We start from the raw sequence: 56,288 nt of genomic DNA on the forward strand, positions 1-56,288 counted from the left end.
CGCAATGAATCGCGCAAAAGCATTGTTCTGCCTTTACCGAGCGAACTGCAACTTTTGGCGGGTCGTGTCGAACCTCTGAAGGCAGTTGTTTTGAAGGTGGAGAGAGTTCCATCAGTCCCTAAGCGGATGAGCGTCTAGATATTCGGCAATCCGCTGTTCAATGTCCTGCAAGGTCTCGGTGCGCGAAGCACACTTCTCCGCCCACGACCTACCTGGATGCAAGTGATCCCACAATGGACGCAGGCCATGGTATCGGCCCTTGCCCGGGTCGTGGTTGCCAAAGCCATCGAGTGCAATGTTCCACACAGGCCTGAACCGTGAAATCAGCAGGCTTTCGCCAAGCGGGATCCAGATGTCATCGACCGTCAGATACCGGGCTTGGAAGTCGGCGACGGCAAGTGTGCCGGAGCCCGCTTCGGCGTCACGGATGCTGTCCCGGTGCTCCATAAGCCGCCTGTAGAGCGCGGTTCCCCTCGCACTGGCTGCAAGACTGGCACCCTTGCGTCCGCCCGAGGGAATGGCCTTGCCAATATAGATGGGCCATCGCGCCTCATCGACATTGGCGCGCGCGATCGGGGCGTACGCGGGGTTCGGCCCGGAATAATAAAGCACGTAAATTCCGGCACCCTCGAACGGCTCGATCGCGCTCAGGGGCCGCGCCGGTTGCTCAAGCAGGGCATCGGCGACAGATTTGCCGAGATTTATCTTGTCGAGTGGATTGTAGACACCGGTCATCATGCACGTCCGGAACGCGCATTCACGTAATCCAACTGTAACTTTACCGATCGGGCCACCACCTCGGCAAGATCGACCGGCACGGCGTTGCCAAGTTGGCGCATGGTCTCGGTCCAGGAGCCGTGAAACACAATGTCGTCGGGGAAAGTCTGAAGCCGCGCACTTTCGCGGATAGTGAAGTAACGCACAGATCCGTCCACCCGCCTCAGCATGTTCTCGCCGCCGGGAACTCCGTGGACCCCCGCCTTAAGCGTCTTCGAGGGCTCGTCGAGCGGGCTGCCGGTATGGCCAGGATAGGAGCGCGCGCCAGCCTGGAACCGGTGATCGGGAAAATCCGCGCATCCCTTGGGAAGGAGTTCCGGATCGGGAAGGCCGGCAAGCGCGTCGCGCGTCGTGCGCCAGGGCAACTCGGCCGGCCTTTCACGCAACCGCATCGCGGCGTCGCTCGCTCGCGGATCAACAGGCCTGGCTCGCCACGATACCCCGTGCCTGTCCCAGTATTCGCCATCCCGATATTGATCCCACAGCATGGCCTCGCGCGAGTGGGTCTCGCGGGGGAACGACCATTCAAGTCCGAGATCGCTCCGGAAGCCGACGAAGAAGACCCGTTCCCGCTTCTGCGGAACCCCGAAGTTCGCCGCGTTGAGAACCTTGGGCGGAAGCACCTGATATGACAGCCCCGTGCGAATGCCGGACGTATGATGCTGCTCCAGCCGCGCGCGGTGATCCAGCCAGCTCTCGCCGCTGCGAAGCACTATTTCCGGATAGGACAGCTGCAGGAAAATGTAGTTGAAGTAGGTTTGAAACGTCGAGCGCGTCAGGCCTTTGACGTTCTCGAAAATGAAGGCGCTCGGCCGGGTCTCGCGGACGGCGCGGACAGCTTCCGACCACATATCGCGATGATCCTGATGGGCGCGGTGCCTGCCGCCGAGGGAAAATGGCTGGCAGGGCGGCCCGCCCGTCACAAGGTCGACCTTCCCCTCGAACTGCGTGAACGAAAATCCCCGCACGTCACCCTCGCGCGGCGCCGGCCAGTGGCGGATGATCCCCGCGCCGCGCGCGCGATTCTCACGGAGCGTGTCACAGCACCAGCGGTCCCATTCGACGACGTCCACCGCGCGGAAGCCGGCCCGGCCAACGCCCAGGCCAAGCCCCCCGGCTCCCGCGAACAGTTCAATCGCCTTCATTGGGTTCCCTCGATGAATCGCCGCAGCATGTTTCCCAATTGTTCCCTATCGCGCAGCTGGCACTCCCAGACAAGAAGGACTTTCCACCCCATAGCCTCGAGGGCCGCGACGTTGGCTTCGTCCCTCGCCCTATTGCCCTCCAGCTTCGGTTGCCAGAAGTCCACCCGGCTCTTGGGCATGCGCGCCAGCCGGCATGCGGGGTCCGGGTGTCGGTGCCAGAAACAACCATGCACGAAGATCGCGATGCGCCGCCTTCTGAACACGATGTCGGGTTTGCCGGGCAGTTCCCGCGCGTGAAGGCGGTACCGGTAGCCCATGGCGTGAAGAACCCGCCGGACCAGCATTTCCGGCTGGGTGTTCTTCCCGCGAATGCCAGACATCATCCGGGAGCGGGTTTGCGGATCAACTATATCGGCCACACCGTTTTTCCTGGCCACCTGGCGTCAGCCTGGTAATAGGCCCGGACACCAGAAGAAGTCGACCGATGAGCCCGAGTTTCAAGACCATTGATTTGTTCGCCGGGCCGGGTGGCCTGGCCGAAGGCTTCTCGTCCCTGCGGGATGGAAGCGGTCGCCGGCTGTTTGACATCGCCCTGTCCGTGGAAAAGGAGCCATCGGCCTTCGCCACACTGCGGATGAGGGCGTTCACCCGCCAGTTCGAGCAACTGCCGGACAGCTACCACGATTACGTCTCCGGCAGGATTTCAAGGGACGAGCTGATCTCCCGACACCCGGAGGAATGGGGTGAGGCGGTCAGGGAAACCGCCATGCTGGAACTCGGGTCGGACAGCGCGCGGCAGTGGCTGGATCCGGTGCTGGCCCGGATCCGGCAAGACGCGGGTGACAACACGGTGGTGATCGGCGGACCGCCGTGTCAGGCCTACTCACTCGTCGGGCGCGCGCGAAACCGGGGAATTGCCGGTTATGATGCCGCGACCGACCACCGCCACTTCCTCTACCGGGAATACATCCGGATCCTCGAGCAATTACGGCCGGTCGCCTTTGTGATGGAAAACGTGAAGGGCATGCTGTCCGCCAAGGTTGGCGGCGTGGGCATGATCGATCAGATCCTTTCGGACCTCCGGGCGGCGGGCGGTGAGCCGGACAGCTACCTGCTGATCCCGCTGGTGGACGATGCCCGCGGGGGCATGCCGGGCATTCTGATCCGCAGCGAGGATTTCGGAATTCCCCAGTGCCGGCACCGCGTGATCCTCGTCGGGATCCGGAAGGATATCTTCGAGCGCCGCGGACTTGGATCGCGCGAGCTTCCCACCCTGCGGCCCGCCCCCGCGCGGGCGACGGTCAAAAACGTTCTCGAGGGCATGCCGTCCCTTCGCAGCGGCCTGAGCCGCACCGCCGACACACCGGAAGCCTGGCGAGACGCGGCCATCGTGGCATTCCGCAAGGCCGCCTCAGCCTGCAACAGCGACGGACCGTGGCTTGCCGAGGTGTCCCGCAAGCTGGCCGCATACGCAAAGGGCCTGCGCGAGCAGGATAATCTACCGCCAAGGTCCAGCACCGCTCCCGCACCGATACTCGACAATCGCCTCTCCGCATGGCTGGTGGATCCCCGCCTCCCAATGCTGCCGAACCACGAGAGCCGGGGTCACATGCCGGGAGACCTGGCTAGGTACGCGTTCGCGGCCGCATTCGCGGAGGTATTTGACCGATCCCCAAAGGCGGACGAGTTTCCGAAGGATCTGGCCCCCGATCACCGGAACTGGGAGAGCGGCAAATTCGCGGACCGGTTCAGGGTCCAGACCTGGAAAGCGCCCTCGACCACTGTGACCAGCCACATCTCGAAGGACGGCCACTACTTCATCCATCCGGACCCGGCGCAGTGCAGAAGCCTTACGGTCCGGGAGGCCGCCCGCTTGCAGACCTTCCCGGACAACTATTTCTTCGAGGGCAACCGGACGCAGCAATACGTCCAGGTTGGCAACGCCGTTCCGCCCCTCTTGGCAAGGCAGATAGCGGAGCTGCTGGCAGAGCTGCTCGATCCCGGCCGGTAATCCCGCGCCAATCAGCTGTCGGGATAGTATTTTTCGAGCTTATCGGCGATTGTGAGCGCGGCGACGCACTGGCGTTCGGTTGGAATCCGAGTGGGCAGGAAGGTGCATGCACGGAGGATGCCGATCTCCCTGGGGTCGAGCTTTCCAATTGACTCGCCAAAGGCGAGCACCTGCTTCCAGTAATCGGCACCTTGCGAGACCACTTCGCGTTGCGCCTCGATCCCGCTCCGGGCCTCCCGTTCGCGACGCTCGTCACGCTTGTTCGCTCTGGCTTCGTCCGGATCAATAAGGCTGTCGAAGAAGCCGGCCTCATAGTCGACAGGCAGCTTCGACAGCTCCGCCCAGCAGGCCTGCTTCTTCGCCCACTCGCTGAGGTTCCTGACCCCGGCCGGCGGATGCGTGATCACCTCGTTGGCCACCTCGGCGACGGCCAGGCATGCACGCTCCATGGCCACGGGGACGCGCTGCAGCTTCCAGACCTGGTCAAGGTCCAGAACCCGCTTGCGCTGTTCCGCGTCATGCACAACCTTGGCGAAGGCATAAGTGACTATGTTCGCGCGATAACCGCCAGCGTACCAGGGCTGGTGGGGAACAAGCCGCTCCAGATTCTTGAAGATGATCGCCTTGGCGATCAACCTCTTGAACCAGACCTCGTCGAAGCCCGCGTCGCCGCGCCCCCATTCCTCGCCAACAACCCTCGCCAGCTCACCGAAGTTCTTCTGGGCACCGAAGCTGACGATGTGAGGCTTGCAGCGGTAGGAGTTTTCGAACTTGGCCAGGTCGGTCTTGGTGAAGAACTGCAGCCGCGGAAATTCCGCGTCGAACCTCTTGCGCTCGGCAGGCGTTCTCCTCGCCCGTTCGTCGGCGAACTGTCCGCGCGCGCGCTCGTAGAACCATTTGGTTTCCCGGTAGCTGCTGTCACCCGCCGGTGCGAGCACGCGGCGTGAAAACTCCTGCATCCGGATGTGGAAAGGATGATTGGCGAAGAAGTCCGCCGCGTTCACCTTGTTCTGGCTGTTCGCATATTGCGAAATTCGCGGCACGACCTCCTCGGCGAGGTCGGGCGGGACCACGGTCAGCTTCATCTGGACGAATACGTCCTTCAGCTGATCAAGCTTTCGGGCCGCATGAATCGAGGCGGTGGTTTGGCCGCCGTTGACAATCTGGAAGTTTGTGGCGGACATGAGCAGCAAGCCCTCTCCCATGTCGGCGATCTCCACCGCCTCGGCCGTGGCGGTCAGGCCGTTGTTATAGGAGAAGAACATGTTCGGCTCGTCGCGGATCGTGTCGCGGATGCCCCGGTTCACCTTGTTACGGGCCTGAAGGAAGCTTCGAACATTGGCCTCGAGCAGACGGGCTTCCCATTTGTCGTAGATTGCCGCGAGCTGGGTGCCCGGAATGACCGCGATAAAGCTCTCGAGAGGAGCTCCATCGTAGGAGGCTTTAAGGACGGGAACAGGATCCCCGAAATCCTCGGCAAAGTCGACAATCAGATCCTCACGCGTCTGACCGGAGGAGACAAACCGCTGGATGCGGGATAGATCCCAGACGTTCGAGGTCACCGGGACATTGCCGATCGAGCCAACAGGCTGGGCATCGGTCTTCGAATTGTTGATCCGGTTCGTGACGAGGATCAGCTTGATCTTTCCGACCTGCTTCCAGATCCGGGCAATCAGGTCGGCGATCACAAAGCCGTTGCTTGTTTCCTCGAGCTTCTCCCGGAATTCCCGCGTTTTCGCCGCCACCACGAACTCGACAAGTCTCGTCAGAAGCTTGTTGATGTCCGTCTTGCCGATCGACTGCGGCTCTTCCGATAGAACGAAATCGCAGATGACGAGACTGAGCACACCCTCCTCGTCGGTGGGGTCCCACGAATAGGCATCCACCTGAACCGTCTTCTGCCCATTCCTGCCGCTGAAATAGCCCTGCGAAAGCGAGCTCGCCTCGCCCGCCTCATCAAGAATTTCGGAAACCTTCTCCAGAAATGCCTCGGCGGTGATCATCCCCATCGCGTCGGCATCGCCCTGAACATCCGCGATCAGCTCGCGGTGAAAGTCGGTCAATTCATCCAAGAGCCGTTCCTTTCGACAATGAGCTGATCAATCACATCCGCCTCGACCGAGAACGGCGCGCAGGCATCAAGACCGATGCTGTACCGGACACCGGAGACGCCCGTGGCCAGGGGCAGCGCAATACGGGGAAAACCGTCGCGAACCTCGAAATGAAGGCTCTTGCCGATCACCCATCGGCGGTCGGAGTAGTCATCGCCGAAATCGAAGCCCGTCTCCGCGATCGCCTCCTCCCAGAGCGCACAGGCATCGGGGTCGGCGACCGCGAAAAGCTTGTCCAGCTCGGCAACGTGGTCCGTGAGGGTCTTGCCGTTCGGCTTGACAACCGCGTCGACCGGACTGACGACCAGAAACAGCCGTGATCCGCCGACATCGGCGAGCTGGTCCTCCGACGAGATCTGCACAAACGGCTTGGCGGCTCCCCTTCGAGCCTTCACCTCGACGAGGCAGCCATCCAGCTCGAAGTCCTTCGAGGATCCCGCTGGCCCCTTCCAGGCTTCGATCGCGGCACGCGGCCCGACAAGATCGATCAGATGGGTGAGGAACTGCAGCTCGCCGATCAGGCCCCGCTGTTCCTCAAGGGACAGCTGCCCCGTCCTTCCGCCGCGAAGAAGATGATGCCAGCGCAAGGTTCTCCGGATCGCGCGATTCAGTGCGTCCTGATTATCCGGGGCAGCCTCGCCGGCCCTCACGATATCGTCACACAAACCGGCGAAGAGCTCGCGCTGCTCCCCATCCTTCAGCAGCAGAACAAGGGAGGGGCGGGAGGCCACCTCGCGATACGCGATTTCGAGATTGCGCATCTTCGGAAGTGGCCGGATTTCGGTGGTTTCCGGCGCAAGACGCAACAGCAGGCCCGGCTCCGAATTCGCGGAGACAACCCAGAAGAAGTCATGCCGGCAATTCGCGACGCGGCGCGCGTCCTTGCCGCCGGCAACCAGGCCGTCCCAGGGATTGTCAGGCATCATCATCCCCCATGTCCTCGTCCGCATCATCGTCTCCGAAGAGTTCACGGAGCTTGGTTGTGTTCAGGATATACTCGACCTTTTGATCCGGCCTCGACGAGACGGGGAAGCTGATGCCCCACCCGACAACTGGCCCATCAGGCAGTTTCGACCGATCCTGCTCCTCAACGTCGCCATCCTTGATCCTGATGTTGTAGAGCAACAGCAGCGGGCGCTGGCGACGGGCACGGTACACCCGATCCGGATAATTGAGTTTCGCGCCGGGAAGCGCGTTGTTTTCCGCCCGGTAGTCGGCTTCCGCCAGCTCGATCATCTCCGGCGCAAGTCCGGCCTTTTCATACCCGCGCGAGGCCACGCGAGCGCTGGGGCCGCTGACCGAGAGGATGTTCCTGGACAGATCATCCGCTCCAATCGACCGGTGGATCGGCACGAGGCTCCAGCCACAGACGTCCTCGACCGGCTTCTCCCTCGTGGGATTGAGCGAGACCACCAGGACATCCCATTTCCCGAGCTCGTCATCGAGCCTGTCGCGAATGTAGCGCCGGATCGGATCAACCGCGCTCAGCGGCGAATCCGGATGATTCTCGAAATCACGCAGGAAATCGTCGACGATCCCGAAGGGGACCTGCCGCAGCAGCTTGCCACCTGCCACCGGCTCGGCGGTGGCCTCGCCGAAGCCCGCCGTTTCAAGCGCCGCCATCAGGCGGTTCCGCGCCTTGCGGTTGTGATCAATCGAGCCAAGTCCGAGCCGGGTGGTTTCGACGAAGCTGTTCGACAGGCCCACCATTACATGTTTGACGCCCGAGCCCATCTTGTTGCGGGCGGTCACCATGAGGGCGCTCGGGTGACTGCGAACGGCCAGCCCGAACTGCATGGGTGTCGCGTTGACCCGCTCCATCCGCTTGAGCTCGCGCTGCAGTTCCTCGGTCGCGTCGGCAATATGCGCGTACCAAGAGGCGGCCTCTTCCGGCATCCAGACCCGGCACAGGTCCTCGTAGCCCTCGCGATAGCCGAACCACCGCCCCATCTGCATCAGGGTGTCGTACATGAGTGAATTGCGAAGGAAGTAGGACACCGTGAGCCCCTCAAGGGTAAGCCCACGGGACAGGGAGAACCCGCCGACTGCGATGACCGTCAGGCCATTCTGGCCGCCGGCGTCGTAGTCGAGACTGTTGGGGGAGTCCTTGTTGACCGAGATAACTGTTGCCGAGGCGACCACGGGAAGAAGAGCGCTCCGGACAGCTTGCCAGTCGGAATACGCTTCGGAGTATTCATCCTCCCAGCAACGGCGCAATTCCGCGATGACCGGATTGCTATCCGCATCAGTCTTCGCCCCATCGACCCTGAGAGCGTCCTCGATCGTCCTGAGGTGCTCGTGAAGCCGGTTGCGAAGCAGGTTCTGGATCCCAGTGAACCTTGAGGCGTTCACCAGCATCGATGCGTGCTGGTTGCCCTGCCCCCGGAGATTGCGGATCGTTCTGGCCACAAGAAAAGCCCGCAGGGCGTCGATCATGCTGGCCGGCAGCTCGGTGACATCATGGTTTATGCGGTGCTTGACCGGGAGCAGGTCCCCGTTGTCGGAGATGTATCGCAGATGCGGCGGTCTGGTGTCCGCGTCCTCGGTCACACCCTCGAGAAAGACCTTCCTCGCGCCAAAATAATTGCTGGGCGCGTCGAGCCCGATGATGAAGTGCCGGGGGAACAGATCCTCCTTGTAAACATCGTCTTCCGTGTCCGGATCGATGAAGATGTTCGCAAAGGGGGTGGCGGTGTAGCCAACGTAACAGCTGCGGCGGAAAAGGCCGAGCAGGTCGCGGATCTGACCGTTGATCCTCGAAACCTCCTCGCGGCCATACTTGATGTTGATCGACGCGTTGTCCGCCTCGTCGTCGATCAGCAGCATCGGCTGATCGACCATCTCCGAATAGCGCCCGGTGCTGTGCTCCCGGAGCCAGTCGACCAGGTTCGCGAGTGTCCGGGAATTCTTCTTGATCACCAGCACCACAGGGACCGCGTAGGAAGCGATCTGGCTGGTATTGGTGGTCGCGGTGGCCTTGTTGAAGTCCTTCAGCGTGGTGGTCAGGCTGACTGGCGCGCGACGGTCATCAAAGGTCCCGACACCAATAACCTTGGGTTTGTCGCGGGTATCGCGCTTCTCCAGCCGGCCGGTGTCCCGCCCGACGAATCCCTCGTCGATGCGTGCCTGTGTCTGGTTGCGCAGGTTGTTGTGAATGCCGGCGATCACCACGATCAGCCGGTAGCCAGCGTCTGCCGCCTTGCAGACGAGGCCCGTGTAATTGGCGGTCTTGCCGCTCTGGACGTGACCGACCACCATGCCCTTGCGGTCCCACGGATTTGTATCGTGGGGGTTGCCCATGTGGTCCAGAATTCGGTCCGTCACCTCGTCGGTCGAGGTGATCACGTCCCTCGGCAGCCGCTTCTTCTGGAGAAGCTGCCGGTAGCGGTTCCAGTAATATGGATCAATTCTGCCGGCGGCCTTGGCATCGTTGAGCCATGGAACGAATTCACTGTCGCTTACCACGGCACCCACGCCCATGCTGATGCCGACGCGCTCCTCGATCTGGCGCGCCAGCAGCTCGGCCTGCTCGTCTGTCACGTCCGCGAACATCGGCGAGATACGCATTGACGCGATCGTCTCGCGGATACTGTCCTCGGTGGGGCGATCCTGTCCGGCGACAAGCTGGGACACGACTCCATCGAGTTTGGTCAGGGCATCAGACATCGGGCACTTCCTTGCTAATTACTTCCTCAATTATCGGACGGGCGGAACTCCACGCCGACTGGAACGGATCGACCTGCTTCAGGATGTCCAGGATGCGGTCCGTATCGGTTCCCTGAGCCAGCAGGCGGGGCACCATGGCCTCCGCCATCTGCCGCAAGGCTTCCACATCGGCCTCGTCAGCCACGAGCTCCTCCGCGCTGCCCGCGAAATCCGAGTGTAGCGACGCTATGGGAACGGAGGAGCCGATAAGTCCGATGATGTTGGCGAAGTCAGACTGCAGATCGACCGTTAGCCGGGCCGAGAAATCCGCGAAAACCGGATGGGCAGGGTCGGGGCGGTAGACGATGGCGCCGTCCTTCTGAATTCTTTGCCAGATCGGCATGTAGTCGTTGTCGACCAGCCGTTGCCCGCGCCGCTGATATGTCCGCTTCGAGGTCTGGGTGAGGCGCTCCACGAGAAGGCGCATGCGCTCCCTTACCGCCGGAGGCAGCTGGGCCGAGGCCTTTTTGACGTCGATCTTCCAGTCGGCGTCCATGGTATTCGGGATATCGACCCTGATGCGGCACAACTTGGTCAATTCCGTCTGCCGGGCGAGGCCGAGCCAGCTGCCCGCGATAATCAGGCGGCGGCCCCGGTAAACATAGAACCCCTGCGACCGGAGATGCCCTTCGGGACCGCCCATGTCTTCCCAGTCGGCCTTCGATATCGATTTGTGGTGAGGCAGGGTGAAACACTGAAACCCGACTGTCCCGTGCTTCAGCTCCAGGCTGTCCGGTCTGTCCTTCTGATGGGTCGGGAACCTGGTCCCGAACGGATCGATTGGCTCCAGCTTGCGACCGTTGAGCCGAAGGACAAGCGGGGAACGGCCCTCGGACATGAAACGGTGAAAGACCAGCCGGATATGACGCTCGGCGCCAGCGATAACCCTGTTGATGTGCTCGGCCCGCTTGCGCTGGTCGTGGTCAAGACCTCCGGAAAGCCGGTCGAGGGCGCGCCAGATCACGAGTGTTCCATTTGTCCCCAGCTGGTCGGCCCAGGGTATGTCATCGGCGGTTTCGTGAAGTTCGATGTCCCACCGGTTAGATCTCGCGACCTCGTCCAGATCCCACGTCGCGCCGGCGAGGACCGCATTCCGGCGGCTGACAACCGTGAGACGCTTGCATTGCGAGAAGCTCGCGCTCTTGAGGCCCAGTCCGAAACGGCCGAGGTCGTGATCAGCGCGGTCAGCGAGGGGATTCCTGCTGCCCGGTCTCATCGCCTCGACCAGTTCGTCGAGGCCCATGCCCGAACCGTCGTCCAGTATTCCCAGCGCGGGCTCGGACGAGGTCGTGTCGGATAGAATCTCGATATTGGCCGCCCCGGCGGTGATCGAGTTATCGATGATATCCGCAAGGGCCGTCTCGCAGGAATATCCAATGTCGCGCAGGCTTTGAATTAGCGAGGCGGCGTGGGGCGTCGCGTCCGCGGTCTTCCTGCCCGGAGACCCTACTTCGGTATCAGCTGCCATGATCTGACGAATTCCCCCCGTTTCCTGCCACTTAATGACGCCCGCTAATCTTGCGATCAATAATTACGGATTTGCAAAGACATAAATTCGCCTGCCATTACGTTAAGACACCACAGTCGAGACAAACAATAACCATCGATTCGCCTTCCGGTTTGGTGCGATCCGGTTATCTTGACGAACGAAGATGACAAAAACTGTCACCCCGAGAGAATTCCGCGTGCCCCTTGGGCATGGAAGGGGGGCCCGGTGCCGGTATGGGATCTGGATGCTCACTGGCTACCTACGGTAGCGCTGGAAAATCGTCCCGCCTGAACGGGTGCACCATTGAAGCAAGCTCCGGAGGGGCGATAACCTCGACCGAATCGCCCCACGCATAGAGGTGCCAGCACATCTCCAGGCGCCCGGACGCCTGGAACCGGACCTCCAGAGAACCATCATCAAGCCACTCCACGCGCTGATCTGGATGGAACAGGTAGCGGGCCGCCCGGTCCGCCGCGGCGGGAGCGAACTTCCAGACCACCTCGCCGAACTCGGCATCGTCATGGTACGAGCCGAAAGCCCGCGTGGCGTAGCTGCGCAGCTCAAAGCCTTCGGGATAGGTGAAGCTTTCATCTTCCACGGTTGCCTCGAGAATATCCTCGACCCGGAAATGGCGGAAGCGGCCGTCCTTCTTCGCCACATCCCGGCCAACGAGATACCTCCGCGCGCCGAGGAGAAGGCCCAGTGGCTCGATCGTCCGCCGCGCCGGCTCACTGTCCGCACGGCCTAGATAGCGGATTTTCAAGCGGCATGGTCCTTTTAGCGCCTCGGAAATCGCCGCGTCGACATCCGGGTTCTGATTGGGCTGAGGACCGGGACGCGCCGCGAAACCCATGGCTTCGAGAAGGGCCTCCTCGTCAGCGGCAAGGCGCGTGGCCCGGTCGCCAGGGATGAGCGCGCGCACCTTCCGTTCAAGCGAACGCAATCGCTCGGCCTCGCTTGTCAGGCCGGCCCGTTCAAGCTCGGTCTCCGCCGCGCCCAACGCCACCAACTCATCGGCAGAGGGCGATAGCAGCGGCGCGATCGCCCGAGCGGGCAGCCGCCAATAGTGACGCCCATCATCCCCGATGAACCGCTCGGTCGCGGGAAAAGCCTCCTCCAGCGCCGAAAGCATGCGCTGCGCGGTACGACGCACCCCCCCGAACTCCTCCTCGACCTCGCCAATCGTCACGCCCTGACGGGAGGTCGCCATCATCGCGAGCCGGATCAGGTCGACCGCTTTGCCAAAAGACATTCTTCCTCCCGGTGACAGTTTTTGTCGCCCCCAATCCCTACAAATCAATCATTGGCAATCAAGGGGATGATTCGATGCTTACGCACCACGCCGAGGTCCGCATGCAGCAGCGCGGAATCCCCATGACGGCTGTCGATGCGCTGCTGTCATTCGGCCACCAGCGCCGTCATCGGGGCGCGGATGTCTATTTTCTCGACAAGAGGGCCCGGACGCGTCTCGTGAACGAGCTGGGAAGAACCCGTTATCGCAAGCTCGAGAAGGCACTCGATAGCTACCTCGTTGTCAGCGACGATGGCGACGTAATCACCGCCGCCCATCGGCATCGCCGGCTGCGGTTCTGACATTTTTGACCGCATCCTCCGAATGATGCGCCGATACCCCCGTTGCATGGTTCGCTTACGTCCTCCACATTAAGCGAGGGGGGAAACCAATGATCAGTGAAATTTCAATCCGGAATTTTCGTTCAATCGCGAGCGCCGACATCGAGGGAAACTGGATAACGACACTCGTAGGTGCGAATGATGCGGGCAAGTCGAATGTTCTGCGTGCTCTGAATCTCTTCTTCAATGGCGAAACCAATCCTGGAGAGGCTTTCGAGTTCGTACGCGATTATAACCAGTTCGCGCCTTTGCGTGCTCGCAAAGCGCCCCAGATCGAGATTGCGATCAAGTTCGACCTACCCGAGGGGTATCAGCGGGAGGGGCAGCCTTCACAGATCGTCTGGAAGAAGGTCTGGCGGCGTGAGGGAGAAGTGCGAGGCCTAGAGAAGCGCTCGTTCTCGGATGGACAGCCGTTCCCAGCCCGGAGCAAGATCCCCGCTCTGCTCGACCGTATCAGGTTCACGCACATCCCAGCCATCAAAGACAAGGCCTTCTTCGCCGATCTCCAGGGACGGCTGTACGATGTCCTCTCGTCCGTCGCCGAGAAGCCACTCAAGGACTCGGCCGGGGCGTTCCAGACCCAGCTTGGCGAACAGCTGCAGGGCCTGTTGGAAACTCTGCGAGCAGCCTTCGGCACCGAGGCCACTATGCGGCTACCAGAGAACCTTCGTGAGATATTCGAAAGCCTTGAAATCAACTCCGGGGAGATTCCGCTCTCGCGACGCGGGGATGGAATCAAGATCCGCCACATCCCGATGATGCTGAGGTTCATCGCGCAGAAGCAGGACGATCTCTTCACTAGGGGTGGCGTCCGCTACACCCACATCTGGGGCTTCGAGGAGCCTGAAAACAATGTTGAGATGTCGGCCGCTTTCGCCATGGGTGACGAGTTCCTCGATCTGATCCAAGATTCGGACCGGTTCCAGCTGTTCCTGACCACCCATTCGCCCATCTTCTACCGTCTCGATCAGCGCAGGCCTGAGGCCGCCGAGTGGCTCACCTCCCATTTCGTCTCGAAGCTCGGCAGCGAGACGGTTACCACCACCCGAGCTCCGGACGAGGTGGACGAGAGCATGGGTCTCATGCCCATAGTGGCACCCTACGTCGCCGAGGCCAAGAAGCGCTATGACGAGATTGGAGCCCAGTTGGAAGCAGTTCGGGAGATCGCCGAGCAGCGCCGTCCGACCATCTTCGTCGAAGGCGATAGTGATCGTATCGTTCTTACAAGGGCTTGGCATATTTTCAGCGGAGTTGCAGATGATCGGGTGAATATTTGCTCAGGCGGAGAGGCATACGGTGGTGCTTCCGCATTGCGCAGCCGTTCGCTCGCATGGATGCTGACGGTGCGTCATCGTCCAGTAGCTGATCGAGTGAAGGCGGCCGCATTGTTCGACAACGATCCCAGCGGCAACACCGAGCGTGTGTCTCTCGGTGGTGAGATTACGAGGATGAACCTCGGCAACTGCGGCTTGAAGTCGTTTCAGCTCCCGGTACCACCCAGACTTCGACCGCTCGCACAGCAGGGGTTCAACGTGTCGGCCGATCTCGAGGCATACTACACCGACGCCATGTGGGATCGCGCGGCCGAGAGGGGCTGGCTAGAGCCCGTGACCGATCTCGCGGGCGTTCTATCGGCCAATCTGCTCAACCAGATTGCGACCGGAGGCGCCAATCCGTTCGCTGAACTTCCAAAAGGCGACGCTTTGCGCCTCCAACAGAAATTCAGTGACCATGGAAAACGGCAGGCTTCCAAGGCTATCGAGCGGATGGGGCAGGTAGAGCGCGGGCAGGAGCTCGAGAACTTCCGGCCTGTGATCGAGAAGCTGCGTGCCCATCTTTTCCCGGTCGTGGTTGCGGCCGACTAACGTGACAAGATTTCGACGAGCGACCCAGCCAAAGGAAAAGCGAAACTGCGTATCTTTGTGTTCGGGATTGTAGCCTAACCTGCTGCCGTAGACTGAAACGAGTGACAGATGACGAAGCAGTTCATTGGCCCGGCAATATTCTCGCCGTGCCGGGCCTACCGATACAGGCTGGAGCGACCGGCCCCCGAAGGACGGGAAGGCCCAACCCTAGCATTCATCATGGTAAATCCGTCGACCGCTGACGAGCAAAACGATGATCAAACGATCAGGATGGTTCGCCGATTCGGGCAACGACATGGTTACGGCAAGATTCTGATCGGCAATATATTTGCTTTTCGCTCGAGGGATATCAAGGCTCTGCAAACGGCGATTGATCCAGTCGGGCCTGACAATGACTCGCACCTCGAGCGCATCATGCAGGAAGCCGACCGTTGCTACGCGGCATGGGGAACCGAGAACAAGCTCCCGATGGAGCTGAGAGGAAGATGGCGGCAGGTCGCTGACATGGCGGAAGGACTGGAATGCGAGTTGTTTTGCCTTGACCACCTCGCTGGCGACCATCCGCGCCATCCACAAATCCTCAAGTACGCTGACCCGGACCTTGCGTGGCGACGACCTGCCTAGCACTAGCGATCATTGCCGCGTTCGCCCGCAGCACCACATGGCGAGCAACCCTGCGTGACGGGGGATTCGAACCGGACTTGACATAAGACCGGTTCGCCTCGCGCCGGCCCTGACGTCCGGCCGGGCACTGTCACTCATCGTCTGTAGATCGATCGTCTGCAGTCGGGTTCGTGACCGGCGTGGATGTCCGTCTTCGCCTTGCCCGCAATCTGCGCCGTCTGCGCGAGCAGAAGGGCTGGAGCCAGGAGAAGTTCGCGTTCGAGGCGAACATCCACCGCACCTATGTTCCCGATATCGAGCGCGGCGCCCGTAATCCGACGATCGTCGTTGTCGAGAAGCTTGCCGTTCCCCTGGGGGTGACTGCCGCGGAACTGCTGGCGGAGTAGGACGCCCCCTTCAAGGCCGGTCCATCGAGCCCGGAACTCCCGTCCGGGGATGGCCGGGATCGCCACGACCGCGCTCCGGGGATATTAACCCGAACACCTTACGCACTGCCCATGGCGATTCGAGCTGCGAGCGATATGTGGAACGATGATAATGCCATCTACGATGATGGCGAATGGATCACCTGGACAGAGATCAATTCCCATCTCGAGCGTCAGGAACTGCGGGCCGAATATCCGAACGCGGACATCGAACTGATTCCGATCTTCGAACAGCTGCTTGAAACGGCAGAAGACTACTACCGTCACACCGGGCGCCACCTGCAGGTCTACGGCGATATCGGCGAGCTCTATGCCGCCATCGTCCATGGAATGAAGCCGCACCGGAACTACGCGCAGGGTTCGGATGGCAGGATCGGCAACCACCTCGTCGAGGTGAAGACGATCACTCCGTTCAAGAACAGCAGTACCGTGTGCCTCAACATGAAGCGCAACTTCAGCCAGGTGCTCATCGTGAGGATCGACGCGGACTTCGAGGTCCGCGGCAAGCTGATCGACAGGAAGGCCCTGCCAAGGGGCAGGGGAGAGCGGCTGCAGCTGTCATGGGACGATTTCGAGGATCCGGCAGTCTGATATGGCTTCGCTCGCGTCCGGGACGGGCGGCAACCGCCGACAGACCGGAACAGCGACCCGATCTGCCGGAAAAGAGGACCCGATCGCGTGACTTGCGACCAGTGGAAGTCTAGTTGCAGGACATGACGGTCGAAGAAGAACTTGCGCCCATGCTCGCCGGGCTCAGGCGTCATCACGATGTTCTTCCATTCCTGGCGCAGATGATCCCGGCATCGGCGGCGGAGTTCCGCCGTCTGCCGGACGAGATGGTGGATCTGCTTCTGACCTCGCCGGACTTCCGTCCAATTGAGCGTGGAGGACCGCCGGTCTGGTTGCAGCTGGAGGCAGAGGGTGACCATCACGCCGTCGTGATTGTCGCGCGGCCGGATGCAGATGGTGAGCTGTGGGTGATCGCGCCGCAACGATCAGAAGGCTGAATGTCTGCAATGGCTCGCAGTCCGGCCCTGCGAGGTTACCGCAATCCGCAGGAATGATCGGCCAGAAACCCTGCTGCCAGGCCTTGGCCTGCAATACGACGAGGCCGCGAAATACCATGGACCACCAGCCTGAAGGTTCCGGACCCATCACGCTGACCCGGGACGAACTCTACAGGCTCGTCTGGGAAACCCCGATGTCGAGGCTGGCCGAACGCTTCGGGCTCAGCGGCAATGGCCTTGCCAAGATATGCCGTCGTCTCGACGTCCCGTACCCACCGCGCGGATACTGGGCCAGGCTGGCTGCCAAAAAGGAGGTCAGGGCCACCGCCCTGCCCAGGGCAAGACCCGGCACGCCTTCATCCACCGCGATCTACCGGAAAGTACCCAAGCCAGCCGAAGAGCTCGCCCCCGGTCTGCAGAGCGCCCTGTCGGAGGTCATGGCGAAGGTCGGAGTCCTCCGGGTACCCGAGCGCCTCCACAAGCCCCACGCCATAATCGCGGGCTGGCTCGCCGAACACGAGCGCCAGCTGGAGCTGGCGCGGCGCGACCGCGACCGCTGGACCGTTCATTACCGCCCCCGCGACTTCACCCCCATGGACAGGCGCCGGCATCGCCTGCTCGATGCGCTGTTCAAGGCGCTGGAGATCCAGGGAGCCCGGATCGGGGAAAACGATCGCCACGACCTCCACGTCGTGGTTTCGGGCGAGAAGCTCGAGTTCGAGCTGCGGGAAAAATACAGGCAGGTGCGCCGGCCGCTGACCGCCGAGGAATTGCGCTGGGGGAGCTACAAGACCGGTACGAGGCAGGAGCTGAAGCCGACAGGCTTCTTCCTGTTCGCGATCAGGAGCTACCTTCCGCGAACCCTGCGGCGGGAGTGGCTCGAGCGCGATGACGCGCCGATCGAGGACCGGCTCGCCGAGATCGCCGCGACCTTCATGGTCGCGGGACCGATCATGGCCGAGGAACGGCGCCAGCGCGAGGAGGAGGCAAGACGGGCAGAGGAAGCACGCCAGCGCCGGAGGCAGGACCGGAACCGGTGGCGACGATTCACCGAGATCGCCGCGGCATGGGACGAGGCGGGAACCGCTCGGCGCTTCCTCCTTGCCCTGCGGGAGCTTGATCTGCCCGAAGAAAGCCGGATCGAGGGCAGGCCGATTGCCGAATGGCTCGACTGGGCGGAGCAGAAACTGAAGGCCGCTGATCCGATCGAGCGCGGCATCGCGGCAGTAGTTGGTGATATCGCCAAGGTATCGCCCTGGACCTACCAAGACTGACTGAGCCGGAGCCCGCTTGCCGCAGATCCGCATGCGTCACCAGGCGAGGGGTCCGGATCATCGATCGGCAGACGATGAGTTACATAGCAAGTTGACTTGGGCGCTCTGGCAAGCATTGCCTGTCGTCGATGAGTGACATTGTTCGAGACCTGACCGGAGCTTCGCTGTCGACCGCACGTGAGAAGGTGCTCGAGCACCGGCTGCTGTCGGAACTGGCGGTGATCATGCTTCAGCGCGGGGTGTCGCTGGACATCCTGCGCAGCGAATACGACACGCAGGGACACGATGTGGTGCTCGAGGCCGGCGGCATCATCCGTCACGTCCAGCTCAAGGCCAGCCGGGAAGGCGGCAAGCGCCGGCACGTCGACATCAGCGTCCGGCTGCGGGCGCGGCCATCGGGCTGCGTGGTGTGGATGAGCTATGATCCGGCGACGCTTGCCATTGCCGCTCTCCGCTGGTTCGGCGATGCCCCCGGTGAGCCGCTGCCCGAACTTGGCAGCAAGGTCACCCGCCACAGCAAGGGCGACAGTGCAGGCACGAAAAGCCAGCGACCGGCGCTCCGCAATGTCGGGATAGCAAAATTCGAGCGGCTCGATGGACTGGGTGCGCTCGCGGAACGGCTGTTCGGGCGGCCGGTCGGCGAGATCACATCGCATGTCATCACCCAGCTGCGGCGCCAATTTGGCCAGTCGTGGCGGAGTCGCCTTTCCGCCGAACTGCGCGGCGCCAGTTTCTGGGATTCGATTCATTGGGCTCACCTGATCGATGGTTATGCCTTGCTCGAACAGGGACTGGAGCTCGATCCGGCTGCCTGGCTCGAGGTCCGGGCCGAGAAGGGGCGCGCTGGCAAGTTTGCGTCAGAGGCGGGCGGGCTCTGGACCCAGCTGTTCCTCGAGCATCGCCGCTGGCGCTTTGCCTCGCCCCACGAACCGGACCATGACGAACTGTGCTATCTCGATGATCTCGCGGCCCGCACCGCGCGCGCCATTGCGCTGCAGATCCTCGAACAGGCTGATTAGCCTTCCGATCCGTTCGGATGCTCGCGGAAGGGCCGCTGCTGTTCGGCTGCGAGGCGGGACCATTCTTCCAGCGACAGAGCAGCGGGAACGACGAGATAGCCGGCGCGAACGGTTTCATCGGCCCCGCAGGACCGGCGCAACTGGTCGAGCTGGACCAGACTGTCGGCGTCGCCTGCAAGCGCCCGGGCATGGATCCCGCGGATATAGGCTTCTCGGGCGGTCATCTCGCGCCCCTCGATGGTGACGGGCATGCTGAACATTTCGGCAAGAAATGCCTCCGCGCTCTCGATCGTTTTCGGCTTCATCCAAATCTCTCCATGTATTCATCGAACGGTAGTTCGAGTACTCCGCCACCTTGCTCCTTGCTGGGCCGGTCGCCCCAGATCCGTTCTGCCAGACGGCGCGCCTTGCGATTGCCTTTGATGGCGAGCTGGAAAAGACGGCGCAGTTCGGCTTCCCGCCTGGTCATTACTTTTCCGCCGATCGTGATCTCCTCCGCATCAAGCCGCCGGAAGATATCCGCGTCGTTTATGAGAGGCGGCGACCTGGGCTTGCGTGGCCGTCCCTTGGGATTGCCACTCCGTCCCTTGGGAAAGCGGTGTTCTTCTGGCGGCCGGCCATAGCCAACCTTTGATATGTGATCGGTCATGCTAACCGCATGCCCCATCACGATCGAAAAGCCTTTCACGGATTTTCCTGTCCGGCCTGCCAGGGGAAACGGGCAGCGACACAGGTCGCTGCCCTTCCGGAGTCTGCGCCGTCAGCTCTGCCGGGGTTCCAGTTCGGAGAAGGGCAGATCGCAGCCAACGTTGATCGCCTGCTTGCCGGTCATGGCCTGCCAGCGCCGGATGATGACGTCGGCATAGCGCGGGTCGATCTCGACCAGCCTTGCCTTGCGGCCGGTTTCCTCCGCCGCGATCAGCGTCGTTCCCGAGCCGCCGAACGCATCAAGCACTATTCCTCCCCGCTTCGAGCAATCGCGTATCGCATCGGCGATAAGTGCGACGGGCTTTACCGTCGGGTGCATCGCGAGCTGGTCATCGCGGTCATGGCCGACCGAACTGATCCCCGGATACTCCCAGACGTTGGTGCGGTAGCGGCCATGCTGGCCGAGCTCGAAGTTGTTCACGTGCTTGGCCTTCCCCTTCTTGAAGACGAAAACCAGTTCGTGCTTCGAGCGGTAGAAAGCACCCATGCCGCCATTGTCCTTTGCCCAGACGACGAGGTTCTTGAGTTCGTCGTAGACAGCGTCGCCGGCTGCAAGGAGCTCCTTCATGTGCCTCCAGTCCATGAACACGAAATGGATCGAGCCATCGCGGCTTACGCGAGCCATGTTGCCAAGCGTCGATTCGAGGAAGGCCTGGAACTGAGCTTCGGACATTTCGCCGGCGGCCATCGCAAACTCCGCGTGACGAACCTTGCCCAGCCCACAGACGTGGCCATTGATGGGCACGTTATAAGGAGGGTCGGTAATGATCATCTGAGCCTCGTCGCCTGCCATCAGAGCATCGAGCACGGAAGGATCGCGGGCATCGCCGACGATGAGGCGATGGTTCCCGAGTGTCCAGATGTCGCCGATCTGGCTGACCAGCGGCACACTGGAATCGATTTCCGGCTCAGCGTCGATCCCGGTCGGTCCGGAGATAGCCTGATCGAGCAGTCGCTCGAGAGCACCGCCATCAAATCCGGTCAGGGCAAGATCAAACTCGGGATCGAACGACGCAATCGCCGCCAGTTCGGAGGCGAGACGCTCCTCGTCCCAGCCGGCACATTCGGCAAGGCGGTTGTCGGCAATGATATAGGCGCGCCGTTCCGCTTCGCTCATGCCCGACAGCTGGATCACGGGAACACGGGTAAGCCTGAGTTCGGCCGCCGCGAGCAGCCGGCCGTGACCAGCAATGACCTGGTATTCGTCGTCGACAAGCACCGGGTTACGGAATCCGAAACGCTTGATGCTGGCGGCGATCTTCCGAACCTGGTCTTTCGAGTGAGTCCTCGGGTTATCGGGATGCGGCTTCAGGCAAGAGGGGTCGAGATAGACGAGCTTGTGTCCGTCGAGGTGGGGGATATCAGACATTAAGAAAGGCTCCTTTGTTTGAGGAGCCTTCCGTTAGTCGGGCATCAAGCCCGGAATCTTTCACGGATTTTCAGCGGAACCTGTGCCGGGAAAAAAGGTTGAGCAGCGATCTGCCGGAGCCATATCGCAATTTTCGCGCAACAATTTCCGCCGCTTCGTGGATCGGGGATTCATCAGAGCGCTGACGAATTCTGAGGCCCGAGCGGCGATCGGCCCAGATTGCATCCACCTCGTCATCAACTAGGATGCCGGCCCAGGTCAGGCGGCCAAAGCCGCGATTCCATATGGATTTGCGACCGCGCTTGCGCCGCAGCTGCCCCGCCACAGCGCGGGCAAGATACGCGGCAAAAAGAGGATCAGTAATCGCATCTGTCTGGTGATTCGCAATGGAATCCAGGTCCGAGGGCATTACATCTAGGCCGAGCCGATCCCGGCGATGGAGCCAGGCGACGTGGATGGGACTGAAGAGCTTGTACGGTGAAACTGCTTCCATGGGTTCGCTCCATCAATTGACGCGAATCGCAGAGCAGCTTTTTTGTGTCTGTCAAACCATCATTCGAATGCTGCGAAGTTCCCTGTTCAGGTCCCGGCAGTTCCCTGTTCCGGGTTGCCGGAATTCCCTGATAATCTTCGCGATCGAAAGGGAGGAGAATGCACCAAAGGACCGGAAACGCGTCATTCCAGACGCCAAGTGGCATCCCTGACATCTGAAAAACGACCGAAACAGGGAATTCGGACGGTGAGACTGGGTTGCCGCACACTGCGTCACGCACCATTCCCCTTCATCGCCAGCGACGGGTCAATTGGAATAGGCCGCCGGCTGCTCCGCGTGGAGCAGGTGCTTCTTGGCGCGCGCGCCATCGACGGTCAGGTTCATCCAGGCGATGAGCATGCCAAGTCCGCAAAAGGCATAGACGACATAGCGCATGATGGTTGTCCCATGGTAGGTCCCGAACGCGTGCCAGCCTGGCAGCCAAGGGTAAAGGCCAGGTAGCGGCGAAGGGTTACCGGCTGCGCGCGCTTTCTTAAGCAGTTCGGGGCGGGCCCGGTCAGGCGTGCAGGGCCGCCCATTCGGGATGGCGGCGGAACGCGGCCGCGACATAGGAGCAGGCCGGATCGATGCGAAAGCCCTGTTCGCGCGCATCGGCGACCAGGGCCTCGACCAGGCGGGCGGCCACGCCGCGACCGCCGATCGCGGGTGGAACCAGCGTGTGTTCAGCCACCCGCACAGCGCCGTGCTGGACCCAGGTCAACCGTCCGATCGCCGATTCGCCATCGAGCCGCGCGTGGTATTCGCCGTGGCTGCCCTGGTCGTGGCGGGTTATGGTAACGGTGGTCATGGTCTGGCGCGCTCCGGCTTGACGGCGGGGAGCCGCCCTTACAGAGCAGATGGTGATGCTGTTCCTGTCCGACAATGCCGCCGCCGTCCATCCCGCCGTGTGGGAAGCGATGCGCGCCGCCGACGCGCCTGACGCGCCGTACGACAACGACGCGTTGAGCCAGCGGCTCGACGGTGCCTTTTCGGCGCTGTTCGGGCGCGATTGCGCGGCGCTATGGGTGGCGACGGGCACCGCGGCCAATTGCCTTGCGCTGGCATCGATGGTTCCGCCCCACGGCGGCGTCATCTGCCACCGCGAAGCCCATATCGAAACCGACGAGGGCGGTGCGCCCGGCTTCTACCTCCACGGCGCCAAGCTCATGCTGGTCGATGGCGAGGGGGGCAAGGTATCGGCCGATGTGGTCGAGGCGCTCGCCGCATCGCTGCGCGGCGATGTCCACCAGGTCCAGCCGCATGCGCTGTCGGTCACCCAGGCTAGCGAATACGGACGGGTCTACCAACCCGACGAACTGGCCGAACTGGCGTCCGTCGCCAAGAGGCGGGGGTTGGGCTTTCACATCGATGGCGCGCGCTTTGCCAACGCAGTCGCCTTTCTTGGCTGCGATCCCTCGGAGGCGTGCCAGGGCGCCGATGCGCTGAGCTTCGGCTGCGTCAAGAACGGCGGGATGAGCGCCGAGGCGATCATCTTCTTCGATCCCGCCCTGGCCGATCTGACGCGTTATCGCCGCAAACGCGCCGGACACCTCCAGTCGAAGGGCCGCTACCAGGCGGCCCAGCTGCTCGCCATGGTCGAAGGCGACCTGTGGCTGAGCAACGCCCGCGCCGCCAACGCAGCGGCGCAGCACATCGCCAGGGCGGCCGGCGCCCGCCTGCTGCACCCGGTCGAAGCAAACGAGATCTTCCTGATGGTTGACGCGGAAGAACGGCAGGCCCTGAGGGACCAGGGCTTTGCCTTCTACGACTGGGGCAGCGACGCGGCGCGTCTGGTGACGGCCTGGAACAACCGTGCCGACCATGTCGAGGCGCTGGCCCGCGCTATCGCCGCGCTGTGAGCCAGGCCGTCCGCGTCACGCCGCGCGCGCTCGGCGCGTTCGTGCTGGTCACTTTGATCTGGGGCTCGACCTGGCTGGTGATCAAGGACCAGATCGCGGTCCTCTCACCAAGCTGGGCGGTGGCCTACCGCTTCACCCTGGCGGCGCTGGCGATGTTCGCGCTGGCCGCGATCCGGGGCGAGAGGCTGCGCCTGCCCGCGCCGGCGCTGGGCTTCGCCGGTCTGATCGGCCTGTTCCAGTTCTTCGGCAATTTCCAGCTGGTCTACCGGGCAGAGCATTTCATCACCTCGGGCCTCGTCGCGGTGATCTTCGCGCTGCTCCTGGTGCCCAACACGCTGCTGGCGCGGCTGTTCATCGGCACGCAGGTCAGCGCGCGGTTCCTCGCCGGATCGGCCGTCGCGATCGCAGGGATCGCGCTCCTCATCGTGTACGAATACCGCGCCGCGCCGGCGGGCGGAACGGCCGTGCTGGTGGGCATCGGTATGACGCTGCTCGCGGTGCTGTCGGCCTCGGTCTCGAACGTCATGCAAAGCGCGCGGATCGCGCGCGAGAACTCGACCCTGGTGGTGATCGGCTGGGCCATGGCCTTCGGCGCAGCGGCTGATCTCGTCTTCGCCCTCGCGACGGTCGGACCGCCGCCGCTCGACATCGGCCTGCGCGGGTGGCTGGGCGTGGCCTATCTCGCCATTCTCGGCTCGGTCGTGACCTTCCCGCTCTATTTCGCGCTGATCCGCGACTGGGGCCCCGGCCCGGCTGCCTATTCGAGCGTCCTGATCCCGGTCGTTGCCATGGCCCTGTCGACCCTGTTCGAGGGCTATCTCTGGTCGCCGCTGGCGGCAGGCGGGGCCGTGCTGGCGATGATCGGCCTCGTCATCGCGCTAAGTCCTGCACGGCACGCGCCTAGCCCCTCCACATAGGTCGGATAGCGCGGCGTCCAGCCAAGCACGCGCTTTGCCTTGCCGTTGGCGACGCGGCGGTTCTCGGCATAGAAGCCGCGCGCCATGGGCGATAGGTTTGCCTCGTCCATCGTCTGCAGCGGGGGCACAGGCTGGCCAAGCAGGCGGCACGCCTCCTCGATAACGGCGTTCTGGCCGGCGGGCAGATCGTCGGCCAGGTTGAAGGCCCCGGCCGGCGCCTCGAGCGCAGCCAGGGCGCCGCTGACGATGTCGTCGACGTGGACGCGGCTGAACACCTGATCGGCCAGGTCGATGCGGTGGGCCTTGCCCTCGCGCACCCGGTCCAGCGCCGAACGCCCCGGCCCATAGATCCCAGGTAGGCGCAGCACCCGCGCGCCGCGCGCCAGCCAGGCGGCATCGGCCTCGGCGCGGGCTGTGCGGCGCCCGGTGCCGATGGGAGCGCTTTCGTCGGTCCAGGCGCCCTTCGTGTCGCCATAGACCCCGGTCGAGGAGAGATAGATCAGCGTTTTTCCGGCAAGCGCATCGCCATAGGTTTCGAGCACCGGATCGCCGCCGGCGCCGTCGGGCGGCACGGACGAGAGGACGTGGCCGGCATCGGCCAGCGCGAGCCGCACCGTGCCCGCATCGTCGAAGCGCAGGGTGCCGTCGCGCCCGGTCGAGACCACGTCCCAGCCGCGGACCGCCAGAGCGGCACCGATGCGGCCGGCGGTATAGCCAAGCCCGAAGATGAAAATGCGCGGCACGGAAAGTTCCCTAGCGCGCGGCGCTGGCATTCGGAAGCGCAGTCCCTAAGTTGGGCGGCATGGACATCGCCAGCAGACCCTCCGAACCTTCGACCAACCCCGAAACCGCCGACGCTGCCGTGCCGCCCCACGCGCCGGCGACGATCCGGCGCGAGGATTATCAGCAGCCTGCCTGGCTGGTGCCGGAAGTGGCGCTCGATTTCGCGCTGGGTCTCGAGGCAACACGGGTCGAGGCGCGGTTGTCGGTTGCCCGCAACCCGGCGGGCAACGGATCCCCGACGCTCCGCCTGGCGGGTGACGGGATCACCGCCGAATCGGTCGCGGTCGACGGCGCGCCGCACGGCGCCTGGAAGATGGACGGGCCGGACCTGTTGGTCGACCTTCCGGGCGAGGTGCACGAGGTCACGATCGTCACCTGGACCAACCCCGCCGCCAATTCGCAGCTGATGGGGCTCTACGCTTCGAACGGGATGCTCTGCACCCAGTGCGAGGCCGAGGGCTTCCGGCGCATCACCTTCCACCCCGACCGGCCCGACGTGTTGTCGATCTACCGCGTACGGATGAGCGGCACGAAGGCGCAGTTCCCCGTCCTGCTGTCGAACGGCAACTGCACCGCACGCGGCGAGGGCGCGGACGGCACCCACTGGGCCGAATGGTACGATCCCTGGCCCAAGCCGAGCTATCTGTTCGCGCTGGTCGCGGGCGATCTGGTTGCCAACCACGATACCTTCACGACGATCAGCGGGCGAACGGTCGATCTCAACATCTGGGTGCGCGACGGCGACCAGGACCGCACCCACCACGCCATGCAGGCGCTCAAGGATTCGATGAAGTGGGACGAGGAGGCATTCGGCCGCGAATACGATCTCGACCTGTTCAACATCGTCGCGGTCAGCGATTTCAACATGGGGGCGATGGAGAACAAGGGCCTGAACGTCTTCAACACCCGCTACATCCTCGCCGACCCCGATACCGCGACCGACATGGACTATGACGGAATCGAAGGGGTCGTCGCCCACGAATACTTCCACAACTGGTCGGGCAACCGCGTCACCTGCCGCGACTGGTTCCAGCTGAGCCTGAAGGAAGGCTTCACCGTGCTGCGCGACCAGCTGTTCAGCCAGGACATGGGATCGGAAGCGGTCAAGCGGATCGAGGACGTACGGATCCTGCGCGCGGCCCAGTTTCCCGAGGATTCGGGCCCCTTGGCGCATCCGATCCGGCCCGACAGTTACCAGGAGATCTCGAACTTCTACACGGCGACCGTCTACAACAAGGGCGCCGAGGTGATCCGCATGATGCGCACGATGGTCGGGCCCGAACGGTTCCGGAAGGGCACCGACCTCTACTTCGACCGCCACGATGGCGAGGCGGCGACCTGCGAGGACTTCGTCAAGGCGATCGAGGACGGCGCGGGCGCCGATCTCGGCCAGTTCCGCCGCTGGTATGCACAGGCCGGTACCCCGCGCGTCGAAGCGCGGATGGACTTTGCCGAAGGCGTGGCGACGGTCACGCTCACTCAAACCGTGCCGCCAACGCCCGGCCAGCCGGGGAAGCAGCCTGTGGTCATCCCGCTGCGGCTCGCGCTGTTCGACCGCGCGAGCGGCGCGAACCGCGGCGAGGAGCTGGTGGTGCTGCGCGAACCGAGCATGCAGGTCAGCTTTGCCGGCTTTGCCGAACGGCCCGTGCTGTCGATCAACCGCGGCTTTTCCGCGCCGATCGCGCTCGACGCCGGGCAGGCCACTGCGGACCTCGTCTTCCTTGCCGCGCATGACGACGACCCCTTCGCCCGGTACGAGGCGATGCAGCAACTGGTCGTCCAGCACCTTATCGGATTGGTTGGCGGCGCAATGCTGTGCCAGGCCGAGCGCGATGCGGGGCGCGAAGCCATCGGCCGCGCGCTCGAGGCGGTGATCGGCGATCCGGCGCTCGACGACCTGATGCGCGGCGAACTGATGATTCTGCCGGGCGAGACCTATCTCGCCGAACAGCTCGCCGTAGCCGATCCAGGCGTGATCCACGAAGAGCGCGAAGGCCTCAAGGCCTGGCTCGGCGCGCAGCTCAGGGACCAGCTCATCGCCTTGCACGAACGCGCCAGTGCGGTCCCATACGGCCTCTCGGCCGAAGCGCGCGGCGCGCGCAAGATCAAGACTCAGGCGCTGGTCTATCTGGCCGCGGGGGCGCCGGAGGTGGCGGCGGACCTTGCCGTGCAGCAGTACGACGCGGCCGACAACATGACCGACCGGCAGGGCGCGCTGATGGTGCTGGCAGGCCTCGACACGCCGCTGCGCGAGGTCAAGCTGGCCGCCTTCCATCAGCGCTATGCCGGCAACGCGCTGGTCATCGACAAGTGGTTCTCGCTCCAGGCGGGATCGCTGCATCCCAGGGTCGTCGATCACGTCAAGGCGCTGAGCGGGCATCCCGACTTCACGCTGACCAACCCCAACCGGGTGCGCTCGCTCTACATGGCCTTCACCGCGCCGCACGCCTTCCACGCCCAGGGCGGCGAAGGCTACCGGATGATTGCCGACCTGATCGTGGCGCTCGACCCGATCAACCCGCAGACTGCGGCGCGCTTTGTCGCTCCGCTTGGCCGTTGGCGGCGGGTGGAGCCGATGCGTTCGGCGCTGATGCGCGCCGAACTGGAACGGATCGCGGCCACGCCGGGGCTGTCGAAGGACACCTTCGAGCAGGTCAGCAAAAGCCTTGGCTGATCCGGTCGAGGTCGATCGAGCCGCGGTGCTGGACGGCATCGCCCACGGCTTCCTCGGCCGGCGGGGCGGGGTGTCGCAGGGCGTGGTCGCCGGGCTCAACGTCGGGTTGGGCGCGGGTGACGACGATGTTGCCGTCATCGTCAACCGCCGCCGGGCAGCCGAGGCGGTTCTGCCCGGCGCGCGGCTGGTCACGGTCTACCAGGTCCATTCGCCCGACTGCGTCGCCGCGACGCAGCCATGGCCCGACGCCGAGCGGCCGCACGCCGATGCGCTGGTGACGGCAACGCCGGGACTGGTGCTGGGCGTGGTCACCGCCGACTGTGCTCCGGTCCTCCTGGCGGATCGCGAGGCCGGCGTGGTCGGCGCGGCCCACGCCGGCTGGAAAGGCGCGGTTGGCGGGGTGACCGATTCCACCATTGCCGCGATGGAGGCGCTCGGCGCCCGCCGCGACCGCATCGCCGCGGCGATCGGGCCCTGCATCGCCCAGGCCAGTTACGAGGTCGACGACCTCTTTCGGAGCCGGTTCTGCGCCGATGCGGCCGACAACGCGCGATTCTTTGCCGCAGGCCGCGCCGGGCACTGGCAGTTCGACCTTGAAGGCTATGTCGCAGCCCGGCTCGACGCCGCGGGGATCGGCGCCGTCGAGCGCATGGCGCTCGACACCTACGCCGACGAGGACCGCTTCTATTCCTTCCGCCGCGCCACCCACCGCTCCGAGCCGAGCTATGGCCGGCAGTTTTCGCTGATCGGCCTGTGACCGCGATCCTTTAAGCCCGTCAGGCCTTTCGCTTAATTTCGCTGTTGGCAGCGCAAGGCTTCGCGTCTATCAGGCCCGCCAAATCGTCGGGTCCGGCGGCACTTGCCGTGCGTCCGCGGTTCGCCTACGGGCAGGTCGGGGGGCAAACTTTCAGATGCTTTCCGGGCAGGTTTAGGGACGGTTTTGCGTTCTCTCTCGCGATGCGAAGGGGCGCAGAACGGAATGAACAGGATTGGTTCGACCATGGCACAGGATGCTGGCACCGACACTGCCGCCGTCATTGACGGCGAAGGCGTGCGGCGGCGCGATTTCATCAACATTGCCGCGGTAAGCGCCGCAGGCGTCGGCGGCCTGGCGGTGATCTATCCGCTGATCAGCCAGATGGCCCCGTCGGCCGACGTGCTGGCCGAAAGCTCGACCGAGGTCGATATTGCCCAGGTTCAGCCGGGCATGGCGATGAAGGCGGTGTTCCGCAAGCAGCCGGTTTTCATCCGTAACCTGACCCCCAAGGAAATTCAGGAAGCCGAGGCCGTCGACGTCGGCTCGCTGCGCGATCCGCAGACGCTCGCCGAACGGACCAAGGAAGGCAAGACCAACTGGCTGATCACCATGGGCGTCTGCACCCACCTCGGCTGCATCCCGCTCGGCGCGGGTGAGGGCGAGGTGAAGGGCGAATACGGCGGCTACTTCTGCCCCTGTCACGGTTCGGTCTACGATACCGCGGCCCGCATCCGCAAAGGCCCGGCGCCCACCAACCTGCAGGTGCCGGATTACGAATTCACCTCCGACACTGTCATCAAGATCGGCTGAGGGTCCACACGATGAGCTTCCCCTGGGCAAAGCAGTACACGCCGAAGCACCCCTTCATGGTGTGGATGGACGAAAAGCTGCCGCTTCCGCGACTGGTCTACAGCGCGGTCGGCGGCGGCTACGAAGTGCCGCGCAACATCAACTATTTCTGGAACTTCGGTTTCCTCGCCGGCTTCTGTCTGGTGATCCAGATCGTCACAGGCGTCATTCTGGCGATGCATTACGGCGGTAACACGCAGGTGGCGTTCGATTCGACCGAACACATCATGCGCGACGTCAATTACGGCTGGATGCTGCGCTATGGCCACGCCAACGGCGCCTCGGCGTTCTTCGTGATCGTCTACCTGCACATCTTCCGCGGCTTCTACTTCGGCTCCTACAAGGCCCCGCGCGAGATGATCTGGCTCCTGGGCGTCGTGATCTTCCTCCTGATGATGGCCACCGCCTTCATGGGCTACGTGCTGCCGTGGGGTCAGATGTCCTACTGGGGCGCGCAGGTGATCACCGGCCTGTTCTCGGCAATTCCAATGGTCGGCGAGCCGATCCGCGAATGGCTGCTGGGCGGCTTTGCGCCGGACAACGCCGCGCTCAACCGCTTCTTCTCGCTGCACTTCCTGCTGCCCTTCGTGATCCTGGGCGTGGTGATCCTGCACATCTGGGCGCTGCACATTCCCGGATCGTCGAACCCGACCGGCGTCGAGGTGAAGAGCGAATCTGACACGCTGCCCTTCTACCCCTACTTCATCGCAAAGGACGGGTGGACGATCGGCCTGTTCCTGATCATCTACAGCCTGTTCGTGTTCTTCATGCCGAACGCGCTGGGCCATCCGGACAACTACATCCCGGCGAACCCGCTGCAGACGCCGGCGCACATCGTGCCCGAATGGTATTTCTGGCCGTTCTACGCGATCCTGCGCAGCTTCACGCAGGACTGGCTGTTCATCATCCCGGCCAAGCTGATGGGCGTGCTTGCCATGTTCAGCGCGATCCTGGTGTGGTTCTTCCTGCCCTGGCTCGACAAGTCGCCGGTGCGTTCGGGCAACTACCGCCCGCTCTACCGCAAGTTCTTCTGGGTGCTGGTGCTCGACGTGCTGGTCCTGGGCTATTGCGGCGGCATGCCGGCCGAACAGCCCTACGTGCTGGTCGCCCAGATCGCCTCGATCTACTACTTCCTGCACTTCCTCGTGATCGTGCCGATCGTCTCGTCGATCGAACGTCCTGAACCGCTGCCCTACTCGATCACCGAAGCCGTGCTCGGGTCCGACAAGGCTGCGGCTCCGGGCGACAAGGCCTGACCGGACAGCGAGAGGGAAACGAACACATGATCCGCATTTTCTCCATCCTCGCCGGCCTGTTCTTCGCAGGCGCGCTGGCCTGGTCGCTGCTGTGGGATACCATCGGCTTCGCCCAGGAAGGCCTGCCCAAGACGGTCGAGAAGGCTTTCTATGAGCATCCCAAGGAACTGCACCTGGCCAGCGACGGCTGGTTCGGCAAGTTCGACAAGAAGCAGGTCAAGCGCGGCTTCGAAGTGTACCAGCAGGTCTGCGCCAGCTGCCACTCGCTGAAGCACGTCTCCTTCCGCGATCTTGCCGCGCTTGAGTACAGCGAAGCCGAGATCAAGGAACTGGCCGCCGCCGCGACGGTGAACGCGCCCGATCCGCTGACCGGCGAAATGAAGGATCGTCCGGGCCTGCCCGCCGATCACTTCCCGCCGGTTGTCTATGCCGGCCAGGGTCATCCGCCGGATCTGTCGCTGCTGGCCAAGGCTCGCCACGACGGCGCGGCCTACACCTACTCGCTGCTGACGGGCTACCAGGCGCAGCCGGCCGAACTGCTCAAGCAGTTCCCCGACGCCAAGACCCCGGAAGGGCTGCACTACAACCCGTATTTCCCGAACCTAAACCTCGCCATGCCGGCGCCGCTGACCAGCGACGGGCAGGTGACCTATTCGGACGGGACCAATGCCACCATCGACCAGATGGCCAAGGACGTTTCGGCGTTCCTCGTCTGGACCGCGGAGCCCAAGCTCGACAAGCGGCACCAGGTCGGGTTCTGGTGGCTGGGCTTCCTGATCTACGCGACGATCCTGGGCTATCTTGCCTACCGGAACGTCTGGGCCGGCAAGAAGCACTAGGCTTCGCCTGCCTTCAAACACGAAAGGGGCGTCCCGATGGGGCGCCCCTTTTCGTTTCCACATGCGCCGCGCCATTGACCGCGCGACGGCTCTATCGCATAGGGCGGCCAGAGCGCGGGTATAGCTTAGTGGTAAAGCTCCAGCCTTCCAAGCTGGCTATGCGGGTTCGATTCCCGCTACCCGCTCCAGCCCTTCTCCTCAGCCGAATTCGTCGACCAGTTCGGCTTCGTCGTCGGCGGGAGCCAGGCGGATCAGGTAATCGAAAGCGGCCAGCCCGGCCTTCGCCCCTTCGCCCATCGCGATGACGATCTGCTTGTAGGGTGCGGTGGTCGCATCGCCGGCAGCGAAAACGCCCGGAAGACTCGTCGCGCCCCGAGCGTCGACCTCGATCTCGCCGCGCTGGGTGAGCGCGATCGTGCCGTCGAGCCACTCGGTGTTGGGCACCAGACCGATCTGCACGAAGATCCCGTCAAGATCGATCACGTGTTCGGCATCGGTCGAACGGTCCTTGTAGCGCAGGCCGGTAACCTTGGCCCCGTCGCCCAGCACTTCGGTGGTGAGAGCCGAAGTGACGACGGTGACGTTGGGCAAGCTCGTCAGCCGGGCCTGCAGCACCGCATCGGCGCGCAGCTGGCCGTCGAATTCGATGAGGGTGACCTCGGCGCAGAGGCCCGCCAGGTCGATCGCCGCCTCGACGCCTGAATTGCCGCCGCCGATCACCGCGGTGCGCTTGCCCTTGAACAGCGGACCGTCGCAGTGCGGGCAATAGGCCACGCCCTTGTTGCGGTAGAGATCCTCGCCGGGCACACCCATCTGGCGCCAGCGCGCGCCGGTGGTCAGGATTATAGTGCGCGCCTTGAGCCGCGCGCCGCTTTCCAGTTCTACTTCGTGGAGACGGCCCGGGCCATCGGCGGGCGTCAGCGCCACGGCGGTCTGCAGGTTCATGACGTCGACCGGGTAGTCCCTGACGTGAGCCTCGAGCTGCGCGGCAAGGCGCGGGCCTTCGGTGTGGGGCACCGAAATGAAGTTCTCGATGCCCATCGTGTCGAGCACCTGGCCGCCGAACCGTTCGGCCGCCACGCCGGTCCGGATGCCCTTGCGCGCGGCATAGATCGCCGCGGCCGCGCCAGCCGGGCCGCCGCCGACAATCAGCACGTCGAACGGCTCCTTGGCGGCGATCTTTTCTGCTGCGCGGGCGAGCGCGCCGGTGTCGAGCTTGGCCATGATCTGGGCAAGGTCCATGCGGCCCTGGCCGAACGGTTCACCGTTCAGGAAGACGGCAGGCACGGCCATGATCTGGCGGCGCTCGACCTCGTCCTGGAACAGCGCGCCGTCGATCGCGACGTGGCTGACGTTCGGGTTGAGCGCAGCCATGATGTTGAGGGCCTGGACCACGTCGGGACAGTTCTGGCAGCTCAGCGAAAAGAAGGTTTCGAACCGGTATTCGCCCTCCAGCGCGCGCACCGCATCGAGCAATTCGGCATCCTCCTTGGGCGGATGCCCGCCGACATGGAGCAGGGCCAGTACCAGCGAGGTGAACTCGTGACCCAGCGGCAGGCCCGCGAAAACGGCTTCGGCGCGGCCCTTGTCGGCGCGGATCGCGAAGGATGGCCGCCGTGCATCATCGCCATCGAAACGGACGGAGACCTTGTCGGAGAGGTCCGCGATGCCGGCGACCAGCGCGCGCATGTCGGCGGCCTTGGGGCTATCGTCGAGGCTTGCCACCAGCTCCACCGGGCGGCGCAGGTTGGCAAGATAGTTCTTGAGCTGTGCGCTGGTTGCGGTGTCGAGCATGGCGGTTTCCTTGGGGAGGGGATGGAACAACCGTCCGGTGGCCGGGCGATGGGTTCGCCCGGCCGGGACGGTGCGGCGCGATCAGATCTTGCCGACGAGGTCGAACGAGGGAACCAGCGTGTCGGCGCCTTCTTCCCACTTGGCCGGGCAGACCTGGCCGGGATTTTCGCGGACGTAGATCGCGGCCTTGATCTTGCGGACCAGTTCCTCGGCGTTGCGGCCGACGCCTTCGCAGGTCACTTCCATCACCTGGATCACGCCGTCGGGATCGACCACGAAGGTCGCGCGGTCGGCCAGGCCCTGGCCTTCGCGCAGCACGCCGAAGTTGGTGCTGATCACGTGGTTCTGGTCGCCCAGCATGGGAAAGTCGATCTTGCCGATCGCGGGCGAGGTGTCGTGCCAGGCCTTGTGGCTGAAATGGGTGTCGGTCGACACGGCATAGACTTCGACGCCCATCGCCTTGAGGCCCTTGTACTGGTCGGCCAGATCTTCGAGCTCGGTCGGGCAGACGAAGGTGAAGTCGGCCGGATAGAAGAAGAACACGGCCCACTTGCCGGCAGTGCCCTTGTCGGTGACTTCGACGAACTTGCCCTGGTGGAAGGCCTGTGCGGTGAACGGCTTGATCGTGCTGCCGATGATACCCATCGATTTTCTTCCTTGTGCTTGGTGGGTGCCGGAGGTCCGGCGAGAATGCCTTTCGCCATGTGGTTGCTGCAATGCACAATGGCCATCGGAATATTCGAATGACTGTGATCGGCTTTGGCGATTGCAGTGCTGCAGATCCCATAAGGCTGAGAATTATGGATAAAAAAAGGGCCGGCTCCGAAGAGCCGACCCTGTTGAAGTCTTTGGGAGAGGATGCCTGAAAGGCCCGACCTATATGAGTTGCACGGCGCAATGTTGCAAGTGCGAAAATTGCCCTCAGTGTTGCATTTTACGCAACGCGAAAGCGGGGCGCCGTTTTTTCAAGCACTTGCACCAGGGCATTGTCCCGATCGAGCGTGTTCGTAGGACTTTGGGATGAGACCAGCCCTATCCTGCGCCGCAATCCGAAATCGCTGATCGGCACCATCGTGACGCCGGCAATGCCGAGCGATCGCGGCGCCACGGTTACGCCCAGCCCGGCGCGGACCAGGGCCATGGCGCGGTCGTCGTGGGCCGATCGCAAGGCGAATCGCGGCCGGACGCCGCTGGTGGTGAAGAACCGGCTGGTTTCGCCCAGCACTTCGCAGGCGCGGCGCGCGATCATCGTTTCGCCGGCGACGTCGGTGGCCCGAATCGTGCTGGCTGCGGCAAGCGGATGGCTGGCAGGCAGGGCCAGGCAATAATCCTCCTCCAGCAGCACCGTCCCTTCGCTGCGCCGCCCCCCGCCGAGCAATGTCAGCGCGAGATCGATCGACCCCGTAGCCAGCGCTGAGGCCAGTTCACGCTCGCCTCCCTCTGTCAGTTCGAGCGGACGATCGCCGGCATAGCGGGCGACCGTCGCTTCGATCCAGGCAGTCGAAACGGTGTCGAGCACGCCGAGCCGGATCGGTCGCGCCGGAACTGGCACCGCGCCGATCCGCGCTTCGGCATCGTGAAACTGCGCTTCGATCGCCCGGGCCATCGGCAGCAGCGCGTTACCGGCCGCGGTCAGGCCGATCCGGCGCCGCTCGCGCACGAACAGACGCGTGCCGAGTTGCCGTTCGAGTTCAGCGATACCGCCGGACAAGGACGGCTGCGCGATGTTCAGCGCATGGGCAGCGCGAGTGAAGCTGCCGGTATCGACCACGGCGAGGAAATGCCTCATCTGGGTGCGGCTTAGCATAGGTCAGTCCTATACTATCGGGCGGTTAAATCCAGTTTTTCCATTTTGCCGCGCCGCGCTACCGTGCGACCAGACAGTGTTGGAGAGAATTGCCGGATGCGCGCCACCCCCGATTTCGACTTTGGCCTGACCGAAAGCGCGCAGATGATCCGCGAGGCGGCGGGCCGCTTTGCCGACGAACGGATCCTGCCGCTCGCCGCCGCGATCGATGCCGAGGACCGTTTCCCGCGCGAGTTGTGGCAGCCGATGGGTGAGCTGGGGCTGCATGGCATCACGGTGGAGGAACAATGGGGCGGGCTGGGCCTCGGCTATCTCGACCACGTGATCGCGGTGGAGGAGGTAAGCCGCGCCAGCGGGGCCGTCGGCCTGTCCTACGGCGCCCATTCCAACCTCTGCATCAACCAGATCCGCCGCTGGGGCAATGAGGAGCAGAAGGCGAAATACCTGCCAGGGCTCATCAGCGGCGAACACGTCGGCAGCCTCGCCATGTCGGAAGCCGGGGCCGGGTCCGACGTGGTCTCGATGAAGCTGAAGGCCGACGCCGTTCCCGGCGGGTTCCGCCTCAACGGCACCAAGTTCTGGATCACCAACGGGACCTATGCCGACACGCTGGTGGTCTATGCCAAGACCGCGCCCGAGGCCGGGTCGCGCGGCATCTCGGCCTTCCTGATCGAGAAGGGCATGGCCGGGTTCTCGATCGGGCAGAAGATCGACAAGATGGGTCTGCGCGGTTCGCCGACGTGCGAACTGGTTTTCGACGATTGCTTCGTGCCTGACGAAAACGTGATGGGGCCGCTTCACGGCGGCGTCGGCGTGCTGATGAGCGGGCTCGATTACGAGCGCGTGGTGCTGGCGGGCATGCAGATCGGGATCATCCAGGCCTGTCTCGACGTGGTCATTCCCTATGTCCGCGAAAGGAAGCAGTTCGGCAAAGCCATCGGCTCGTTCCAGCTGATGCAGGCCAAGGTCGCCGACATGTACGTCGCGATGCAATCGGCCCGGGCCTATGTCTACGCCGTGGCCAAGGCCTGCGACGCCGGGCAGACCACCCGCTTCGACGCCGCCGGCGCGATCCTGCTGGCAAGCGAGAACGCCTTCCGCACCGCAGGCGAGGCGGTTCAGGCGCTGGGCGGGGCGGGCTATACCAAGGACTGGCCGGTCGAACGCTTCCTGCGCGACGCCAAGCTGCTCGACATCGGCGCCGGAACGAACGAGATCCGTCGCATGCTGATCGGGCGCGAACTGATCGGAGCGAACTGATGGGCGACGACGATTACGTCTACGACGAAGACAGCGGCGAATGGCTGCCGGCCGAGGAACTGGCCGCAAAGCGCGCCGCCGAAGGCATGGTCGAGGTCCGCGACGCGGTCGGCAATCTCTTGGCCGATGGCGATCAGGTAACGCTGATCAAGGACCTTGAGGTCAAGGGCGCGGGGCAGACGCTCAAGCAGGGCACCGTGATCAAGTCGATCCGGCTGACCGGCGATCCGCAGGAGATCGACTGCAGGTATCCCGGCATCAAGGGGCTCGTGCTGCGGGCCGAGTTCGTCAGGAAGCGGTGAGGCGCAAGGCATGACTGCACCCGTTCTTGCATCGGCGCTCGACGCGGGCGACCCTCAGGCCCGGTCCCGCGCGGACCACAACCGCGCACTCGCCGCGAATCTTCGTGCCCGGGTGGCCGAAGCGGCGCTGGGCGGCAACGCGAAGAGCCGCGAACGCCACACCGCGCGCGGCAAGCTGCTTCCCCGCGAACGGGTCGAGCGGCTGCTCGATCCCGGATCGCCCCTGCTCGAGATCGGGCAGCTTGCGGCGGACGGGGTCTATGGCGAGGATATTCCCGGCGCCGGGATCATCACCGCGATTGGCCGCGTATCGGGCCGCCAGTGCATGATCGTGGCCAACGACGCGACGGTGAAGGGCGGGACCTATTACCCGCTGACCGTCAAGAAGCACCTGCGCGCGCAGGAAATCGCCGAGGCGAACCGCCTGCCCTGCATCTACCTGGTCGATTCGGGTGGGGCCAACCTGCCGCACCAGAGCGAGGTCTTTCCCGACCGCGACCATTTCGGCCGGATCTTCTTCAACCAGGCGAACATGAGCGCCAAGGGTATTCCCCAGATCGCCTGCGTCATGGGCAGTTGCACGGCGGGCGGCGCATACGTTCCGGCGATGAGCGACGAGACGGTGATCGTGCGCGAACAGGGCACGATCTTCCTGGCAGGCCCGCCGCTCGTCAAGGCCGCGACGGGCGAGGAGATCAGCGCCGAGGATCTTGGCGGCGGGGACCTGCACGCGCGGAAGTCCGGCGTGGTCGATCACCTCGCCGACAGCGACGAACACGCGCTGACCATCGTGCGCGACATCGTCTCGCACCTCGGCCCGCGCCACGACCACGGCCTCCCGCTGGTGCCGCCGCGCCTGCCGAAATACGACGCCGAAGACCTCTACGCGATCGTCCCCGAGGACGTGCGCGCGCCCTATGACGTACACGAGGTTATCGCCCGCGTGGTCGACGGCAGCGAGTTCCACGAGTTCAAGGCGCATTACGGGTCGACGCTGGTCTGCGGCTTTGCCCACATCTGGGGCATGCCGGTGGCGATCCTTGCCAACAACGGCGTGCTGTTTTCGGAAAGCGCGCAGAAGGGCGCGCACTTCATCGAACTGGCCTGTCAGCGCCGCATCCCGCTCTTGTTCCTGCAGAACATCTCGGGCTTCATGGTCGGCGGCAAGTACGAGGCGGAAGGAATCGCCAAGCACGGCGCCAAGCTGGTCACCGCCGTCGCCACTGCCACCGTGCCCAAGATCACCGTGCTGATCGGCGGCAGCTTTGGCGCGGGCAATTACGGCATGTGCGGCCGCGCCTATTCGCCGCGCTTCCTGTTCTCCTGGCCCAACAGCCGGATTTCGGTGATGGGCGGCGAGCAGGCGGCCTCGGTGCTGGCCACGGTCCACCGCGATGCCGAGACCTGGACGACTGATCAGGCCGAGGCGTTCAAGGCCCCGATCCGCCAGAAGTACGAGGACGAGGGCAACCCCTATTTCGCCACCGCGCGGCTGTGGGACGATGGGGTGATCGATCCCGTCCAGACCCGCGACGTGCTGGGCCTGGCGCTGGCCGCCACGCTCGAAGCGCCAATTCCCGAGCGCCCCGCGTTCGGCGTGTTCCGGATGTGATGCCCATGCTGTTGACGCTTTCCGTGCTTGCCTTGGCCGCCCAGCCCCTGCCCAGGGTCGAGGCGCTGCCGCCCCCCGCGTTCGAGGACGCCGAGGTGCTTGCCGCCGCCCAGGCGATCTTCGCGCCGCTCGAGACGGGCGACGGGCCGGCGCTGCTGAAGCTGGTCTACCCCGACGGGCGCGTCACGGCGAGCGGAACCCTGCCCAGCGGCTTTTCGGGCACGCGCAGCCGGTCCTGGGCCGACTATGCCGCACGGATGAAACTGGGCGCAGGCTTCGTCGAGCGGATCAGCAACCCGGTGGTCGAGGTCGACGGCGATGTCGCCATGGTCTGGGCGCCCTTCACGATCACCGAAGGCGGCAAGGTGCTGAGCTGCGGCATCGACCATTTCGACATGGTCCGGGAAAGCGGCGTGTGGAAGGTGATGAACATCACCTTCTCCTCGCGCGTGACAGGGTGCCCGGGGCAATGATCGAAAGCCTGCTTATCGCCAACCGGGGCGAGATCGCCTGCCGGATCATCCGCACCGCGCGGGCGATGGGCATCCGCACGGTCGCGGTCTATTCCGATGCCGATGCCAAGGCGCTGCACGTGCGCCAGGCAGACGAGGCGGTGCATATCGGACCTTCGCCGGCGCGCGAAAGCTATCTGGTCGGCGAAAAGATCATCACCGCCGCCAAGGCCACGAATGCCCAGGCGATCCACCCCGGTTACGGTTTCCTCTCGGAGAACGCCGACTTCGCCCAGGCGGTGATCGACGCGGGCCTGATCTGGGTCGGCCCTTTGCCCGAATCCATTCGCGCAATGGGTCTGAAGGATGCGGCGAAGGAACGGATGATCGCCGCCGGGGTGCCGGTGACGCCGGGGTATCTCGGCGCGGACCAGTCGCCCGAACGCCTCCAGCGCGAGGCCGACGCGATCGGTTACCCGGTGCTGATCAAGGCGGTCGCCGGCGGGGGCGGCAAGGGAATGCGCCGGGTCGAGAGTGCGGGCGAGTTCGCCGACGCGCTCGATTCGTGCCGCCGCGAGGCCGCGTCCAGCTTCGGCAACACCGACGTGCTGATCGAGAAGTACATCCTCTCGCCGCGTCACATCGAGGTCCAGGTGTTCGGCGACAGCCACGGCAACGTGGTCCACCTGTTCGAGCGCGACTGTTCGCTACAGCGCCGCCACCAGAAGGTGATCGAGGAAGCCCCTGCGCCGGGCATGGACGCGGCCACGCGCGAGGCTATCTGCGCCGCTGCCGTCCGCGCGGCGAAAGCGGTCGATTACGAAGGCGCGGGCACGATCGAGTTCATCGCCGACGCCTCGGACGGCCTGCGCGCCGACCGCATCTGGTTCATGGAAATGAACACGCGCCTGCAGGTCGAACACCCGGTAACCGAGGAGATCACCGGCGTCGATCTGGTCGAATGGCAATTGCGCGTGGCCAGCGGCGAGCCGATCCCGCTCAAGCAGGAAGACCTCGGCATCAACGGCTGGGCGATCGAAGCGCGGCTTTACGCCGAAGATCCCGCGAAGGGCTTCCTGCCCAGCACGGGGCCGCTAGACCATCTGCGCTTGCCCAGCGGCAAGGCACGGATCGATACCGGGGTGGAGGAAGGGGCGGCGATCTCGCCGTTCTATGACCCGATGATCGCCAAGGTCATCGCTGCGGGACCGGACCGCGCCGCATCAATCGCCAGTCTCGAAGAAGCCGTGTCGTCGGTCGAGGTCTGGCCGGTGCGGACCAACGCCGCGTTTCTTGCCCGCCTTCTCCAGGACGCCGATTTCGTTGCCGGTGCGGTCGATACCGGCGCGATCGACCGCAAGCTCGAAGTGCTCACCAGCGAACGGCCCATCTCGGTCGCGCTGTTCAAGGACGCGATGGACAAGCTGGTCCTCGCCGACGCCAATCTCGGCCGCCTGTTCTCCGATCCCGCGTCGATCCCCGGTTTCCGGCTAAACGCGCCGAGGTCCTTCAACGACGGGCTCTACGTGGATGGGCACCACGTCACCGACTATCCCGACAACGACCGCTTCAGCACCGCGGCCTATGCCGTGGGCGGGGCAATCGCGATCGGGTTCCAGGACGGGCAGGCCCATGAGCTGTCGCTGGCCCGGCGTGGCGGTGGCCACCATTCCGCTCACGACGGCGATATTCTCTCGCCCATGCCGGGCAAGGTCATCGCGGTCGAGGTGAGCGAGGGGCAGGCGGTGATCAAGGGCCAGAAGCTCCTGACGCTCGAAGCGATGAAGATGGAGCACACGCTGACCGCGCCGTTCGACGGCACGGTGGCCGAACTTTCCGCCCAGCCCGGCGCGCAGGTCCAGGTCGAGGCGCTGCTTGCCCGGATCGAGGCGTCGGCTTGAAAAGACCCGGCCTTAGCGCCTAGAGGCGTTTAGGGGCGCCTCACGGGCGTGGGCGAAGGACGATCGATGGCCAACGAAGCCGATCAACTCAAACGGTCAACCAGGCGCACGCGGGCGACCTCGTTCGACGTGGCCGAACTGGCCGGCGTCAGCCAGTCGACCGTGTCGCGCGCGCTGGCCGGTGATCCGGTGGTCAGCGAGCTGACCCGCGAAAAGGTCAAGCGCGCGGCCGAGGAGCTGAACTACTCGATCGACCAGAACGCCACGCGGCTGCGCACCGGGCGCACCGACGTGATCGCGGTGGTGGTGATCTGCCGTCCGGGCGAACTGAAGGGCGACATGAACCCCTTCTACTATTCGCTGCTCGGCAACATCTGTTCGGCGATATCGGCGGCGGGATGCGACGCGCTGACCTCGTTTCAGGACAGCGCTGCCAACCTCAACGGCTACTACGAGCGCAACCGCCGCGCCGACGGCCTGATCGTGATCGGCACCGCCGAGAATACCGAGGCCTGGGCCCACTTTCGCGAAGTGGCCGAAAGCGGGGCCAACATGGTCTGCTGGGGCGCGCCATACCAGGATCAGAACTGGGTCCGCTCGGACAATGTCGCGGGCGGCGAGATCGCGGCGCGGACGTTGCTCGAAAACGGGTACCAGAACAGCGTCTACATCGGATCGGTCACCTCGCTGCAGCGCCAGTACGCCGAACGTTTCGAAGGGTTCTCGCGCGCGATGCGCTCCGCCGGGCACACTCCGGTGATGGTCCAGATCGACCCCAGCCTGTCGCGCATCGAGCAGGGCCACGAGGCCGTGCGCAAGATGATCGATACCGGCATGAAGTTCGACGGGATCTTCGCCGCCTGCGACCAGATCGCACTGGGCGCGATGCAGGAACTGCAGGCCCAGGGCCTCTCGATCCCAGACCAGGTCGGGGTGGTCGGGTTCGACGGGATCAACGCGGGCGAACACGTCGTGCCGCCGCTGACCACGATCGAACCCGATCTGCCGTTGGCGGCCGAGTTGCTGGTCAAGCGCCTGAAGGCAATGATGGCCGGCACCCCGAGCGACGAATGGCTGGTGCCGGTGCGCCTGCTCGCCCGGGGCAGCGCGATGCGCGCCGCCTAGGCGAAACCGCGCGCCAGGTAGCGTTCAGCCAATCCCGCCAGCAACGCGGCGCCGCGCGGCAGGGCGCTTTCGTCGAGCACCATGCGGGTCGAATGGATCCCTTCGCAGGCTTGCCAGTCGGCCCCTTCGTGCGCGACGCCAAGGAACAGCATCGCACCGGGCACCTGTTCCAGCACATAGCTGAAGTCCTCGGCCCCCATGATCGGCCGGGCCAGGGAGTGGAAGGCATCTGCGCCGAACAGATCCTTTGTTACCGCTTCCCCAAGGGCGACGGCGCGCGCGTCGCAGACGGTGACGGGAAAGCCCGGGGTGATCGTCACATCCGCGCTCAGTCCGTGCGCGGCGCAGACGCCGTCCGCCACGCGCTTCACCATCGCAGCCAGCCCCGCGCGGTTCTTCGCCGAGAGCGAGCGCAGCGTGCCGCGCATCGCGGCAAAATCGGCGATCACGTTGTGCGCGCTGCCCGCCTCGATCTTGGCGACGGTGCAGACGACCGGATCGTGGGCGTCGAACTGGCGGGTAACCGCGCTTTGCAGGGCCAGGACGATCTCAGCCGCGACCGGCACCGGATCGGCAGAGAAATGCGGCATCGAAGCGTGGCCGCCGCGCCCGCGCACGGTGATGTCGAACATGTCGGCCGAAGCCATCAGCGCGCCCGCGCGCCCGGCGATGAGGCCGTGCTTCGAATTGGGCATGACGTGGAGCGCGAAAGCCGCATCGGGCAGCGGCGTGCCATCCGGGCCGCCGCCGATCAGCCCGTCGTCGATCATGAAGCGCGCGCCATGGTGGCCTTCCTCGCCCGGCTGGAACATGAAGCGCACTTCGCCCGCAAGGCTGCCGGCGCGCGCCGCCAGCATCCGTGCCGCGCCGGCCAGCATGGCGACATGGGCATCGTGGCCGCAGGCGTGCATCGTCCCGGGAATGGTCGAGGCGTATTCGAGCCCGGTTTCCTCGGGCATCTGCAGCGCGTCCATATCGCCCCGCAACAGGACGCTGCGCCCGGCCCCGGCGCCGCCCTTGAGCGTCGCGACAAGGCCCGTGGTCGACGGACCTTCGCGCCAGGTCAGCGGCAGGTCGGCCAGCGCCGCGCGGACCTTGTCGCGGGTCAGGGGCGTGTTGAGGCCAAGTTCCGGCTCGGCATGGATCGCGCGGCGCAGCGCGATCATCTGGCCCTGAAGGGCGCGGGCGTCTTCGATCAGCGATTCGTGCAGCATGGGCTCTCCGCCAGGGGGGCTGGCGGCATGATACCCGGCGCTGGCCCGGCGTCTAGGCTGCGATGCGCGCCGCGATGCGCTTTGCCGCGGCGTTATGGGCGTTTACCGACACGACCAGCAGCAGGTTCAAGGCGACCGCCTGATAGAGGAAATAGTACAGCGGGCTGCCGGCCAGCATCGACAGTCCCAGCACGACCGCGCGCGGATTCGGGCCGAGGATCTTGCACAGCCGCAGCAGTGGCGGCGCTTCGGCTCGGACCGCATCGGCAATCTCGGCGAGGCGGGCCGGATCGCCCCTGGCCGCTTCGACTGCCGCGTCGATCCGTAGGGCGTGCGGGGTCATGCCGTTGGCCAGCGCCAGATATCCGCTGACCAGGCTTGCCGCCCAGCTGCGCGAGGTGGCCGATTCCGCCCGGCCATGGCTCGAGCGCAGCCAGGGCATGCCGTAGACCCAGTACTGGTACTGGCGGCGCTGAACCTCGACATGGTTGGCCTGAACCGCGTGGCCGATCCCGGCGATCCACATCAGAGTCCAGCCCGGCCAGCCGCCCCAGAACCCGCCTTCCGCAGTCAGGATCCAGCCAAGCACGAGATAGAGCACCACGTGGCTCAGATAGTCGCACAGCCCGTCGACCATCTCCCCGATCGGGCTGGCCCGACCGGTCAGCCGCGCCAGATCGCCGTCGGCGCCATCGACCACGTGCCAGCTCATGTGCAGGGCCATGCCCAGCGCCGCGCTCAGCGGATACCACGGCTGGGCATAGGCGGCCGCGGCGAGGATCACCATGATCGCGCCGCAGACCGAAACCATGTTGGGGGTGATCGGCGTCCTGGCCAGTTGCCGCGCCAGTTGCCAGGCCAGCGGGTGATAGAGGTGGAAGTTGAGCGCATCCTGCAACTCGCGCGGGCGCATCGGCCGTTTCGGCGCGGGTTTGAGCGACGTTGTTCCCGAATCCACCCTTACCGACCTCTTCTGGCGTGCCCCTTGCTCAGCGCATAGCGTCATCGGGCCTGCAGGCAATGCTTTGCGAATGGTTTTGCACGCGCTATTCACCGTAGTTTCAGCGTGGAATCGCCATTCGGCTTGACGGCAGGCCGCTCAATTGCTTTGGACTGCGCCACGTTGACGCCAGAACCGATGGAACCGCGCAGGCGTCACTATTAACGATAAGGGATCGAATCGCACATGAAGCCCATCAAGGTCGCCATGATTGGCGTTGGGAATTGCGCCAGTTCACTGGTTCAGGGGGTTGCCTACTATCGCCAGAACAACTCGTCCGAAGGGCTGATCCACGACAAGATCGGCGGCTACGGCGCGGGCGACGTGGACTTCGTGCTCGGCATCGACGTCGATGCGCGCAAGGTCGGCAAGGATATCTCCGAAGCGATCTTCGCCGCGCCCAACAACACCACGGTTTTCATGCCGCAGGTTCCGCAGACCGGCAACAAGGTCATCATGGGCAAGACGCTGGACGGCGTTGCGCCGCACATGACCACAGTCGGCGACAAGGGCTTCATCCTTGCGGATGCACAGGAAGCGACCAAGGAATCGATCATTGCCGCGCTCAGGGATTCGGGCGCCGAGGTGCTGCTGAACTTCCTGCCCGTCGGTTCGCAGGACGCGACCGAGTTCTACATGGAATGCGCGCTCGAAGCCCGCGTTGCCGTGGTCAACTGCATGCCGGTGTTCATCGCCAGCCGCCCCGAATGGGAAGTCCGCTTCCGCGATGCCGGCATCCCGATCGTCGGTGACGACATCAAGGCCCAGGTCGGCGCCACGATCGTCCACCGCGTGCTGTCGAGCCTGTTCGCCGCCCGCGGCGTGACGGTGGAGCGCACCTATCAGCTCAACACCGGCGGCAACACCGACTTCATGAACATGCTGGACCGCCAGCGCCTGGGTTCGAAGAAGGAATCGAAGACCGAAGCCGTGCAGGCGATGCTCGCTTCGCGCCTCGAGGACGAGAACATCCACGTCGGCCCGTCGGATTACGTTCCCTGGCAGAAGGACAACAAGCTGTGCTTCCTGCGCCTTGAAGGCAACCAGTGGGGCAATGTGCCGATGAACCTGGAACTGCGCCTCTCGGTCGAGGACAGCCCCAACTCGGCAGCCTGCGTCATGGACGCGATCCGCTGCTGCAAGGTCGCTCTGGAACGCGGCGAAGGCGGGGCCCTGATCGGTCCGTCGGCCTACTTCTGCAAGCATCCGCCGCAGCAGTTCGTCGATGACCTCGCCGCCCAGATGGTCGAGGAATACGTCGCCGAAACGCCCCTCGCGGCCGAATAAGCGTCAGCAGACAGACAAGCGAGACGGCGCCGGGCAACCGGCGCCGTTTCCGCATCCGGACCATCATATGGACGCTCTGATCATCGCCGCCGGGTTCGGGAGCCGCCTGCGCGACCTGTCGGATTCGAAGCCGCTGACCCCCGTGGCCGGGGTTCCCCTATTGGAACTGGGCGTGCGCCAGGCCAGGGCTGCCGGCGCGGGCAAGGTGGTGATCGCGACCGGGCACGAGGCCGAACGGCTCGAGGCGGCGCTGCCCGCCCTGGCGGCGCGCTGCGGCATCGCAATCGAACCGGCGCGGGTCGAGGACTGGTCCAGGCCCAACGGCTGGTCGGTCATGGCCGGCGCCGCGCGGATCGATGGCGACTATCTGCTGATGATGGCCGACCACATCTTTTCGGGCGGGATCCTGGCCGGACTCGCGCAGCAGGGCGGGGCCGACCGCGGCGTCACCCTGGCGATCGACAGGCGCACCGGCAATCCGCTGGTCGATCCCGACGACGCGACCTGGGTCGAAACCGACCTGCGCGGCTTTATCCGCACCATCGGCAAGACCATCCCGACTTATGACGCGGTCGATTGCGGGGCCTTTCTCGCCACGCCCGAACTGGCCCGCGCCATCGGGGCGGCGATCGCCTCGGGCAAGGCAGGCAGCCTGTCGGACGGTATGCAGGCCCTGGCCGATGCGGGGCGGGCCGCGACCTGGGACATCGGCGCGGCCTGGTGGCTCGACGTCGACGATCCGCGTGCCCACGCCCTGGCCGAAGACCAGGCGCCGCGCGAACTGGCCGACGTCTACGCCGCGATCAGGGGTACTTGACCCGGATCCGCGTCAGGAGTCCGGGCTTGGGCACACTGAGCCGCACCGACGCGAACGACGGCAGCCCGACGACGGTCGACGGGTTGTTGGTAAAGCCGTAGCCTTCACGAGGCAGGCCGATGCCGCTGCGGTCGAACTGCTGGTCGCCGTCTTCGTCGTGATAGATCGCCAGGGCCCAGACGCCGCGCCCGGGCAGGTACACGCAGCCGCGCGTTTCGCCCTGCTGGGCGGGCATCCGCATCACGCCGACCGATCCTCGCTTGACCAGAAACCGCGACCGATCGTCGGCATAGACGGTCACCGCGACCAGCCCGTTGCTGCTGCGCACCCCGCTGACCGAAACGTGGATCCAGGTATCGCTGACCGGACCGACGCAGCCGGGCGGAGCGGCTTCGGCCTGCGGGATCGGCGCCGCTGCAGCCAGCACCGCGCCGCCTGCGACAAGCAAGGCCGCGCGCTCAAGTGCCCTGGCGATCATCCCGTCTCCGTCCGTCGGTCGATCGCGACGATCGCTCCTCGATCAAGCTTAACGACCTGATCTGCCAGCGCAAGCAGCGCCCCCCGGTGGCCGATGACCACGATCGTCATGCGACCCTTGAGGCCTGCTATGGCCTCAACGATGCGCGCCTCGCTGTCCGCGTCGAGCGCGCTGGTCGCCTCGTCGAGGATGAGCAGCGCCGGATCGCGCAGCAGCGCCCGGGCCAGGGCCAGTCGTTGGCGCTCGCCCCCTGACAAGACGCGTCCGCCATCTCCCAGCCGGGTGGCGAGGCCTTCGGGCAGATCGAGCGCAAACTCCGCCGCCGCGGCGCGCAGGGCCGCCTCGATGGCCAGGTCGTCGACGGGCAGGCCCCAGGCGAGGTTTTCGCGCAGGCTGTCAGCGGCCAGCACTGCGTCCTGGTGGACGTAAGCGACCCGGCGGCGCCAGGCCCGGCGCAGGGCGGGATCGATCGTCACCCCGTCGACCGTCAAGGATCCGCAATCAGGCGAAAGCAGCCCGGCGAACACGTCAGCAAGCGTGCTCTTGCCGGCGCCCGATGGCCCGGTCAGCGCAATCATTCGGCCTGCCGGCACGATCAGGTCGATGTCCGTCAAGGCCGGAACCGGGCTTCCGGCAAACTGCACGCCGACGCGGTCCAAACGGAGTTCACGGGCCAGCGGCGGGGCATCGGCATCGCGCGCGTCCGGTTCGTGCGCGGCTTCGGCCCGGTCGATCAGGGCAAAGACGGCGATCATCGCGGGCCGGGCGTGGGCAAGGTTCTGCCAGGATTCCTGCAACGCCCCGAGCAGCGGCAGGCTGCGCGCGAACAGCGCGACCACCGGCAGGATCGCTGCGGGACCGAGATGCCAGCGGGCCGCTGCAATCCAGTCGAGCCCTGCCAGCACTAGCGCGCCGCCGATCTGCAGCCCTGCCTGTCCCAGGCCCATGTCGCGTTGGTACGCCATCCGCGCCCCGAACAGCGCCGCGAATCCGGCAAAGGCGCCTTCGCGCGCGCGCGCCTCGCCGCCGAGGCTCTTGACCGTGCGGATGGCGGCGAGGCTGTCTCCCAGTGAACCCTGCAGCCCGGCATGGGCCTCGCCCAGACGCTCGCCCAGCGCGGCGGCGCGGCGGCGCATCCGCCGATAGGCCAGCAGCACGCACAGTCCTCCGACCCCGCCGATCAGCGTGACCAGCGGGGCGACGGCCAGCCCTGCAATGCCCAGTCCGGCCAGGGTGATGGCCACGGCGAGACCCTGGATCGCCTGGTTGATCCCGTAGCCGGTCCGGTCGATCTCGGTGGTCAGCAGGCTCATGCTGTCGCTGCGGCGCATGGCCGAAAGGGTGCGCCAGTCGGCGTCCAGCAGGGCGTTCCAGGCGCGCCGGCGCAGTGCTTGCACCACACCCAGTTCGAAGCGCAGTGCAGCGGAGCCGCGCGCGACGTTGATTGCCGATCGCAGCGCGATCAGCACGACGAAGAGCGCAAGCGTCTCGCCCAGCCCAGGATCAACGTGCAGACGGCCGAGCCAGATACCCACCGGACCTGTCGCACCCGGTTGCAGCGCCGCGAGCAGCGGCACCAGCAGCATTATCCCGAGGCCTTCGGTCAGGGCCGACGCTGCCATGAGCAGAACGAGACCCGTGGCGGCCGCGCGCTGTCCGGGGGCGATCAGGCGGCGCAGTGCGTTATGTTCCGTCATCGCGGCCGGCGCCTGCCACAAGCGCTGTACCGCGGAAAAAGGTCATCAAGGTGCATTGCGGCCGCTGACGTAGCGCACGAACCGGGCGGTCAGCAATGCGCGGGGCATTGCCGCACCATAGGGGCCCAATACCGCGATGTCGGTCGAAGTGGTATCCGGCCAAGACTGTAGCAGGGCGTCAAGCTTGTCGGTGTCGATCAATCCGGCAAGATCGGGATCCTCGGCAATGGACCGGGCGGCCAGCCTGAATTCGTCCAGGCGCGGCGTCAGCCGTTCGTGCCAGTCGACGTTGTGGCGGCCGTAGCGGGTGTTGAGCCGCTGGGCTTCGGGCAGCCGGCCGCTTGCCATCCGGCGGGCAAGCCATCGCGCCGAACCGTCGCGGATGTACTGGTCCGTCGGGATCCCGGCGCAGAATTCGACCAGTGGTCGGTAGGTCGGCACGTCCGCAGCGCGCAGGCCGTAGATCTGTTCGAAGGCCTGGCGGACTTCGGCGGCTTCGCAATCATGCCAGGCATAGTCGAACGCCACGGCGTCTTCGTGCGAGGCGGGATATTCGTTCTCGAGCCTTGCGCCCTGGCTATCGGCTCGATCCTCGGCCTGGGCCGCAGTGCTATCGGGAAGAAGCGACAAAAGTGCGTTCAGCGAACCCTGACCAGGATGACGCCGCGCGCGGACGGCGCGCCGGATGGCAAGGGGAAGAAGGCGCAGAACGCTGAGGGCGGCAATTTTCTGCCACATCGGTCGCGGGTCGCCGGGGCGGTGCCTGGCCGCGAGCCACAGTTGCCGCAGGCGGAATGTCCTGAGGTATTCGGCAAAGCACCAGTCTGCGCCGCCGCTGAAGGTCTGGTTGCCGAAGTCGGCGGTCAGCAGCACATCGCAGCCGGCGTCTCGCGCGCCCTGCCAGACTCCGTGATAGACGTAGAAGTTGCACAGGTGGTTGGGCGCGCCGCCCATGGCCGCGAAGAAATCGGCCAGGCGGTGGTCGAAGCCGATCCCTTCGTTCCGGGTGAAATGCGGATCGATCCGCGGGTGCATCGCGGCGAAGGCATTCACAAGGGGCTGCTCGTCGCCCATCAACCCTTCAGGCAGCGCGTCCTGCCACGACTCCAGCGGGGCGAAGGTAAAACTTGGCAGGCGTTTGCCGGGATCGATGCAGTTCAGGGCCGCACTTGCAACAAGCGGGGAATCGAGACCGCCCGACAGCATCATGCCCGGTCGGGCCGCGCCCTCCAGCGCACGGCGCGTCGCCTCGTCGAGCAGCGATCGCGCCGCCTCGACGTAATCGTCGTCACTTCTGAAGCGGACCTTGGGCAGGTTGCGAGGGTCATAGTAGTCATGAGCCTGCGACCCGCCATCGGGTTCGATCGTGACAACCGTCCCGCCCGCCACGCGCCCCATGCCTTCGTACCAGCCGCGCGTCCGGTCGAGCAGGTTGAAGAACAGATTGTCGGCGAGCTTGATGCGGTCAGGCCGGTCCGGCAGCCCCGCTGCCAGGATGGCCCGGGGGACCGACGAAACCACGGTCTGGCCATCGAAGCTGGCGAAACATAGCGGCGGCGCATCCCACGGAGAACGGGCAATGCGGATCGCCGTCTCACCGGCCAGGACCGAACAGTAGTTGCCGATAACGAACCGGTCGGCCTCAAGACCCCATTGTTCGATGGCGCGCGCGTAGATGGCGAGAGGATCGGCTCCGGTCAGGCCAAAGCGGGAGGCCAGCTCCGGCGCGTTGTCGATCCGGCCGTTCAGCAGCAGCGTATCGCCCGAGGCCGTTGTAAACGGACGCCAATGCGCAGCGGATCGGTTCGGACGGGGTGACGCGAGCTGGCTGGAGCAGGTTCTGCCCGCGAGGTGGTAGGCTGCGGGCTGTCCGGCAAAGAGGCCCAGCGATGATGCAATCCGGGCCGAACACCGGATCGGCGATCCGGACCAGTCACGCCATACGGCAATCAAGCGGTTCTAGGAGTTGTTAACGTTCTGCGTGGGGTTCGGATTGCCGCCTGCCACGTCCTTGAGATTGCCGAGCTTGGTCAGGACAGGCTTGGTCCAGCGCGCGGTCTTTTCGGCAACCTTGGTCACGACGATCTCCTGGGATTTGTTAGGCGGTTAAATACCTAACTAACGATTTCCGTTCCCAAGGCAAGGTTCTCGACGCGCGGAGGCTTTGCCAGAACCTCGATCCAGGGTCCCGGCAGATCGCCCAGAACGACAGCCTCCTCCACTTCCACCCACGCGTGCAGATCATCGTCGTGCCCGCGCAGCGCCTGGGGCCGCACGGCCAGCACGATCCGGTGGGCGAGGCCGCGGCGCTGCAGGATGAGGCCCAAGGCCAGGGCGCGCGGCAGGCATTTGACCCTGAAGGGCAGGCGATGGGCGGCGCGTTCGATCGACGCGGCCAAGCGGCGCGCTGCTGCCGGGTCGGACCTTTCGCTCGGCCCGCCGCCGATCCGGTCTTGCCAGAAGCGAAAGGGCACCACGGCGACCACGATCATGGCCAGGCAAAGCAGCGCCGCTGATCGTGCGGTCTGCGCCCAGGCCTTGCCGCGGTCAACCGCCAGCAAGAACGCCGACCCCCTGCAATTCTGCGACAAAGGCGTCAAGATCGGGAGCGATGGCGCCAGGTTCGACGCCATATTCGGCAGCCAGCGCCGCAACGATGTTGGCCCGTGTGCGCGAGCCATCGATCAGCAGCCAGATCGACCGCGCCGTTCCCTGCAGAGAGAAGAAGTCCCCGCTCCTAAGGCTCATCAGGACGATCTCGTCGTCGATGGCGGTCTCGGAATAGGTATCGTCCAGTTTGCGCAGCGCATCGGTCATGGCTTGACCATAGCGGCAATCCGCTCGGCGAGGAACGCGCAAGTTTCGCCGAAGCGGGAACCCGCCAGGGGGCGGGTGAACATGTAGGCCGGGACCTGGCGGGCGATGCGGGCGTGCAAGGCGAAGCGCTCGGCGCGGGTGTGCGGATTGGCGGCGTCGTAAAGGTCGCGCGTGTAGTGGTCGTCGGCGAAGGCCGCCATCGCCTCGCCCGCAGCAAGGCGACGCAGCGCGGGTTGCGGACCTTCCTCGAGGTAGACGAGCGCGCCGAGCGACAAGGGCTGCGTCACGTCGCCCGCGGCGGGGCTGGCGTAGTATTTTGGATAGTCGGGCAGGACCAGGTCGACCGGCGCGCGCCCGGTCAGGGCCATCGCCTCGGGCCATAGCTTGACCCGCTTGTGCCCCGGCAACGCGTGGATCAGGGCCGGATCGGCGAGGTCCAGCACCAGGGTGTCGTCGCAAAACAGCGGCAGTCCGAGGTCGCCAAGCCCCGTGACCAGCGTTGACTTGCCGCCGCCCGAAGGTGCGGTGAACGCGATGACGCGGCCGCTTGCCGCCACGGCAGAGGCGTGGATCGGCAGCAAGCCGTTGATGCAGGCAATCGCAGCATAGAGGCTGCCGACGCTTTGAAGCGCCAGTTCTTGGGCGTACTCGGGCCTGTAGCCGCCAAGCGTTACCCCCTCGCCTTTGCGGTAATGCAGGCTGAAGCCAGCGCGCGCGAGCACCAGGAATTCGTCGCCGTCCATCCGTTGCTGGCCTGGCGACAGAGTCGTCTCGCCCAGTGCTCCCCGCCATTCGCCTTCACGCAGGGCGGTCTCGCGCTGCAGCAGCGCCATGGAATCGCGCGGGTTGTGACGACCTTCGGCCATGGTCGCTGCTGTGACGCTGCCGGGGGCGCAGGTCAATTGCGGCAAAGCGCGCGGGAACCCAAGATCCAGTGTGGAAAAGCGGCGCCTTCGCGCTTGTTCCCCCTAGATGGTGTGGTTAAGCGCCAAGAAACGGAGATCGATTCCGCTCATGCCCGCGCCGCTGATATCGCCTTCCATCCTGTCCGCCGACTTTGCCCGGCTGGGCGAAGAGGTGCGCGCCATCGACGCCGCCGGGGCCGACTGGATCCACGTCGACGTGATGGACGGCCATTTCGTCCCCAACCTGACGATCGGGCCGATGGTGGTGAAGGCGCTGCGCCCGCACACGGCCATGCCGCTCGACGTTCACCTGATGATCAGCCCGGTCGATCCCTTTATCGACGCCTTTGCCGATGCTGGCGCCGATTACATCACCTTCCATCCCGAGGCCGGCCCCCATGCCCACCGCACGGTCCAGGCGATCAAGGCGCACGGCAAGAAGGCCGGGATTTCGCTCAACCCGGCGACGCCGGCCAAGACGCTCGACTACCTGATCGAGGACATCGACCTCGTCCTGGTGATGAGCGTCAATCCCGGTTTCGGCGGGCAGAGCTTCATCGCCAGCCAGCTCCGCAAGATCGAGGCGGTCCGCAAGATGATCGACAAGGCCGGGCGCGACGTCCGGCTCGAGGTCGATGGCGGGGTCGATGCCGAAACCGCGCGGCTGTGTGTCTCGGCCGGGGCCGACGTGCTGGTCGCGGGGACGGCCACCTTCCGCGGCGGGCCCGATCGCTATGCCGCCAACATCGCCGCGCTCAAGGGCTTGGGGTGAACCGTGAGCGACGCCCAGTCCACCCGCGAAGCGCATGGCCAGGGCCAGGACAGCTTCGCCGGTGCCGACCGGGCCGGGCCGCAGGCTCCCGCGATCCCGCTTGGCGCGGCGCATGAGGACGCGGTGCTGAGCGACGCCGACATCGCCCCGGCCGACAGCCTGCCGTCCCAAGCGCCGGGTGAAGTGATCGAACCGGGACGCGCCCTGGCCCTTGCCGATTTCGCTCCGCCTTCGGTCGGGGCGGGCGAGCGGCTGCTGCGCTTTGCCTACCGCATGGGCGTATCGGGCGCGACGCTGTCGGGTCGCTTCGGAAAGGCGGCCAAGCCGCGCCTGCTGGCGACGGTGCAGAACCCGCTGCCGGGGTCGCGCATGGGGGGGACCGCGCTGCGCGCCGGGCACTTCCAGGTCTTCGGCATGAAGGCGCCGATCGCCCAGGTCGATTTCGCCGGCGCCGCGCGCATGACCCCGCCGCTCGAACGGCTGGTCCATTCCTTCGCCTGGCTCGCCGACGTCGAGGCCTGCGGCCCGCGCGAACAGGGCGTGCCGGTTGCCGAGCGGGTTCTCGCCGCCTGGCTCGAAGCCAATCCCAGGCCGCCATCGCGCCCAGGCAAGGGCCCCGCCTGGTCGGTCGGCAATGCCGGCGCCCGGGTGCTCAACTGGCTGGTCCACGCCCCGCTGATCCTGTCGAGCAGCGAATCGGCGCGGCGCGGGCGGGTGTTCAACCATCTCGCCGAAACGGCCCGCTGGCTCGACAAGAACGTCGGCCGTGCCGACGATCTGCTGGGCGAAGTGGCCGGCTGGTGCGGCATCGTCGGGGCCGGTCTGCTGATGCCCGATGGCAAGCCGCGCCGCCTGTTCGGCGAAGCAGGACTGATCAAGGCGCTGGGCGAAATGGTCGGCGACGATGGCGGCGTGCTGTCGCGCAGCCCGCTGATGCAGATGGAGGCGATCGGCCTGCTGGTGCGGCTGCGCGCCTGCTACCAGGCGGTGCGCCGCGATCCGCCCCCGGCGCTCGAGGCGATCCTGGCGCTTCTCGTCCCGCCGCTGCTGGCCCTGACGCACGGCGACGGCGGTCTTGGCTCGTGGCAGGGCGCCTGGGCGGTCGACGCCGATGATCTTGCCGCGCTGATCGCCGCCAGCGGCGTGCGCACCCGTCCCTTGCGCGACGTGCGCCAGTGGGGCTACCAGCGCGTCGCGGCCGGCAAGACCATCCTCCAGTTCGACGCGGCGCCTCCGCCGCTGGCGAGGCACGCGCGTTCGGGCTGCGCCTCGACCCTTGCCTTCGAGCTCAGCCAGGGGCCGCACCGCATCATCGTCAATTGCGGCGGCGCGGCCTGCGCCGGCGGGCTCATTCCGGTGCGGCTCGAACAGGGGCTGCGCGCCACGGCGGCGCATTCGACACTGGTGCTCGACGATGCCAATTCGACCGCCGTGGTGATCAACGGCAAGCTTGGCAGCGGGGTCTCCGAGGTCGAGGTCGATCGCCGCGTGATCCCGGGCGAGCGGCAGGGTGGGGCGACCCGGCTGGAGGCGAGCCACAACGGCTATGCCTCGCGCCACGGGCTGATTCACCGCCGCATCCTGATCCTGCGCGACGACGGCACTGAACTGCGCGGCGAGGACCTGCTCGTCCCGCGCAGCGGCAAGGGCAAGACCGGCAAGGTCGGTTTCGCAATCCGCTTTCACCTCGGACAAGGCATCGAGTTGCGCCTGTCGGACGACGGGCAGGGGGCGGGGCTGGCCCTGCCCGATGGGACCTATTGGCAGTTCCGCGCCGGCGGCGAGGGGCAACTCGCCATCGAGGAAAGTTTGTGGGCCGACGGGCAAGGCCGTCCGCAGCCGATCCAGCAGCTGGTCCTGTCCGGCCTGGTATCGCGCGGCGGCGGCAGCTTTGCCTGGCTGCTCAAGAAAATGGGGTAATCAACGTGAGCGACGTCAAGATTCGCCGGGCACTGCTTTCGGTGTCCGACAAGACCGGTCTGGTCGAACTGGGCCAGGCCCTCAGCCGGCGCGGGGTGGAACTGGTCTCGACCGGCGGCACGGCCAAGGCGCTGCGCGAGGCGGGCCTTGCGGTCAAGGACGTGTCCGACCTGACCGGCTTTCCCGAGATGATGGACGGCCGCGTGAAGACGCTGCACCCGGTGGTTCACGGCGGCCTTCTGGCGGTGCGCGACAATCCCGAGCACGCGGCGGCGATGGAAGCCCACGCGATCGGCGCGATCGATCTCGTCGTGGTCAATCTCTATCCGTTCGAAGCCACCGTCATGCGCGGCGCGGACCGCGACACGGTGATCGAGAACATCGACATCGGCGGCCCTTCGATGGTGCGCTCGGCGGCCAAGAACCACGCCTTCGTCGCCATCGTCACCGATCCGTCGGACTATGCGACGCTGCTTGGCGAACTGGATCAGACCGACGGCGCGACAACGCTGGCGTTCCGCCGCCTGCTGGCCGCCAAGGCCTTTGCCGCCACCGCGGCCTATGACAGCATGATCAGCCAGTGGTTCGCCTATGCCGACCAAGGTCAGAAGTTCCCGCCGATGGTGTCGATGACGCGCAAGCTTGCCGGCACGCTTCGCTATGGGGAAAACCCGCACCAGGACGCCGCGCTCTATCTCCCGGTCGGCCCGCACACCAAGGGGTTGCCCCAAGCGCAGCAGGTCCAGGGTAAGGAACTGTCCTACAACAACTACAACGACGCCAATGCCGCGCTGGAACTGGCGGCAGAATTCAGCGGGCAGAAGCCGGCGGTGGTCATCGTCAAGCATGCCAATCCCTGCGGCGTCGCCCAGGCCGATACGCTGCTTCAGGCCTGGCAGGGCGCGCTGGCCTGCGACGATGTTTCGGCCTTCGGCGGGATCGTGGCGACCAACGTGCCGCTCGATGGCCCGACGGCCGAGGCGATCTGCCAGATCTTCACCGAAGTGGTCGTCGCCCCCGGCGCCGACGAGGCGGCGCGCGCGGCCTTTGCCAGGAAGAAGAACCTGCGCCTCCTGATCACCGACGGCCTCCCCGATCCGCGCCGTCCCGGCCAGACCATGGCGATCATCGCCGGCGGGATCCTCGTCCAGGACCGCGACAACGGCGCGATCGGCGAGGCCGACCTCAAGGTCGTGACCAAGCGCGCGCCCACGGCGCAGGAACTGGCCGATTGCCTGTTCGCCTGGACCGTGGCCCGCCACGTCAAGTCGAACGCGATCGTCTATGCCAGGGACGGAGTCACCGCCGGGATTGGCGCGGGCCAGATGAACCGCCGCGATTCCTCGCGAATCGCCGCGATGAAGGCGGCCGAGGCGGCTCAGAAGCACGGGTGGCCCGAAAGCCGCGCCGTCGGCAGCGCGGTCGCCTCCGATGCGTTCTTTCCCTTTGCCGACGGCTTGCTCGCTGCGGCCGAAGCGGGCGCGACGGCGATCATCCAGCC

54 protein-coding genes and 1 tRNA gene (2 of these 55 only partly in view) are annotated in these 56,288 nt (G+C 65.2%); 28 read left to right on the top strand and 27 right to left on the bottom strand.

The window, feature by feature from the left end; all coding sequences use genetic code 11:
• The 4 genes in view from B0I00_RS13550 to B0I00_RS13565 are tightly spaced (each overlapping or abutting the next) and all read right to left on the bottom strand, a layout consistent with a single transcriptional unit that may run on beyond the window.
• Positions 1–112, bottom strand: the start of a protein-coding gene (locus B0I00_RS13550; RefSeq protein ID WP_198519254.1) for a hypothetical protein. It extends 677 nt beyond the left edge of the window; only the first 112 of its 789 coding nucleotides appear in the window; it begins with the start codon at positions 110–112; its stop codon lies beyond the left edge, outside the window.
• Positions 112–735 (bottom strand): Eco29kI family restriction endonuclease, encoded by a 624-nt coding sequence (locus B0I00_RS13555; RefSeq protein ID WP_100868156.1) that lies wholly within the window; start codon positions 733–735, stop codon positions 112–114. Before B0I00_RS13555 ends, B0I00_RS13550 begins: the two co-directional genes overlap by 1 nt.
• Positions 735–1,922, bottom strand: a complete 1,188-nt coding sequence (locus tag B0I00_RS13560; protein ID WP_100867946.1) for a DNA cytosine methyltransferase — start codon at positions 1,920–1,922, stop codon at positions 735–737. The genes B0I00_RS13555 and B0I00_RS13560 overlap by 1 nt, the downstream gene beginning before the upstream one ends.
• Positions 1,919–2,341: a very short patch repair endonuclease gene (locus B0I00_RS13565; RefSeq protein ID WP_100867947.1), complete on the bottom strand. Its 423-nt coding sequence runs from the start codon at positions 2,339–2,341 to the stop codon at positions 1,919–1,921. The genes B0I00_RS13560 and B0I00_RS13565 overlap by 4 nt, the downstream gene beginning before the upstream one ends.
• 65 nt (positions 2,342–2,406) lie before the next feature.
• Here B0I00_RS13565 and B0I00_RS13570 point away from each other — a divergent pair, with 65 nt between their 5' ends.
• Positions 2,407–3,933 (top strand): DNA cytosine methyltransferase, encoded by a 1,527-nt coding sequence (locus B0I00_RS13570; RefSeq protein WP_100867948.1) that lies wholly within the window; start codon positions 2,407–2,409, stop codon positions 3,931–3,933.
• 11 nt (positions 3,934–3,944) lie between these two features.
• Here the strand turns inward: B0I00_RS13570 and B0I00_RS13575 are convergent, their stop codons facing one another.
• The 5 genes from B0I00_RS13575 to B0I00_RS13595 form a co-directional block, all read right to left on the bottom strand.
• Complete coding sequence (locus tag B0I00_RS13575; protein ID WP_100867949.1) at positions 3,945–6,005, bottom strand: AIPR family protein; 2,061 nt, start codon at positions 6,003–6,005, stop codon at positions 3,945–3,947.
• Positions 5,993–6,973: a PD-(D/E)XK motif protein gene (locus B0I00_RS13580; protein WP_100867950.1), complete on the bottom strand. Its 981-nt coding sequence runs from the start codon at positions 6,971–6,973 to the stop codon at positions 5,993–5,995. Before B0I00_RS13580 ends, B0I00_RS13575 begins: the two co-directional genes overlap by 13 nt.
• Positions 6,960–9,710 (bottom strand): Z1 domain-containing protein, encoded by a 2,751-nt coding sequence (locus B0I00_RS13585; protein WP_100867951.1) that lies wholly within the window; start codon positions 9,708–9,710, stop codon positions 6,960–6,962. The genes B0I00_RS13580 and B0I00_RS13585 overlap by 14 nt, the downstream gene beginning before the upstream one ends.
• Complete coding sequence (locus B0I00_RS13590; RefSeq protein WP_100868157.1) at positions 9,703–11,217, bottom strand: ATP-binding protein; 1,515 nt, start codon at positions 11,215–11,217, stop codon at positions 9,703–9,705. Before B0I00_RS13590 ends, B0I00_RS13585 begins: the two co-directional genes overlap by 8 nt.
• Before the next feature lie 280 nt (positions 11,218–11,497).
• Positions 11,498–12,490 carry a helix-turn-helix transcriptional regulator gene (locus B0I00_RS13595; RefSeq protein WP_100867952.1) on the bottom strand — a complete coding sequence of 331 codons (993 nt, stop codon included), beginning with the start codon at positions 12,488–12,490 and terminating at the stop codon, positions 11,498–11,500.
• A gap of 11 nt (positions 12,491–12,501) precedes the next feature.
• Here B0I00_RS13595 and B0I00_RS13600 point away from each other — a divergent pair, with 11 nt between their 5' ends.
• The 8 genes from B0I00_RS13600 to B0I00_RS13635 all read left to right on the top strand — a co-directional run bounded on the left by B0I00_RS13600 (position 12,502) and on the right by B0I00_RS13635 (position 19,084).
• Positions 12,502–12,831: a hypothetical protein gene (locus B0I00_RS13600; protein WP_232730247.1), complete on the top strand. Its 330-nt coding sequence runs from the start codon at positions 12,502–12,504 to the stop codon at positions 12,829–12,831.
• An 89-nt stretch (positions 12,832–12,920) separates the two neighbouring features.
• Positions 12,921–14,735: an ATP-dependent nuclease gene (locus B0I00_RS13605; RefSeq protein WP_100867953.1), complete on the top strand. Its 1,815-nt coding sequence runs from the start codon at positions 12,921–12,923 to the stop codon at positions 14,733–14,735.
• 219 nt (positions 14,736–14,954) lie between these two features.
• Complete coding sequence (locus B0I00_RS17410; RefSeq protein ID WP_408635252.1) at positions 14,955–15,359, top strand: DUF1643 domain-containing protein; 405 nt, start codon at positions 14,955–14,957, stop codon at positions 15,357–15,359.
• 179 nt (positions 15,360–15,538) lie between these two features.
• A complete protein-coding gene (locus B0I00_RS13615) occupies positions 15,539–15,745 on the top strand; it encodes a helix-turn-helix domain-containing protein (protein ID WP_100868159.1) in 207 nt (68 codons plus the stop codon).
• 111 nt (positions 15,746–15,856) lie between these two features.
• Positions 15,857–16,375 carry a hypothetical protein gene (locus B0I00_RS13620; RefSeq protein ID WP_232730249.1) on the top strand — a complete coding sequence of 173 codons (519 nt, stop codon included), beginning with the start codon at positions 15,857–15,859 and terminating at the stop codon, positions 16,373–16,375.
• Between the two features lie 122 nt (positions 16,376–16,497).
• Positions 16,498–16,791 carry a hypothetical protein gene (locus B0I00_RS13625; RefSeq protein ID WP_100867956.1) on the top strand — a complete coding sequence of 98 codons (294 nt, stop codon included), beginning with the start codon at positions 16,498–16,500 and terminating at the stop codon, positions 16,789–16,791.
• A 116-nt stretch (positions 16,792–16,907) separates the two neighbouring features.
• Complete coding sequence (locus B0I00_RS13630) at positions 16,908–18,065, top strand: hypothetical protein (protein WP_100867957.1); 1,158 nt, start codon at positions 16,908–16,910, stop codon at positions 18,063–18,065.
• Positions 18,066–18,193: 128 nt separating this feature from the next.
• The gene (locus tag B0I00_RS13635; RefSeq protein WP_100867958.1) at positions 18,194–19,084 is read left to right on the top strand and encodes a hypothetical protein; all 891 of its coding nucleotides are present in this window, start codon (positions 18,194–18,196) and stop codon (positions 19,082–19,084) included.
• Here B0I00_RS13635 and B0I00_RS13640 read toward each other — a convergent pair.
• The 6 genes from B0I00_RS13640 to B0I00_RS13655 all read right to left on the bottom strand — a co-directional run bounded on the left by B0I00_RS13640 (position 19,081) and on the right by B0I00_RS13655 (position 22,501).
• Positions 19,081–19,389: a hypothetical protein gene (locus B0I00_RS13640; RefSeq protein WP_100867959.1), complete on the bottom strand. Its 309-nt coding sequence runs from the start codon at positions 19,387–19,389 to the stop codon at positions 19,081–19,083. The genes B0I00_RS13635 and B0I00_RS13640 overlap by 4 nt on opposite strands.
• The gene (locus B0I00_RS13645; RefSeq protein ID WP_100867960.1) at positions 19,386–19,772 is read right to left on the bottom strand and encodes a DUF5681 domain-containing protein; all 387 of its coding nucleotides are present in this window, start codon (positions 19,770–19,772) and stop codon (positions 19,386–19,388) included. Before B0I00_RS13645 ends, B0I00_RS13640 begins: the two co-directional genes overlap by 4 nt.
• Before the next feature lie 72 nt (positions 19,773–19,844).
• Complete coding sequence (locus B0I00_RS13650) at positions 19,845–21,161, bottom strand: site-specific DNA-methyltransferase (protein ID WP_100867961.1); 1,317 nt, start codon at positions 21,159–21,161, stop codon at positions 19,845–19,847.
• 70 nt (positions 21,162–21,231) lie between these two features.
• Positions 21,232–21,654: a hypothetical protein gene (locus tag B0I00_RS17075; RefSeq protein ID WP_157812573.1), complete on the bottom strand. Its 423-nt coding sequence runs from the start codon at positions 21,652–21,654 to the stop codon at positions 21,232–21,234.
• A 306-nt stretch (positions 21,655–21,960) separates the two neighbouring features.
• Positions 21,961–22,089 (bottom strand): hypothetical protein, encoded by a 129-nt coding sequence (locus tag B0I00_RS17370; RefSeq protein WP_269800244.1) that lies wholly within the window; start codon positions 22,087–22,089, stop codon positions 21,961–21,963.
• A gap of 121 nt (positions 22,090–22,210) precedes the next feature.
• Positions 22,211–22,501 carry a GNAT family N-acetyltransferase gene (locus tag B0I00_RS13655; RefSeq protein WP_100867962.1) on the bottom strand — a complete coding sequence of 97 codons (291 nt, stop codon included), beginning with the start codon at positions 22,499–22,501 and terminating at the stop codon, positions 22,211–22,213.
• A 55-nt stretch (positions 22,502–22,556) separates the two neighbouring features.
• Between B0I00_RS13655 and B0I00_RS13660 the strand changes: the two genes are divergently transcribed.
• Together B0I00_RS13660 and B0I00_RS13665 are read left to right on the top strand one after the other, a co-directional pair.
• On the top strand, positions 22,557–23,552 hold the full coding sequence (locus tag B0I00_RS13660; protein ID WP_100868160.1) for a threonine aldolase family protein: 996 nt from the start codon (positions 22,557–22,559) through the stop codon (positions 23,550–23,552).
• Complete coding sequence (locus B0I00_RS13665; RefSeq protein ID WP_100867963.1) at positions 23,549–24,469, top strand: DMT family transporter; 921 nt, start codon at positions 23,549–23,551, stop codon at positions 24,467–24,469. Before B0I00_RS13660 ends, B0I00_RS13665 begins: the two co-directional genes overlap by 4 nt.
• On the opposite strand, the gene B0I00_RS13670 is transcribed toward B0I00_RS13665, so the two are convergent.
• Positions 24,367–25,212: a Rossmann-fold NAD(P)-binding domain-containing protein gene (locus tag B0I00_RS13670; protein WP_198519255.1), complete on the bottom strand. Its 846-nt coding sequence runs from the start codon at positions 25,210–25,212 to the stop codon at positions 24,367–24,369. The genes B0I00_RS13665 and B0I00_RS13670 overlap by 103 nt on opposite strands.
• Before the next feature lie 59 nt (positions 25,213–25,271).
• Here B0I00_RS13670 and pepN point away from each other — a divergent pair, with 59 nt between their 5' ends.
• The 6 genes from pepN to B0I00_RS13700 all read left to right on the top strand — a co-directional run bounded on the left by pepN (position 25,272) and on the right by B0I00_RS13700 (position 31,815).
• Positions 25,272–27,926, top strand: coding sequence for an aminopeptidase N (gene pepN, locus B0I00_RS13675; RefSeq protein ID WP_100867965.1), 2,655 nt, complete (start codon positions 25,272–25,274; stop codon positions 27,924–27,926).
• Positions 27,919–28,683, top strand: a complete 765-nt coding sequence (gene pgeF / locus B0I00_RS13680) for a peptidoglycan editing factor PgeF (protein ID WP_100867966.1) — start codon at positions 27,919–27,921, stop codon at positions 28,681–28,683. Before pepN ends, pgeF begins: the two co-directional genes overlap by 8 nt.
• 243 nt (positions 28,684–28,926) lie before the next feature.
• Complete coding sequence (gene petA / locus B0I00_RS13685) at positions 28,927–29,493, top strand: ubiquinol-cytochrome c reductase iron-sulfur subunit (protein WP_100868161.1); 567 nt, start codon at positions 28,927–28,929, stop codon at positions 29,491–29,493.
• An 11-nt stretch (positions 29,494–29,504) separates the two neighbouring features.
• A complete protein-coding gene (locus tag B0I00_RS13690) occupies positions 29,505–30,788 on the top strand; it encodes a cytochrome b (RefSeq protein WP_100867967.1) in 1,284 nt (427 codons plus the stop codon).
• A 26-nt stretch (positions 30,789–30,814) separates the two neighbouring features.
• Positions 30,815–31,627 (top strand): cytochrome c1, encoded by an 813-nt coding sequence (locus B0I00_RS13695; protein ID WP_100867968.1) that lies wholly within the window; start codon positions 30,815–30,817, stop codon positions 31,625–31,627.
• Between the two features lie 114 nt (positions 31,628–31,741).
• Positions 31,742–31,815 (top strand) — tRNA-Gly (locus B0I00_RS13700).
• A gap of 10 nt (positions 31,816–31,825) precedes the next feature.
• On the opposite strand, the gene ahpF is transcribed toward B0I00_RS13700, so the two are convergent.
• The 3 genes from ahpF to B0I00_RS13715 all read right to left on the bottom strand — a co-directional run bounded on the left by ahpF (position 31,826) and on the right by B0I00_RS13715 (position 35,228).
• The gene (ahpF, locus tag B0I00_RS13705; protein ID WP_100868162.1) at positions 31,826–33,421 is read right to left on the bottom strand and encodes an alkyl hydroperoxide reductase subunit F; all 1,596 of its coding nucleotides are present in this window, start codon (positions 33,419–33,421) and stop codon (positions 31,826–31,828) included.
• Positions 33,422–33,502: 81 nt separating this feature from the next.
• Positions 33,503–34,066 (bottom strand): alkyl hydroperoxide reductase subunit C, encoded by a 564-nt coding sequence (gene ahpC / locus B0I00_RS13710; protein WP_100867969.1) that lies wholly within the window; start codon positions 34,064–34,066, stop codon positions 33,503–33,505.
• Between the two features lie 289 nt (positions 34,067–34,355).
• Positions 34,356–35,228 carry a LysR family transcriptional regulator gene (locus tag B0I00_RS13715; RefSeq protein WP_100867970.1) on the bottom strand — a complete coding sequence of 291 codons (873 nt, stop codon included), beginning with the start codon at positions 35,226–35,228 and terminating at the stop codon, positions 34,356–34,358.
• Between the two features lie 96 nt (positions 35,229–35,324).
• Between B0I00_RS13715 and B0I00_RS13720 the strand changes: the two genes are divergently transcribed.
• The 6 genes from B0I00_RS13720 to B0I00_RS13745 all read left to right on the top strand — a co-directional run bounded on the left by B0I00_RS13720 (position 35,325) and on the right by B0I00_RS13745 (position 41,880).
• A complete protein-coding gene (locus B0I00_RS13720; protein ID WP_100867971.1) occupies positions 35,325–36,488 on the top strand; it encodes an isovaleryl-CoA dehydrogenase in 1,164 nt (387 codons plus the stop codon).
• On the top strand, positions 36,488–36,790 hold the full coding sequence (locus tag B0I00_RS13725) for an alkylphosphonate utilization protein (RefSeq protein WP_408635242.1): 303 nt from the start codon (positions 36,488–36,490) through the stop codon (positions 36,788–36,790). The genes B0I00_RS13720 and B0I00_RS13725 overlap by 1 nt, the downstream gene beginning before the upstream one ends.
• 10 nt (positions 36,791–36,800) lie before the next feature.
• Positions 36,801–38,402: a carboxyl transferase domain-containing protein gene (locus B0I00_RS13730; RefSeq protein WP_100867973.1), complete on the top strand. Its 1,602-nt coding sequence runs from the start codon at positions 36,801–36,803 to the stop codon at positions 38,400–38,402.
• Positions 38,402–38,875, top strand: a complete 474-nt coding sequence (locus B0I00_RS13735) for a nuclear transport factor 2 family protein (protein WP_100867974.1) — start codon at positions 38,402–38,404, stop codon at positions 38,873–38,875. The genes B0I00_RS13730 and B0I00_RS13735 overlap by 1 nt, the downstream gene beginning before the upstream one ends.
• Entirely contained in the window at positions 38,872–40,755 is a 1,884-nt protein-coding gene (locus B0I00_RS13740) for an acetyl/propionyl/methylcrotonyl-CoA carboxylase subunit alpha (RefSeq protein ID WP_100867975.1), read from the top strand. The genes B0I00_RS13735 and B0I00_RS13740 overlap by 4 nt, the downstream gene beginning before the upstream one ends.
• A gap of 66 nt (positions 40,756–40,821) precedes the next feature.
• Entirely contained in the window at positions 40,822–41,880 is a 1,059-nt protein-coding gene (locus B0I00_RS13745) for a LacI family DNA-binding transcriptional regulator (protein WP_232730250.1), read from the top strand.
• On the opposite strand, the gene B0I00_RS13750 is transcribed toward B0I00_RS13745, so the two are convergent.
• Positions 41,877–43,094, bottom strand: coding sequence for a M20 metallopeptidase family protein (locus B0I00_RS13750; protein ID WP_100867976.1), 1,218 nt, complete (start codon positions 43,092–43,094; stop codon positions 41,877–41,879). The two genes, B0I00_RS13745 and B0I00_RS13750, sit on opposite strands and share 4 nt — an antisense overlap.
• Positions 43,095–43,146: 52 nt before the next feature.
• Entirely contained in the window at positions 43,147–44,052 is a 906-nt protein-coding gene (locus B0I00_RS13755; protein WP_232730251.1) for a CDP-alcohol phosphatidyltransferase family protein, read from the bottom strand.
• Between the two features lie 228 nt (positions 44,053–44,280).
• Here B0I00_RS13755 and B0I00_RS13760 point away from each other — a divergent pair, with 228 nt between their 5' ends.
• Both B0I00_RS13760 and B0I00_RS13765 read left to right on the top strand, forming a co-directional pair.
• Positions 44,281–45,381: an inositol-3-phosphate synthase gene (locus B0I00_RS13760; RefSeq protein WP_100867978.1), complete on the top strand. Its 1,101-nt coding sequence runs from the start codon at positions 44,281–44,283 to the stop codon at positions 45,379–45,381.
• A gap of 67 nt (positions 45,382–45,448) precedes the next feature.
• The gene (locus B0I00_RS13765) at positions 45,449–46,198 is read left to right on the top strand and encodes a phosphocholine cytidylyltransferase family protein (protein ID WP_100867979.1); all 750 of its coding nucleotides are present in this window, start codon (positions 45,449–45,451) and stop codon (positions 46,196–46,198) included.
• On the opposite strand, the gene B0I00_RS13770 is transcribed toward B0I00_RS13765, so the two are convergent.
• The 6 genes from B0I00_RS13770 to B0I00_RS13795 form a co-directional block, all read right to left on the bottom strand.
• Positions 46,185–46,676 (bottom strand): DUF2141 domain-containing protein, encoded by a 492-nt coding sequence (locus B0I00_RS13770; protein ID WP_100867980.1) that lies wholly within the window; start codon positions 46,674–46,676, stop codon positions 46,185–46,187. The two genes, B0I00_RS13765 and B0I00_RS13770, sit on opposite strands and share 14 nt — an antisense overlap.
• Positions 46,673–48,373 (bottom strand): ATP-binding cassette domain-containing protein, encoded by a 1,701-nt coding sequence (locus tag B0I00_RS13775; protein WP_157812575.1) that lies wholly within the window; start codon positions 48,371–48,373, stop codon positions 46,673–46,675. Before B0I00_RS13775 ends, B0I00_RS13770 begins: the two co-directional genes overlap by 4 nt.
• Before the next feature lie 45 nt (positions 48,374–48,418).
• Entirely contained in the window at positions 48,419–50,326 is a 1,908-nt protein-coding gene (locus B0I00_RS13780; RefSeq protein WP_100867982.1) for an asparagine synthase-related protein, read from the bottom strand.
• Between the two features lie 161 nt (positions 50,327–50,487).
• Positions 50,488–50,934: a lasso peptide biosynthesis B2 protein gene (locus tag B0I00_RS13785; protein WP_157812576.1), complete on the bottom strand. Its 447-nt coding sequence runs from the start codon at positions 50,932–50,934 to the stop codon at positions 50,488–50,490.
• Complete coding sequence (locus B0I00_RS13790; protein ID WP_100867984.1) at positions 50,921–51,190, bottom strand: PqqD family protein; 270 nt, start codon at positions 51,188–51,190, stop codon at positions 50,921–50,923. Before B0I00_RS13790 ends, B0I00_RS13785 begins: the two co-directional genes overlap by 14 nt.
• Positions 51,187–52,056 (bottom strand): hypothetical protein, encoded by an 870-nt coding sequence (locus B0I00_RS13795; protein ID WP_100867985.1) that lies wholly within the window; start codon positions 52,054–52,056, stop codon positions 51,187–51,189. Before B0I00_RS13795 ends, B0I00_RS13790 begins: the two co-directional genes overlap by 4 nt.
• A gap of 148 nt (positions 52,057–52,204) precedes the next feature.
• Between B0I00_RS13795 and rpe the strand changes: the two genes are divergently transcribed.
• The 3 genes in view from rpe to purH are tightly spaced (at most 5 nt apart) and all read left to right on the top strand, a layout consistent with a single transcriptional unit that may run on beyond the window.
• Positions 52,205–52,867: a ribulose-phosphate 3-epimerase gene (rpe, locus tag B0I00_RS13800; protein WP_100867986.1), complete on the top strand. Its 663-nt coding sequence runs from the start codon at positions 52,205–52,207 to the stop codon at positions 52,865–52,867.
• A 3-nt stretch (positions 52,868–52,870) separates the two neighbouring features.
• Positions 52,871–54,787 carry a heparinase II/III family protein gene (locus B0I00_RS13805; RefSeq protein ID WP_100867987.1) on the top strand — a complete coding sequence of 639 codons (1,917 nt, stop codon included), beginning with the start codon at positions 52,871–52,873 and terminating at the stop codon, positions 54,785–54,787.
• A 5-nt stretch (positions 54,788–54,792) separates the two neighbouring features.
• On the top strand, positions 54,793–56,288 hold the 5' portion of the coding sequence (gene purH / locus B0I00_RS13810; RefSeq protein WP_100867988.1) for a bifunctional phosphoribosylaminoimidazolecarboxamide formyltransferase/IMP cyclohydrolase. 94 nt of this gene lie beyond the right edge of the window; only the first 1,496 of its 1,590 coding nucleotides appear in the window; it begins with the start codon at positions 54,793–54,795; its stop codon lies beyond the right edge, outside the window.

Origin of the sequence: Novosphingobium kunmingense, from assembly GCF_002813245.1 — a bacterium.
Classification (GTDB): domain Bacteria; phylum Pseudomonadota; class Alphaproteobacteria; order Sphingomonadales; family Sphingomonadaceae; genus Novosphingobium; species Novosphingobium kunmingense.

Coding starts and splice junctions, on each gene's coding strand:
- B0I00_RS13660 (WP_100868160.1), top strand. CDS start 22,557: ATGCTGTTCCTGTCCGACAATGCCGCCGCCGTCCATCCCGCCGTGTGG.
- B0I00_RS13760 (WP_100867978.1), top strand. CDS start 44,281: ATGAAGCCCATCAAGGTCGCCATGATTGGCGTTGGGAATTGCGCCAGT.
- B0I00_RS13795 (WP_100867985.1), bottom strand. CDS start 52,056: ATGGCCGAAGGTCGTCACAACCCGCGCGATTCCATGGCGCTGCTGCAG.
- B0I00_RS13635 (WP_100867958.1), top strand. CDS start 18,194: ATGAGTGACATTGTTCGAGACCTGACCGGAGCTTCGCTGTCGACCGCA.
- B0I00_RS13745 (WP_232730250.1), top strand. CDS start 40,822: ATGGCCAACGAAGCCGATCAACTCAAACGGTCAACCAGGCGCACGCGG.
- B0I00_RS13630 (WP_100867957.1), top strand. CDS start 16,908: ATGGACCACCAGCCTGAAGGTTCCGGACCCATCACGCTGACCCGGGAC.
- ahpC (WP_100867969.1), bottom strand. CDS start 34,066: ATGGGTATCATCGGCAGCACGATCAAGCCGTTCACCGCACAGGCCTTC.
- ahpF (WP_100868162.1), bottom strand. CDS start 33,421: ATGCTCGACACCGCAACCAGCGCACAGCTCAAGAACTATCTTGCCAAC.
- B0I00_RS13620 (WP_232730249.1), top strand. CDS start 15,857: ATGGCGATTCGAGCTGCGAGCGATATGTGGAACGATGATAATGCCATC.
- B0I00_RS17075 (WP_157812573.1), bottom strand. CDS start 21,654: ATGGAAGCAGTTTCACCGTACAAGCTCTTCAGTCCCATCCACGTCGCC.
- B0I00_RS13715 (WP_100867970.1), bottom strand. CDS start 35,228: ATGCTAAGCCGCACCCAGATGAGGCATTTCCTCGCCGTGGTCGATACC.
- B0I00_RS13555 (WP_100868156.1), bottom strand. CDS start 735: ATGACCGGTGTCTACAATCCACTCGACAAGATAAATCTCGGCAAATCT.
- pepN (WP_100867965.1), top strand. CDS start 25,272: ATGGACATCGCCAGCAGACCCTCCGAACCTTCGACCAACCCCGAAACC.
- B0I00_RS13790 (WP_100867984.1), bottom strand. CDS start 51,190: ATGACCGATGCGCTGCGCAAACTGGACGATACCTATTCCGAGACCGCC.
- B0I00_RS13690 (WP_100867967.1), top strand. CDS start 29,505: ATGAGCTTCCCCTGGGCAAAGCAGTACACGCCGAAGCACCCCTTCATG.
- B0I00_RS13590 (WP_100868157.1), bottom strand. CDS start 11,217: ATGGCAGCTGATACCGAAGTAGGGTCTCCGGGCAGGAAGACCGCGGAC.
- B0I00_RS13585 (WP_100867951.1), bottom strand. CDS start 9,710: ATGTCTGATGCCCTGACCAAACTCGATGGAGTCGTGTCCCAGCTTGTC.
- B0I00_RS13650 (WP_100867961.1), bottom strand. CDS start 21,161: ATGTCTGATATCCCCCACCTCGACGGACACAAGCTCGTCTATCTCGAC.
- B0I00_RS13625 (WP_100867956.1), top strand. CDS start 16,498: ATGACGGTCGAAGAAGAACTTGCGCCCATGCTCGCCGGGCTCAGGCGT.
- B0I00_RS13750 (WP_100867976.1), bottom strand. CDS start 43,094: ATGCTGCACGAATCGCTGATCGAAGACGCCCGCGCCCTTCAGGGCCAG.
- B0I00_RS13570 (WP_100867948.1), top strand. CDS start 2,407: ATGAGCCCGAGTTTCAAGACCATTGATTTGTTCGCCGGGCCGGGTGGC.
- B0I00_RS17410 (WP_408635252.1), top strand. CDS start 14,955: ATGGTAAATCCGTCGACCGCTGACGAGCAAAACGATGATCAAACGATC.
- B0I00_RS13580 (WP_100867950.1), bottom strand. CDS start 6,973: ATGATGATGCCTGACAATCCCTGGGACGGCCTGGTTGCCGGCGGCAAG.
- B0I00_RS13770 (WP_100867980.1), bottom strand. CDS start 46,676: ATGATCGCCAGGGCACTTGAGCGCGCGGCCTTGCTTGTCGCAGGCGGC.
- B0I00_RS13775 (WP_157812575.1), bottom strand. CDS start 48,373: ATGACGGAACATAACGCACTGCGCCGCCTGATCGCCCCCGGACAGCGC.
- B0I00_RS13655 (WP_100867962.1), bottom strand. CDS start 22,501: ATGACCACCGTTACCATAACCCGCCACGACCAGGGCAGCCACGGCGAA.
- B0I00_RS13730 (WP_100867973.1), top strand. CDS start 36,801: ATGACTGCACCCGTTCTTGCATCGGCGCTCGACGCGGGCGACCCTCAG.
- B0I00_RS13695 (WP_100867968.1), top strand. CDS start 30,815: ATGATCCGCATTTTCTCCATCCTCGCCGGCCTGTTCTTCGCAGGCGCG.
- rpe (WP_100867986.1), top strand. CDS start 52,205: ATGCCCGCGCCGCTGATATCGCCTTCCATCCTGTCCGCCGACTTTGCC.
- B0I00_RS13605 (WP_100867953.1), top strand. CDS start 12,921: ATGATCAGTGAAATTTCAATCCGGAATTTTCGTTCAATCGCGAGCGCC.
- B0I00_RS13560 (WP_100867946.1), bottom strand. CDS start 1,922: ATGAAGGCGATTGAACTGTTCGCGGGAGCCGGGGGGCTTGGCCTGGGC.
- B0I00_RS13725 (WP_408635242.1), top strand. CDS start 36,488: ATGGGCGACGACGATTACGTCTACGACGAAGACAGCGGCGAATGGCTG.
- B0I00_RS13595 (WP_100867952.1), bottom strand. CDS start 12,490: ATGTCTTTTGGCAAAGCGGTCGACCTGATCCGGCTCGCGATGATGGCG.
- petA (WP_100868161.1), top strand. CDS start 28,927: ATGGCACAGGATGCTGGCACCGACACTGCCGCCGTCATTGACGGCGAA.
- B0I00_RS13735 (WP_100867974.1), top strand. CDS start 38,402: ATGCCCATGCTGTTGACGCTTTCCGTGCTTGCCTTGGCCGCCCAGCCC.
- B0I00_RS13640 (WP_100867959.1), bottom strand. CDS start 19,389: ATGAAGCCGAAAACGATCGAGAGCGCGGAGGCATTTCTTGCCGAAATG.
- B0I00_RS13765 (WP_100867979.1), top strand. CDS start 45,449: ATGGACGCTCTGATCATCGCCGCCGGGTTCGGGAGCCGCCTGCGCGAC.
- B0I00_RS13720 (WP_100867971.1), top strand. CDS start 35,325: ATGCGCGCCACCCCCGATTTCGACTTTGGCCTGACCGAAAGCGCGCAG.
- B0I00_RS17370 (WP_269800244.1), bottom strand. CDS start 22,089: ATGCGCTATGTCGTCTATGCCTTTTGCGGACTTGGCATGCTCATCGCC.
- B0I00_RS13740 (WP_100867975.1), top strand. CDS start 38,872: ATGATCGAAAGCCTGCTTATCGCCAACCGGGGCGAGATCGCCTGCCGG.